Genomic DNA, 57,671 nt, shown 5'->3' on the forward strand with positions numbered 1-57,671 from the left:
CCTGTACAGGAGAGAGCTGATTGAGGTCTAAGTTATGTGGGAAACCTTCCAATTTACCTTCTGAGGTATATTGATGTAGGTCATAGGGCTGTTCAGTATTTGGAGCAGCGTTATAGTAGCCGTCATTATAGCCATAAGTCGGAATCCAAACGGCAGTAAATTTTTCAGTCGAGATACTATGCTCTTCCATAAAGTAGGTTCCAATGTAGATACCAATATTCTGAGCTCCAAGACTTTCAAGCTTGGCACGAAAGGCCTCGATTCCTGCGTTCATGTCGCCCATGGTCTTTTCTTCAACATCAAGCCAGTAAAAGGTAGGTTTATATTTCGAAGATGCCTTGTAAAAGCTCTCTGCCTCTTTTTCCATTTCTTTGATATTGCCTGCTGCTATATAAGCATAGACAGCTACAGGGATCCCCCGTTTTTGAAACTCTTGGATATGGGTGGCAAATGATTTGTCAAGTCCATTTAAATGAGTGGCAACATTTTCTTTTTTTGCTTGAGCTCCACTATGCACGCGAATGATAGCACCAGAAATATTTGTTGATAAGGTGTCATAGTCTATTTCGCTGGGCAATTGCCAACCGGAAAGGTCAACGATAGGCTTATTAAGCAATTCTTCCTCAGGTTCGTCTGAAGGAGCTTCCTCCTTTTTTTTCTTGGTTGTCACCTGACTGACTTGAGATTTTTTTGTTTGGGCTTGTCGATTTTGCAGATCAAGCTGGTGTTTGCTTATGACAATATATAGAATAAAGCAAGCAAAGAATAGCAAGAGTGCAAGCGGTTTAATCCTTTTTCTCATACTGTTTCATTGTAACGTAAAATAAATAGAAAAGCAAAGTATTTATCTATATTTCCAGCGAAATACGAAAATGTAATCTGATTGCAATAGAAGATAAAACAATTTGAAATATTTGGATATTTGAGGCGATAAATAAGTAAATATCTATTGAGGCCATCCTAATGCTTTTTTTTCGAATCAAAAAGTGGTATAATGAAGTTCGAATTTTTAGAATAAATTGGTGAAATATGAAAATTGACAAAAAGCATTTATTGAATTACTCAATTTTGATTCCGTACATGCTGTTATCTGGCATTGGCTTGATTGTCGTTTATTCCACGACGAGCCCCATCCTCATTCAAAATGGGCTCAATAGTTTTCGAATGGTCGCCACTCAAGCAGGTTTTTGGCTCTTCAGCTTGGTGATGATTGGGATTATTTACCGAATGAAGCTGGATTTTCTGAAGAGGCCAGGAGTGATTACGTTTGTTATCATAGCTGAAATTATTCTGCTTTTACTCTCACGCTTTATCACAGGAACGATCAATGGGGCACACGGTTGGCTCAAAGTCGGTCCAGTTACTGCTCAGCCAGCAGAATACCTGAAGATTATTTTGGTCTGGTATTTGGCCCTACAGTTTTCTAAGAAACAAGAGCAAATAGAAGTATATGATTATCAAGCAATCACCTTTAATCAGTTGATTCCACGTGCTGTTACGGATTGGCGGGTTATTGTTGCTTTCTTGATAGGCCTGGTGGTTATCATGCCCGACTTAGGCAATGCGACCATTTTGCTCTTAACAGTTTTGATTGTAATTTCCACCAGCGGAATTGCTTACAGATGGTTCTCAACCATGCTTGGCGCTGTTGTAGGAGGGTCGGCAGCAGTTTTAGCGAGTATTTGGTTGATAGGTGTCAAGCGTGTTGAGCAAGTTCCTGTTTTTGGATATGTCGCAAAGCGTTTTAGTGCCTTTTTCAATCCATTTGACGATTTGTCTGGCTCAGGTCACCAGTTGGCCAATTCTTACTATGCCATGAGTAATGGTGGTTGGTTTGGCTTAGGTTTAGGAAACTCCATTGAAAAACGAGGTTATCTACCAGAGGCTCATACCGACTTTGTTTTCTCGATTGTTATTGAGGAAGTTGGATTCTTTGGAGCTACTTTAATTTTAGCCCTGCTCTTTTTCTTGATTTTACGAATTATTCTCGTAGGTACAAGGGCCAAGGATCCATTTAATTCTATGATGGCTTTGGGAATTGGCGGTATGATTCTGATGCAAACCTTTGTCAATATTGGTGGTATTTCGGGCTTGATTCCTTCAACCGGTGTAACCTTCCCGTTCTTATCTCAGGGGGGAAACAGTTTACTGGTTTTATCGGTTGCCATTGCCTTTGTTTTAAATATTGATGCCAATGAGCGACGAAACGTCATGTATCAGGAATTAGAAGTCAGTCAATCCTAAAAGATCTTCTTGTATGTTAGCTCTTCAACAATAGAAAGGTGTAAATAATGTCATTTACAAAATTAGAAAATTATAGCAATAAAGAAATGATTGGAGAAGAAGTTTCTATTTTAACGGACTTGTTGGTAGATATTACCCGAGATATTCTCAGTCCTGACACTTTTGCTAAAATCTCCATGATTGAAGAACTAGCAGTTCAATCTAAATACCAAGAGCTGAAAGCAGTAGTAGAAGAATTATCTACGGATGATATGGTCTATATCTCACGGTATTTTGCTATTTTACCTCTGCTCATCAATATTTCTGAAGATGTTGACTTGGCTTATGAGATTAATCATCAAAATAATATTGACCAAGACTACCTTGGTAAGCTTTCGACGACGATTGATTTGGTTTCAACACGAGAAAATGCACAAGAAATCCTAGAAAATCTAAATGTTGTTCCCGTTTTGACTGCTCATCCGACTCAGGTTCAGCGCAAGACCATGTTGGATTTGACAAATCATATTCACACACTGTTGCGCCAGCATCGTGATGTTAAAGCTGGTTTGGTGAACGAAAAGAAATGGTTAGCCAATCTCCGTCGCTATATCGAGCTGATGATGCAGACCGACATGATTCGGGAAAAGAAACTTAAGGTTACCAATGAAATTACTAACGTTATGGAATACTATAATAGTTCTTTTCTTCAAGCAATTACGAACCTGATGCTAGAGTATAAACGTTTAGCAGAAGAAAAAGGAATCCATTTGGAAAATCCAAAGCCGATCACCATGGGGATGTGGATTGGTGGCGACCGCGATGGAAATCCATTTGTAACCGCTGAAACTCTGAAATTGTCTGCGACGGTGCAGAGCGAAGTTATTCTGAATTACTACATTGACAAGGTTTATACACTCTATCGTAACTTCTCCCTGTCTACTAATCTTTCAAAAACAAGTGAAGCTGTAGCCAAGATGGCAGCTTTGTCAAGCGACAAGTCTGTTTATCGAGAAAATGAGCCTTATCGCCGCGCCTTTCATTATATTCAGTCCAAGTTGATTCAGACCTTGCTTTATCTGAAAGAAGGTAATTTCTCTAGTGAAGGACATCGTTTGGCTGACAAAGCGGAAGCTGTCTTGCATGCCAATGCCACCACTTCAGTCAGCCATAATGGTAGAGAAATCATTCCAAATTATATCCAGTCTAGACTCAGTGATAGCTTAGATGAGTTACGCAAAGAAGAACTCCCATCTTATAAAAATGCGCAAGAGTTTAAGGATGATCTCCTTGTCATCCGTGATTCTTTGTTAGAACACAATGGACAAGCTTTGGTGACTGGAGAACTTACTGAATTGCTACAAGCAGTTGACATTTTTGGTTTCTTCTTGGCCAGCATTGATATGCGTCAGGATTCCAGTGTCCATGAGGCTTGTGTGGCTGAGCTTTTGGCTTCTGCTAATATTGTGAAAGATTACAGCAGCTTGTCAGAGGAAGAAAAATGCCAAGTCCTTCTCAAGCAGCTTCTGGAGGATCCACGGATCTTGTCAGCCACTCATGCACCTAAGTCTGAACTTTTACAAAAAGAATTGGAAATTTTCAAGACGGCTCGTCAGCTTAAGGATGCGATTGGCGAAGATGTTATCAAGCAAAATATTATTTCCCATTCAACTAGTGTATCAGATCTTCTAGAGCTGGCGATTATGCTCAAGGAAGTTGGCTTGATCGATGAGGAAGGTGCGCGTGTGCAGATTGTCCCTCTGTTTGAAACGATTGAGGACCTAGATAATTCCTGCGATACTATGGAAAAATATCTATCTCTGCCAATTGCTCAAAAATGGATTGCTTCTAAAAACAACTACCAAGAAATCATGCTGGGCTACTCAGATAGTAACAAGGATGGTGGCTATTTATCATCGTGCTGGACACTTTACAAGGCTCAGCAACAGCTGACAGCTATTGGTGATAAGTTTGGCGTCAAGATTACCTTCTTCCATGGTCGTGGAGGAACTGTCGGTCGTGGCGGTGGGCCAACATATGAGGCAATCACTTCACAACCATTGCGGAGTATCAATGATCGTATTCGCCTGACAGAGCAGGGTGAGGTCATCGGCAATAAATACGGTAATAAGGATGCTGCTTACTACAATCTGGAAATGCTTGTATCGGCGGCTATTAACCGTATGATAAGCTATAAGAAGAGTGATAGTAATACGACCAATGAATACGAGAGAGTGATGGATCGAGTGGTCGATCGAAGCTACCAAATCTATCGCGATCTAGTCTTTGGTGATGAACGTTTCTACGACTATTTCTTTGAGTCTAGTCCTATTAAGGCCATTTCTAGCTTTAATATCGGTTCTCGTCCAGCGGCCCGTAAAACGATAACTGAAATCGGTGGCCTGAGAGCCATTCCTTGGGTCTTCTCATGGTCTCAAAGTCGGGTTATGTTCCCTGGTTGGTATGGCGTTGGCTCTAGTTTCAAAGAATTTATCGATGAAGATCCTGAAAAGAATCTTGCCTTCCTTCAATTTATGTATCAGAGATGGCCATTCTTCCAGTCCCTCTTGTCAAATGTTGATATGGTGCTGTCCAAGTCCAATATGAATATCGCTTTTGAATATGCGCAACTTTGTGAAGACCAAAATGTACGCGATATTTTCAATACAATCCTAGACGAATGGCAGTTGACCAAGGATGTTATCTTGGCGATTGAAGGCCATGACGAGCTCTTAGCAGAAAATGCCTATCTCAAGGATAGTTTGAACTATCGGATGCCCTATTTCAATGTTTTGAACTATATCCAGCTTGAGCTGATCAAGCGTCAGCGGCGAGGAGAACTTTCACCAGAACAAGAACGTTTGATCCACATTACCATCAATGGAATTGCGACAGGTCTACGAAATTCTGGTTGATGCACAAGGAGCTTTAAAAGAACTCAATAAGAAATCGGCTTCTGAGCCGATTTTTTATTGAGTTTAAACTATTTTGAGTCAATAACTCATTTCCTGCGATTCGTGTAAATAAAAAATGAAAAAGTTTTCATATCTGTACGCTAAAATACTTGAAAGTGTTTACAATTAGTGATACAATGATAAGTGTAGAAAAATGAAAACGATATTTTCAACAAAAGAAAGGAAACTATATGAACACAGACGACACAGTAACCATTTATGATGTCGCCCGTGAAGCGGGAGTTTCAATGGCGACAGTCAGCCGAGTTGTAAATGGTAACAAGAATGTAAAAGAAAATACACGAAAAAAAGTACTAGAAGTAATTGAGCGTCTTGACTATCGTCCTAATGCAGTTGCCCGTGGTTTGGCCAGCAAAAAGACGACCACAGTTGGTGTTGTAATTCCTAATATCACGAATAGTTACTTCTCTACTTTAGCCAAAGGGATTGATGATATTGCCGAAATGTATAAGTACAATATCGTCCTGGCAAACAGCGATGAAGATGATGACAAGGAAGTTTCGGTTGTTAATACCCTTTTCTCTAAGCAAGTAGATGGTATTATTTTTATGGGTTACCATCTGACAGAGAAAATTCGCTCAGAGTTTTCACGTTCACGAACACCAGTGGTTCTAGCGGGCACGGTGGATGTAGAACATCAGTTACCAAGTGTCAATATTGATTATAAACAGGCAACCGTTGATGCTGTGGAACTATTGGCTAAACGAAACAAGAAAATTGCTTTTGTCAGCGGTCCTTTGGTAGATGATATCAATGGTAAAATCCGCTTGTCTGGCTACAAAGAAGCTCTGAAAGGCAAGAAAATTTCATACAGCGAAGGTTTGGTCTTCGAATCTAAGTATAGCTACGATGATGGTTATCATCTAGCTGAACGTCTGATTGCTTCAAAGGCAACGGCGGCTTTTGTGACCGGAGATGAGTTGGCAGCAGGTTTGCTTAATGGTTTGGCTGATCGAGGTGTTCGTATTCCTGAAGACTTTGAAATCATTACTAGCGATGATTCGCAAATCGCTCGCTTTACTCGCCCTAATCTGTCTACTATTGGACAACCTCTGTATGACATCGGCGCGATTAGTATGCGGATGCTGACAAAGATTATGCATAAAGAAGAGTTGGAAGAGCGTGAAGTCCTCCTAGCTCATACGATCAATGAACGTAAATCAACTCGTAAATAATAAAATTGATTCGGCATGGGACAGAATTAAATTTTGAAAGAATTTAGTTCTGTCTCATTTTTTGTTTTAGTTAAACACAGTTGCCGGATATAAGAGATTCTGAGTTTCTTCTTTACAGAAATTTAGGTATAATAGAAGCAGGAATGCTGAAATTAGTTCTTGTTCTACTTACTTGACTGACGAAGGTTAAGAAGAAATAGGCTAGTTAGAGCTTGGGATAGATTTTCAGTAAAACGAAAAAATAAAGAAGTGAAAATGAAAATTTTTTGTCTTCTTTTGATTAATAGGGATCATTTGCGGCGGTTTATAGCTTGCCGAATCATTTATCGTAGCTGTATCAAGGAGAATTTTGTGATTACACAACTAGATACCAAGACTGTTTATAGCTTTATGGATAGTTTAGTCTCTATCAAAAAATATGTTCAACGGTCCAAGGACTTGGGCTACAAAAGTCTAGGCATGATGGATGTGGACAATCTTTATGGGGCTTATCATTTTCTAGAGGAGGCAAAAGCGGCAGGACTTCAGCCCTTGCTCGGTCTAGAAATGGAAATTTTAAAAGATGGTAATCTTCTCAATCTGAGACTGTTGGCCTTGGATAGTCAGGGGTATCGCAATTTGATGAAGATTTCGACTCTGAAAATGATGAATCGTCAAAATTGGGAAGACTTTCAACATCTTTTTAAGGGGCTGGCTCTGATTGTACCAATCTTTGAAGGTGTGGATCAGCTTGATTTGGGCTTGGACTTTTATGTTGGGGTCTTTCCAGATACGCCAAGGCAGGAATTGACTAGACCAGTCCTGCCCTTGCATACGGTTCGCTACTTTGAGCAAGGAGATTTAGAAACCTTGCAAATGCTGAGGGCGATTCGGGACAATATCAGCTTGCGAGAGGTCGGTCATCTGTCAAACCATGAATTTTTATTAGCCCCAGCCTCTTTAGTGGAAGCTTTCGCTGAAAACTTTCCAGAGAGTTTGACCAACTTGGAGAAATTGGTGGCTGATGTTCACTATGAAATCAACACCGAGTTGAAGCTTCCGCGCTTCAATCCTGAGCGTCCTGCTGTAGAGGAGCTGCGAGAATTGGCTGAGGCGGGATTGGCCAAGTGGGGTCTTGCAGGGGAAGACTATCAAGCAAGGCTGGATCAGGAGCTGGATGTCATTCATCAGATGGGCTTTGATGATTATTTCCTTATTGTCTGGGATTTGCTGCGCTTTGGCCGCAGTCAAGGTTATTACATGGGGATGGGACGTGGCTCTGCAGTTGGCAGTTTAGTAGCCTATGCTTTGGAAATTACAGGCATTGACCCAGTAGAAAAGAATCTGCTGTTTGAACGTTTCCTAAATCTGGAGCGCTATACCATGCCCGATATTGATATTGATATTCCCGATGTGTATCGGCCGGAGTTTATCCGCTATGTCCGAGATCGTTATGGTAGCATGCATGCAGCCCAGATTGTGACCTACTCAACCTTTGGAGCCAAGCAGGCCATCCGAGATGTCTTTAAGCGCTTTGGTTTGCCAGAGTACGAGCTGACCAATATGACCAAAAAAATCGGCTTTCGAGATAAATTAACCACTGCTTATGAGCGAAATATAGCTTTTCGTCAGATTATCAATAGCAAACTAGAATACCAGAAGGCCTTTGAAATTGCCAAAAAAATCGAAGGAAATCCACGTCAGACCTCAATCCATGCTGCTGGTGTCGTCATGAGTGACGATGATTTGACCAATCAGATTCCTTTAAAATATGGGGAAGACATGTATATCACCCAGTACGATGCCCATGGTGTGGAAAGCAATGGACTGCTTAAGATGGACTTTCTGGGCCTGCGTAATTTAACCTTTGTCCAGCGGATGAAAGAAGCAGCTCTATACAAATACGGAGTTGATATTGATATTGCTGGTATTGACCTGGAAGATGAGGAAACTCTACGCCTCTTTGCAGCGGGTAATACCAAGGGTATTTTCCAGTTTGAACAAGCGGGTGCCATCAGTCTTTTGAAAAGAGTCCAACCCGTCCAGTTTGAAGAAGTAGTGGCTACCACCTCTCTCAATCGTCCCGGAGCTAGTGACTATATTGATAACTTTGTCAAGCGCAAGCATGGTCGCGAGCGCGTGGAGATGATTGATCCGAGCTTGGAGGATATCTTGGCTCCAACCTATGGCATCATGCTTTACCAAGAGCAGGTCATGCAGGTCGCCCAGCGTTTTGGTGGTTTTAGTCTGGGGAAGGCCGATATTTTACGACGAGCGATGGGCAAGAAAAATGCTGCTGAAATGCATGAAATGGAGGAAGAATTTGTCAGGGGAGCTGTCAGATTGGGGCACTCAGAGACCAAGGCCAAGGAAGTCTTTGCGGTCATGGAGAAATTTGCTGGTTATGGCTTCAACCGCAGTCATGCCTATGCTTACTCGGCTCTAGCTTTTCAGTTGGCCTATTTCAAGGCTCATTATCCAGACATCTTCTTTGATGTCATGCTTAATTATTCTAGCTCGGACTATATAACAGATGCACTCGGCTTTGGCTTTGAGCTAGCTCCCTTGACCATCCATAACATTCCCTATAAAGATAAGTTTCAGGAGCGGAAAATCTATCTTGGTTTGAAAAATATTAAGGGCTTGCCAAGGGATTTTGCTTTCTGGATCATAGAAGAGCGTCAAAAGCATCCCTTTAGCAGTGTGGAAGATTTCATTTTACGCCTGCCTCAGAGTTATCATAAGTTGCCACTTTTAAGTCCTTTGGTGCAATTAGGGCTCTTTGATGTTTTTGAGCCCAATCGCCAGAAGATTTTGCACAATCTACCGAATCTTTTTGTCTTTGCAGATGAGCTGGGGAGTTTATTTGCTGATACTAGCTATTCATGGACGGATGCTGAGGATTTTACTGCTGCAGAAAAATTTGAGCAGGAGCAAGCCTTGATTGGAATTGGCCTTAGTGATCACCCGCTCATTAGCCTAGCTAAGAAAGCTCATCATCCTTTTGTCTGGATTGAAGAGTTGGCGGAAAATGGCAAGGCGACCATTCTAGTAGAAGTCCAGTCGATCAAGATTATTCGCACCAAAAATGGTGAAAATATGGCCTTTATGCAGGTGACGGATACCAAGAAAAAGTTAGATGTCACTTTATTTCCAGAGGTTTACCGCCGCTTTGCTCAACTAATCCAAGAAAAAGGCTATTACTATCTGACTGGAAAAATTCAGGAGAGGGATGGCCGACTACAGATGGTTCTATCAGAGGTGGAGAAAGCAAGCTCAGAACGCTTTTGGATCCAATTAGCTGATACTAGTCACGACAGGCAGATTGCGGAGATCCTGCAGCGATACCCTGGGGATATTCCCGTGGTGCTACGCTATGAGAATGACAAGAAAACGGTTCCTGCAACAGGCTTTCAAGTTCAAAAATCAGACCAACTTCAAGCTGAACTAGAAAATTACAGCATGAAAACGGTTTTTCGGTAAAAAATCAGGAAAATAAGAGAATTTTTATTCTGATTGTGGTATAATCTATAAGAATGTTAAAAAGATAAAGGAGCACATTACGAAATGAAACGTATTGCTGTTTTGACCAGTGGTGGAGATGCCCCTGGTATGAATGCTGCTATTCGTGCAGTCGTTCGTAAAGCAATTTCCGAAGGAATGGAAGTTTATGGGATTTATGGCGGCTACGCTGGAATGGTTGCTGGTGATATTTATCCACTTGATGCGACTTCAGTTGGAGACATTATTTCTCGTGGAGGAACTTTCCTTCATTCAGCGCGCTACCCTGAGTTTGCAAAACTTGAAGGGCAATTAAAGGGAATCGAACAACTGAAGAAACACGGTATTGAAGGTGTAGTTGTTATCGGTGGAGACGGTTCTTACCATGGTGCGATGCGCTTAACAGAGCATGGCTTCCCAGCTGTTGGTGTACCTGGAACTATTGACAATGACATTGTCGGAACAGATTTCACTATCGGTTTTGATACTGCTGTTACAACTGCAATGGATGCGATCGACAAGATCCGTGATACATCATCCAGTCACCGTCGTACTTTCGTTGTTGAAGTAATGGGACGTAACGCTGGTGATATTGCACTTTGGGCAGGTATTGCTACAGGTGCAGATGAAATTATCATTCCTGAAGAAGGCTTCAAGATTGAAGATATCGTTGCCAGCATCAAACGTGGCTATGAAAAAGGTAAGAAGCATAATATCATTGTTCTTGCTGAAGGTGTTATGTCAGCAGATGAGTTTGGCAAAAAGCTGAAAGAAGCTGGTGATACTAGCGATCTTCGTGTGACCGAACTTGGTCACATCCAACGTGGTGGTTCACCAACTGCTCGCGACCGTGTATTGGCTTCTCGTATGGGAGCGCATGCCGTTAAACTACTTAAAGAAGGTATCGGTGGTGTTGCCGTAGGTATCCGTAATGAAAAAATGGTGGAAAGCCCAATCTTGGGAACTGCTGAAGAAGGCGCACTCTTTAGCCTGACTGCAGACGGCAAAATCGTTGTCAACAATCCACATAAAGCTGATATCGGCTTAGCAGAGCTCAATCGCAGCATTAATATTTAATTGGTCAATCAGGGGTGAAATCCCCAAATAGTAGAAGGAGTTTCTTAATATCATGAACAAACGCGTAAAAATCGTTGCAACTTTAGGTCCTGCGGTAGAAATCCGTGGCGGTAAAAAATTCGGTGAAGACGGATACTGGGGTGAAAAACTGGACGTTGAAGCTTCAGCTCAAAATATTGCAAAATTGATTGAAGCAGGAGCAAACACTTTCCGTTTCAACTTCTCACACGGTGACCATCAAGAACAAGGTGAGCGTATGGCAACTGTTAAACGTGCGGAAGAAATCGCTGGTAAAAAAGTTGGTTTCCTTCTTGACACTAAAGGTCCAGAAATCCGTACAGAATTGTTCGAAGGTGACGCAAAAGAGTACTCATACAAAACTGGTGAAAAAATCCGCGTTGCGACAAAACAAGGAATCAAATCAACTCGCGATGTGATTGCTTTGAACGTTGCTGGTGGACTTGATATCTACGATGATGTTGAAGTAGGTCGCCAAGTATTGGTTGACGATGGTAAACTTGGTCTTCGCGTTGTAGAAAAAGACGATGCAAGCCGTGAATTTGTAGTTGAAGTTGAAAATGACGGTGTTATCGCTAAACAAAAAGGTGTGAACATCCCTAACACTAAAATTCCTTTCCCAGCACTTGCTGAGCGTGACAATGACGATATCCGCTTCGGTCTTGAGCAAGGAATCAACTTCATCGCGATTTCATTTGTACGTACTGCAAAAGACGTTAACGAAGTTCGTGCAATCTGTGAAGAAACTGGTAACGGACATGTTCAATTGTTCGCTAAAATCGAAAACCAACAAGGTATCGACAACTTGGATGAAATCATCGAAGCTGCTGACGGTATCATGATCGCTCGTGGTGACATGGGTATCGAAGTACCATTCGAAATGGTTCCAGTTTACCAAAAAATGATCATCACTAAAGTCAATGCAGCTGGTAAAGTTGTTATCACAGCAACAAACATGCTTGAAACAATGACTGAGAAACCACGTGCAACTCGTTCAGAAGTATCAGACGTATTTAACGCTGTTATCGATGGAACTGACGCTACAATGCTTTCAGGTGAGTCTGCAAACGGTAAATACCCACTTGAGTCAGTAACTACAATGGCTACAATCGACAAGAATGCTCAAACTCTTCTTAACGAATACGGACGTTTGAACTCAGATACTTTCGAACGTAACTCTAAGACAGAAGTTATGGCTTCAGCTGTTAAAGATGCTACTAACTCAATGAATATCAAATTGGTTGTTACTTTGACTAAGACTGGTCACACTGCTCGTTTGATCTCTAAATACCGTCCAAATGCTGATATCTTGGCATTGACATTCGATGAATTGACAGAACGTGGCTTGATGTTGAACTGGGGTGTTATCCCAATGTTGACAGAAGCACCTTCATCAACTGATGATATGTTCGAAATTGCTGAACGTAAAGCAGTTGAAGCAGGTCTTGTTGAGTCTGGTGACGATATCGTTATCGTTGCAGGTGTACCACTTGGCGAAGCTGTTCGTACAAACACAATGCGTATCCGTACAGTACGTTAATTTATTTCATAGTATGCAAAAACCGATAGATCCATTCTATCGGTTTATTTTTTGTTCTAGAATTTTTAATTGATTTCGTAATTGTGAAAACTTCAAAATAAGAATATTAACATTTTGCATATCAAAAAGGAGAAGAACCTTATGATCTTCTCCAGATTTTATATTTTCTTCAATTGACCACATTTATAAGGAATAAAAACAATAGTGTAACTATGATAATTATGGATTATCGTTACACTATTAGTTAGTAGATACTCTCTATATCACTTTTTCTCTTTTCTAGATTCTAATACCCAACCGATGATCCAGCAGCAGACGAGCAGATAATTTTCAATCCAGCCCAGTAGGTTGGTTTGATTCGCTTTTTCAAGATAGCCCAGCAGATGGTTGGTACCAAAGCCCAGTCCACCCAGAATCAGTGCTAGCAAGGTCATACGCAGATAGAACCAATCATATTTTATGTTGGTGGCAATGACTAAAGGCAGAATAGCCAGATTCCAGAAACCTATTTCCCGCTGCCAGTAGGGAGCTAGACCATAGATGGACTCATTGCCCAAGAGTTGGGGCTGGAAAATCTGAATCATAGCCGCGCCCAGCATAGCTAAGATCAGTAAAATGAAAGTCACTCGTAAAAATTTATTCATACTTATCTCCTTTCTTCTTTGTCGATTATAATGTTTTTGAAAATGATTTTCAAGTTTTCATTTTTTACAAAAGAAAGCTCTAATAAAATATTTTACAGCCAAGTCCTATCTTTTTAGGTGATTTTGTGGTATACTAGATTGGTTGCAGAAATACAGTTTTTCTATTCAGTGGGAACTAGCGACCGAGTCGGCGCTTTTTTAGTGCCTGGACTTGAGAGACCATATTTATGAAGAGAAGAGCGAATACTCTCAGGAAATCGAGATTTAGCAAGAGAAAAGCACTTGGTATGTTTCGATAGTTGAGTATTAAAAGCCTTATAAGGTGGCTTCGCACCGCCTTTAGAAAGAAGAAGAACATTGAAATTTAATGAATTACATTTATCTACTGAATTACTAGCAGAGATTGAAAAAGCTGGTTTTGTAGAAGCAAGCCCTATCCAAGAACAGACGATTCCACTTGCCATGGCAGGTAAGGATGTCATTGGTCAGGCCCAGACAGGGACAGGAAAGACAGCAGCTTTTGGTTTTCCAACGCTGGAAAAGATTGATACCGATAATCCTGCTGTGCAGGCGTTGGTTATCGCTCCAACCCGTGAATTGGCTGTTCAGAGTCAGGAAGAGCTGTTCCGTTTTGGTCGCAGCAAGGGAGTCAAAGTGCGTTCTGTCTATGGTGGCTCCAGCATTGAAAAGCAAATTAAAGCCCTCAAATCAGGTGCTCATATCGTCGTAGGAACACCTGGCCGTCTCTTGGATTTGATTAAGCGCAAGGCGCTTAAGCTGAGTCAGATTGAAACCTTAATCTTGGACGAAGCGGATGAAATGCTTAACATGGGCTTTTTGGAAGATATTGAGTCTATCATTTCACGTGTGCCAGAAGAGCGTCAGACCTTGCTCTTTTCAGCGACCATGCCGGATGCTATCAAGCGCATCGGTGTCAAGTTTATGAAGGAGCCTGAGCATGTCAAGATTGCTGCCAAGGAATTGACGACGGAGCTAGTAGACCAGTATTATATCCGTGTCAAAGAAAATGAAAAATTTGATACCATGACCCGCCTGATGGACGTGGAGCAGCCAGAGCTGTCTATCGTTTTTGGTCGGACCAAGCGTCGGGTGGATGAGCTGACTCGCGGTCTGAAAATCCGTGGCTTCCGCGCAGAGGGTATCCATGGTGATTTGGACCAAGGCAAGCGCCTCCGCGTTCTGCGCGACTTTAAAAACGGCAATTTGGATGTCTTGGTGGCGACAGATGTGGCAGCGCGTGGATTGGATATTTCTGGTGTGACCCATGTCTACAACTATGACATACCACAGGATCCAGAAAGTTATGTTCACCGGATTGGTCGGACTGGTCGTGCCGGTAAGTCAGGTCAGTCGATCACTTTCGTAGCGCCAAATGAAATGGGCTATCTGCAGATTATCGAAAATCTGACCAAGAAACGTATGAAAGGCCTTAAGCCAGCGACTGCAGAGGAAGCTTTCCAAGCTAAGAAAAGAGTTGCCCTTAAGAAGATTGAACGCGATTTTGCGGACGAAAGCATCCACTCTAACTTTGAGAAATTTAGCAAGGATGCCCGCAAGCTAGCAGCAGAATTTAGCCCAGAAGAGCTGGCTATGTATATCCTCAGCTTGACGGTGCAGGATCCAGATGCCCTTCCTGAAGTAGAAATTGCCCGTGAAAAACCATTGCCATTTAAACCGTCTGGCGGAGGCTTTGGCGGAAAAGGGAAGAGTGGCCGTGGCAACGGTCGTCGAGGTGACCAAGGTCGTGATCGTCGTGGTGGACGCGAAGACCGAGATGGCGGGCGTCGTGACTTTAAACGCAAGTCAAATAAGAATAGTCGTGATTTCGAAAGCAGAGGGAACAAGCGTCCGCACCGTACTTCTAGTGAAAAGAAAAACGGCTTTGTTATCCGTAATAAAGGCGATAAATAAACAGAAAATCCGATGTCATTAGACATTGGATTTTTTGATTGAGGAGAATCTCGATATCTTCCATGATTTGTTTGAAAAAGGCACAATGAAAACGCATAATCAAACAATATTCGATTTTTTTGAAAAAAAGTATACATTTTTTTGTTTATATGAGAAAATTGTAGTATAATGATATAAGTAATGGTGCATGGACATTAAGGTGATTTGAAGTGTCTAAGGAACCTGACAAGAAAAATAGACTTTATGAGAAGTCTCTAGACATCAACCACAAGGAGGATTGTACATGAAGGAAAGTCGTCATAAAGTGATCTTACAAGAGCTGGACCAGACGGGAGTTGTGTCTGTAAAGAACCTGAAGGAATTGCTGAATGTAACAGATATGACCATTCGGCGAGATTTGATTGATCTTGAGAAGCAAGGACTTTTGATTCGGGTGCATGGTGGGGCTCATAAAAAGGTGAAAGATAGCTTGAATGAAGCTTCGCATTCTGAAAAAACGATGTTAAATATCGAAGAAAAGAAGCTGATTGCCAAAAAATGTGCGGATCTGATTGCTGAAGGGGACACGGTTTTTATCGGATCAGGTACTACGACGGATTTTATAGGCGATTATTTAGAAGGGAAAAATATCAGCATTGTGACCAACTCTCTCCCTATTTTCGAAAAGTTGAAGGATTACCCTAATTTTGATTTGATTTTGATCGGAGGACGCTATCGGGTCAAGACCCAGACTTTTGTAGGGCAGTTTGCTAATAAACTTCTACGAGAAATCAAGGTATCAAAGGCCTTTATTGGAGTGAACGGCATTGATGGTCACAATGTGACGACTGCCAATGAAGAAGAGGGTAATGGAAATGCCATTATTCTCAACAATGCAATTGAAAAATACATCGTTGCAGATAATAGCAAATTTGATAGCTATTCTTTCTATAGTTTTTACCGTTTAGACAATATTGACGCGATTGTAACGGATGACCATATCTCTCCGAAAGTGAGAGCAAAATATAGTTCTTACACCAAGGTCCTCTGATTTGATCGCGTTGTCATGAATGTTAATTTGAGATTCTGAAAGCTGCGAAATTCGCAGCTTTTATTTCGTGTTTCAAATGAATTGCATTTAACAGTAGACGGAAAGTCTTTGTATATCAACTTAGACTTGCTAAGGATATTTTTATGACTCGTGTTATTCGTCAGCCATGCAGAATGACGAAATGTTCTATCTCCATATGAACATTAAAATTTTAAGTTATTAGATAAATAAACAAAAAATAACAAAACAAACTATTGACAGCGCTATCACATAATGATATAATTAATTAAACGAACAAAAAGAAACAAAAGGAGAGATGATAAAATGGCGCTTGCCCAATTATTTGATGAAAATCTAGTGTTTTGTTTACATGCAGAAAATCAAGAAGATCTTTTTCATCAAGTAGCTGATTTGTTAGAAGAAAGAGAAATTGTAACTTCTTCTTATCGAAACGCTTTACTTGAAAGAGAAAAGGCGTTTCCAACTGGATTGGATATGGAATTTTTAGGTAAGGAATTGCCGAATGTTGCCATACCTCATACGGATATTGCGCATAATCTGACTGAAAATGTGGTAGTCGTTAAGCTAGATCAGCCTGTAACCTTCCACAATATGATTTCTCCTACGCAAACCGTTGAAGTGTCTCTCTTGTTCTTTATTATCAACAACTCTAGCTCAAGCCAGACCAATATCTTAGCACAGTTAATGGATTTCTTCACTAGCGAAGGAAATCTAGCTGGTTTAGCTTCTTTGAACTCAAAAGAAGAGTTGTTCCAATATATTTCAAAAGTTATTAAATAAATAAATCGGAGGATTTTATTATGATTAAAATTTTAGCAGCCTGCGGAGCAGGGGTAAACTCAAGTCACCAAATCAAGAGTGCTCTTGAGGAAGAGTTGTCAAACCGCGGTTATGATGTACATTGTGATGCCGTGATGGTCAAGGATGTTAATGAAGATCTAATGCAAGGTTATGATATCTTCACGCCAATCGCTGCAACAGATCTTGGTTTTGAACCAGGAATCCCAGTTATCGAAGCTGGACCAATCTTGTTCCGTATTCCTGCAATGAGCGCTCCAGTGTTTGACAATATTGAAGCAGCGATTAAAGAGCACGGACTAAGTTAATCTATTCTTTATCTTGTTAACATTCATATAACAAAAAAAGGGAGGAATTATTATGGATGTCATTATTGACCTAGCCAATAAGATTTTCAAGCCAGTCTTGGAAATGGGTGGTCCTATCATCATGCTGATCATCTTGACAGTATTGGCTTTACTATTTGGAGTGAAATTCTCCAAAGCGCTTGAAGGTGGTATCAAACTTGCCATCGCTCTTACTGGTATCGGTGCCATCATCGGTATGCTCAACGGAGCTTTCTCAGCATCACTTGCTAAATTCGTTGAGAACACTGGTATTCAGTTGAACATCACTGACGTTGGTTGGGCACCGCTTGCAACTATCACTTGGGGTTCTCCATGGACCTTGTACTTCTTGCTCATCATGCTCATTGTCAATGTTGTGATGTTAGCTATAAAGAAAACAGATACATTGGATGTGGATATCTTTGATATTTGGCACTTGTCAATCACTGGCTTGCTCATCAAATGGTATGCAGATAAGAGCCATGTAAGTCCTGCCGTATCACTTTTGATTGCAACTTTAGCAGTTGTCTTGGTTGGTGTCTTGAAGATTATCAACTCTGACTTGATGAAACCAACTTTTGATGATTTGTTGAATGCGCCAAGTTCATCACCAATGACTTCAACTCACATGAACTACATGATGAACCCTGTTATCATGGTTTTGGATAAGATTTTTGACAAATTCTTCCCTGGGTTGGACAAATATGACTTTGATGCTGCCGCTTTGAACAAGAAAATCGGTTTCTGGGGATCTAAATTCTTCATCGGTTTCCTTCTTGGTGTCGTTATCGGTATCATGGGAACTCCGCACCCAGTGTCTGACGTTGCCGAAGCAGCAAAATGGTCACTTGTTATCAAAGGATGGTTGTCTCTTGGTTTGACTGCCGGTGTCTGCTTGGAGCTCTTCTCACTTATCGGATCATGGTTTATCGCAGCCGTTGAACCACTTTCACAAGGTATTACTAACGTAGCAACAAAACGTCTTCAAGGACGTAAATTCAACATTGGTCTTGACTGGCCATTTATCGCTGGTCGTGCAGAAATCTGGGCCTGCGCTAACGTACTTGCCCCAATCATGTTGATTGAAGCAGTTCTGCTTTCTAATGTAGGAAACGGTATCTTGCCGTTGGCTGGTATCATCGCAATGGGTGTAACACCTGCCCTTCTGGTTGTTACTCGTGGTAAATTGCTTCGTATGATTGTCTTTGGAACTCTCTTGTTACCACTCTTCCTTCTCTCAGGTACACTCATTGCACCATTTGCAACAGAACTTGCTAAAGGTGTAGGTGCTTTCCCTGAAGGAGTTAGCCAAACTCAATTGATTACTCACTCAACACTTGAAGGACCAATCGAAAAACTTTTGGGTTGGACTATTGGTAATACTACTACAGGTGATATCAAAGCAATCATTGGTGCTATTGTCTTCCTTGGTGCTTATATTGGAATCTTTGCTTGGTACAGAAAGCAAATGATCAAACGGAATGCAGAATACGCAGCAAAAGCAAAATAATATCCGTTAACTATTGTTAAATATTGTAAGACTTGGGAGGCTAGATTGTCCATTTCCAAATGGGAATGTTGATAATCTAGCTTTTCCTATGTAATGAATAGAAAAGGCTAAGCAGAGAGAAGTCAGAAGCCTGCCTTTTTCTCTGAAATAGAGAGGAGATTTGGATGGTGATCGCGCTAGAAAATGATGAATTGACAGTGCAGTTTGAGAAATTGGGAGGAGCACTTTCTTCAATCAAGGATAAGGATGGTGTAGAATACCTCTGGCAGGGAGATGCAACCTATTGGAGCGGTCAAGCTCCAGTTCTTTTCCCCATTTGTGGGAGTTTGCGTAATGACACCGCTCACTATGTTTTAAAAGATGATCAAGAAGCGAGTGGAGTGATTCCTCGGCATGGTCTCGTTCGCAAGAAAGAATTTGAATTGGTTGAACAAACGGATACGAGTGTGACCTTTGCTATTGAGGACACAGAGGAGATGTTTCAAAACTATCCTTATCATTTCCGCTTATCGATTCGCTATAGCTTGACTGGCAAGAAGCTTCGTACCCAGTATATCGTAGAAAATCTGGGAGATAGTGAGGTCATGCCGTACTTCATCGGAGGCCATCCAGGCTTCAACTGTCCTTTACTCGATGATGAAAAGTATGAAGATTACTATTTGGAGTTTGAAGAGGAAGAAACTTGCAGCGTTCCTCTCTCTTATCCTGAAACTGGTATGTTGAACTTTCTCGAACGTTCAAGCTTCCTAGATCATCAAAAAGAACTAAATTTGGACTATGCTATCTTTGCTAAAGATGCAGTGACCCTTGATGAGCTAAAATCGCGGACTGTTGCTCTTCGTTCTTGGTATCATGATAAAGGGTTACGTTTGGATTTTCAAGAATTTCCAAATCTAATTATCTGGTCAACTATTAACAAAGGACCATTTATAGCCTTAGAACCTTGGTCAGGTTTGTCGACCTCGTTAGAAGAGGGTGATTATTTAGAAAGCAAGAAAAATGTCCGTCTACTCCCAGCAGGAGAAAAAGAAGAAATTGGATTTGATATTACTATTTTTTAAAGAAAAATTTTAAAAATGTTTAAAAACAAACATATAATGTTGACAACGAACACAAAATGTTGTATTATAAACTTGTGAATCAATAACGTTTAATGTTTTAAAACATTTTAGTTCATTATATAGAAAATTAAAGGAGGACTTAATATGTCTATTATCATTGGTGCAGATGCTGCAGGTTTGAGATTGAAAGAAGTTGTGAAAGACTTCTTGGAAAAAGAAAACTTCCACGTAGTGGATGTTACGGCTGAAGGTCAAGACTTTGTCGATGTGACTCTTGCTGTTGCTGCAGAAGTAAACAAAGAAGAACAAAACCTTGGTATCGTGATTGATGCCTATGGTGCTGGTCCGTTCATGGTTGCAACTAAGATTAAAGGAATGGTTGCCGCAGAGGTTTCAGACGAACGTTCAGCTTATATGACTCGTGGACACAACAACTCACGTATGATCACTATGGGAGCAGAAACAGTTGGTGACGAATTGGCTAAAAACATTGCTAAAGGTTTTGTTAATGGTAAATACGACGGTGGTCGTCACCAGATTCGTGTCGACATGTTGAACAAAATGTGTTAATTAGATTACAGTAAGAAAGGTAAGTTAAAAATGAGAATTGCAATTGGATGTGACCACATCGTAACAGATGAAAAAATGGCGGTTTCAGAATTTTTGAAATCAAAAGGACATGAAGTCATTGACTTTGGTACTTACGATCATGCTCGTACACACTACCCAATTTTTGGTAAAAAAGTAGGGGAAGCAGTTGTTAGCGGACAAGCTGATCTTGGTGTTTGTATCTGTGGTACCGGTGTAGGTATCAATAATGCTGTTAACAAAGTTCCAGGCGTTCGTTCTGCTTTGGTTCGTGATATGACGACAGCTCTTTATGCTAAAGAGCAATTGAATGCCAACGTTATCGGTTTCGGTGGTAAGATTACTGGTGAATTGCTAATGTGTGACATTATTGAAGCTTTCATCAATGCCGAATATAAACCATCAGAAGAAAACAAAAAATTGATTGCGAAAATTGAGCATGTTGAAACTCACAATGCTCATCAAGCAGATGCAAACTTCTTTACAGAATTCCTTGAAAAATGGGATCGCGGTGAGTACCACGACTAAGAGGTGGCGCATGATTTTAACAGTCACGATGAATCCATCCATTGATATTTCCTATCCTTTGGATGAATTGAAAATTGATACTGTCAACCGTGTGGTGGACGTGACCAAGACAGCTGGTGGTAAAGGGCTCAATGTTACACGAGTTCTTTCAGAATTTGGTGATTCTGTTGCTGCTACTGGTTTAGTTGGTGGCAAACTTGGTGAGTTTTTAGTAGAACATATCGACGATAAAGTAACGAAACGTTTCTTCTCAATTCAAGGAGAGACTCGTAACTGTATCGCTATTCTGCACGGAGATAACCAAACAGAAATTCTTGAGAAAGGACCCGAAGTTCTGGAACAAGAAGGTCAAGATTTCTTGGCTCATTTCAAAAATCTTCTTGACACTGTGGAAGTAGTGGCTATCTCTGGTAGTCTGCCAGCAGGTCTTCCAGTTGACTACTATGCAAACTTGGTAGAACTTGCTAATCGCGCAGGAAAACCAGTTGTTCTGGATTGCTCAGGTGCAGCTCTTCAGGCTGTCCTTGAATCACCGCACAAACCAACAGTTATTAAACCAAATAACGAAGAATTGTCTCAGCTTCTTGAGAAAGAAGTTTCAGAAGATTTGGATGAATTAAAAGAAGTTCTTCAAGAGCCTCTATTTGCAGGGATTGAGTGGATTATCGTTTCACTTGGTGCAAATGGTGCTTTTGCCAAACATGGGGACACTTTCTACAAGGTAGATATTCCAAGAATTCAGGTAGTTAATCCTGTCGGATCTGGAGATTCTACTGTTGCAGGTATTTCATCAGGACTTCTTCATAAGGAATCGGATGCAGAACTCCTCATCAAGGCAAATGTCCTTGGTATGCTTAACGCTCAAGAAAAAATGACAGGTCATGTTAACATGGCCAACTATCAAGCCCTATATGATCAATTATTAGTGAAAGAGGTATAAAATGGCTTTAACAGAAAACAAACGTGCATGCTTAGAAAAACTTTCAGATGAGAATGGCATTATCTCAGCTCTTGCCTTTGACCAACGTGGTGCTTTGAAACGCCTCATGGCTCAATACCAAACAGAGGAGCCAACAGTGGCTCAAATGGAAGAACTCAAAGTCTTGGTAGCAGATGAATTGACTAAATACGCTTCTTCTATGCTTCTAGACCCTGAATATGGACTTCCAGCTACAAAAGCTCTTGCACCAAATGCTGGTCTTCTCCTTGCTTATGAGAAAACTGGTTACGACACAACTAGCACTAAACGCTTGCCAGACTGCTTGGATGTTTGGTCTGCCAAACGCATCAAAGAACAAGGTGCGGATGCAGTCAAGTTCTTGCTTTACTATGATGTAGACAGCTCTGACGAACTTAATCAAGAAAAACAAGCCTACATCGAACGCATCGGTTCAGAGTGTGTGGCGGAAGATATTCCATTCTTCCTTGAAATCCTCGCTTATGATGAAAAAATTGCTGACGCAGGTTCTGCAGAATACGCAAAAGTGAAACCACACAAGGTTATCGGTGCCATGAAGGTCTTCTCAGACCCACGCTTCAACATCGATGTCTTGAAAGTAGAAGTTCCAGTCAACGTCAAATACGTTGAAGGATTTGGCGATGGTGAAATCGTGCATACTCGCGAAGAAGCAGCAGCTTTCTTCAAAGCACAAGATGAAGCAACCAACTTGCCATACATCTACTTGAGTGCAGGTGTGTCAGCTAAACTCTTCCAAGAAACACTTGTCTTTGCCCACGAATCAGGCGCAAACTTCAATGGTGTTCTTTGCGGCCGTGCAACTTGGGCTGGATCAGTTGAAGCCTACATCAAAGACGGTGAGGCAGCAGCTCGTGAATGGCTTCGCACAACAGGTTTTGAGAACATTGACGAACTCAACAAAGTTCTTCAAACCACAGCAACTTCATGGAAAGAACGTGTCTAATTTAATCTTGAATGTAGAAATCAAAAAACGTAGTAAGTTTCAGGACTTACTACGTTTTTCTTCTATATAAGCTAGTTTTTCAGCTCGTTTCTTCTTTTTGAAGAGGGCTTCAGCCGACATGGCTGCAGATTTGTCGGGATGTTCTTCTTGATAGATGAGTGTGACGGGCAATCGGGCGCGAGTGTACTTGGCTCCTTTTCCAGCCTGATGTGTTTTGAGACGAGCTTCTACATCAGTTGTATAGCCTGTGTAGAGGGTGCCATCTCCGCATTCAAGGACGTACATATAGGCTTTATTTTCCATAGTAAATCTCTTGAATTTCTGGTGTATAGCTGCCGTCTTGCTCGTGGATAAAGAGAGGCGGGAGGATTTTNAGACCGTCTGGTGAACCATCTTTGATTGCCTCAATTAAAAGCATATTGGCTTCTCTCCCCTGCTTGGGATAGACAAACTGGATGCGCTTAGGCGCTAGATTATGGTTTTTCATGGTTTCTAAAATATCCAAAAATCGGTCAGGACGGTGAACCATTGCTAAGCGACCATTGGACTTGAGAACTCGCTGGGCAATCGTGCAAATTTCTTCTAAGTTGGTAGCAACTTCGTGACGCGCTAGCAGATAATGCTCACTGCCGTTAAGATTGGAATGTTCATCGACCTTGAAATAGGGAGGATTGCAGAGAATGATGTCAACCTTACTGCCAGAGATGTGGTTGCCTAGATTTTTTAAGTCGTCATGGATAACCTGCATCTGTTGAGCAAGGTCATTCAGTTCAATGGAACGCTGGGCCATATCTGCCAAACGCTCCTGAATTTCCACTGCTAAAATCTGGGCCTGAGTCCGTGTGCTAGCAAAGAGACCAACAGCCCCGTTTCCAGCGCAGAGATCGACGATTAGCCCTCGGTTGGGTAATTTTGGAAAGCGAGAAAGCAGGACACTATCGACTGAATAGCTAAAAACCTCGCTATTTTGAATGATTTTAATATCAGTAGAAAAGAGCTGATTAACTCTTTCTCCGTCTTTTAATTTTGCTTCTGTCATACCAACATTATAGCATGATTAAGTGCTATTCCAAAGAAGAAAGAGAAATTTTATAGGAAAAAACACCTGACAGAAACAGTCAGGTGCGAATTTTAGTTGAATTCATATTTTTGCTTGATAGTACAAGCGATGAAAATTCCGATAAAGAAAACCATGAGAATCAGATAGACTGGCAAGGTTGCGGCTGTCAATGTTGCAATTTCCAATAGGTGCTGCAGAACAAAGGCTGATAGATAGAAGCCTGCGACTGAAAAAATGATCAGAAGAGCGCGCCAGAGGTTGAGTGGTAGACAGGCCCTAATGACTGACAGGAAGCTGATGCTACCTAGCAAGTAATAGGTCAGGGTTGCCATTTCGATGTCGCTCCAACCATGTCTGCTGCCCCAGATACGGACAAATAGCACGCTGAAGATAATCATGAGGGAACTTGGCAGAGCTAGTTGCAGGGAGCGTTTGAGGAAGTGCTTTTCAACTGGCTTGATATTGCGCTCAAAGGTGAGGACAAAGGGTGGGAAGCCTTCGACAAACTGGTCAATCAGGGTGATTTGAATCGGGATGAATGGGAAAATCAAGAGATATTCCGCCTTGCCTAGCAGGATACTGGCGATACAGATGATAGCTAGGATAAAGGAATAAATAGTCTTGATGAAGAAAATCGGAGCAATCCGACCGATATTGTTGACGACTCGGCGACCTTCAAAAAGAATCTCAGGTACATCGTTAAAGTCGGAGTTAAGAAGGACCAAGTTGGCAATTTGCCGAGTTGCGGGGTCTCCCTCTGCCATGACGATGGAGCAGTCCGCTTCGCGCAAGGCCAAGATATCATTAACACCATCTCCAGTCATAGCTGTTGTCCGGCCGGCGGCCTTAAGAGTCTGGATGAGTAGCTTTTTCTGATGGGGAGAAACACGACCGAAGATGGCTGTTTCTTCTGCTTGCTCAACCAGTTCTTGGTCGCTGATTTTAGAGCAGTCGATGTAGCTGTCGTAGTTGGCAAATCCAGCTTGGCTCGCGATATGCGAAACGGTCACTGGATTGTCACCAGAGATGATTTTCAGATCAACATCCTGAGAGCGCAGGTAGTCCAGTGTCTCAGCCGCTCCCTCGCGAATAGGATCAGTGATTTCCAGAACGGCCAGAGCAGTCATATCTTCAGGCAGTTGGATGCCGTGTTTGTCCAGTATTTGGTCGCTGTGAGCCAGTACCAAAACCCGTGATCCGCGTTTTTGGGCCTCTCCAACAGCTGGAGGATTGCTGTCCAGCAGCATCTCAGGAGCTCCCAGAAAGATGGTGCCGATAGTTGATAAATGCATGGCGCCCCATTTTCGGTCACTAGAAAATGGGATGATATTATCGCTGGTATAGGCATGTTCTAGATGACCATAGCCCTTGCGGATTGCTTGAGCTGTTGGATTATTATCCTCGCTGGTTTGGATGTAGGCTGCTAAGATTCGGCTGACAGTCTCATCAGAAAACTTATCCGATAGGCTATGCAAGGCTTCAACAGTCATCTTGCCTTGGGTAATTGTCCCGGTCTTGTCCAGACAGAGAGTGTCCACCCGAGCCAGAGTTTCGACAGAATACATTTCCTGAACAAGAACCTTGCGCATACCTAGCTTGATGACAGCTGTCAGAAGTGACGTGACTGTCAGCAGGGCGATTCCCTTAGGTAGCATACCCAAAAGGGCTGTTGAGCTGGTAATGACAGAGTTTTTGATAGGCAATCCCTTTATCATCAGGGCTTCAAAGAAGAGAGCCAGTCCGAAAGGAATGATGATTTTTCCAGTAAAACGGGAAATTTTCCCAAGATTGTAAAGGATGCGTGAGTTGATAGGTTTGAGGGTTTTAGCTTCAGTCATGAGCTTGTTAGCATAGTTGTCTGCACCGACATGATGCACCTCAGCATAGATCTGCCCACTAGCCAGAAAGCTACCAGACAGCAGCTCAGCGCCTTTTTCCTTGAGAACCAAATCACTCTCACCTGTCAGCATAGCTTCATTGGCCTCTGCAACACCCTCTACTACACGAGCATCACTGGGAATTTGCTCGCCGGCTGACAGCTTAATCAGGTCGCCCAGCACAATTTCTTCTGGCTGAATTTTGACTTCCTGGCCGTCACGGATGACTGTGACCAGCTCTCGGCTGACCAGATTGAGCTTGTCAATCATGTGTTTGGCTCGTAGTTCCGTAATAATACCAGTGACGGCGTTAAAGCTGATTACTGCGAAGAAGACTAGATTGCTCCAGGCTTGGACAGAGACCAAGGCTACAGCAATAACAAAGTTAAGGGCATTAAAAAGGGTGAAAACATTCCGCTTAACGATTTGCCAGTTACTAGTACTGGTGTCACTAGTAAAATCGTTGGTCAAGCCCTGCGAAATCTTTTCATCTACTTGGGTTTGGTTTAAACCAATTAATTCTTTCTTATTCATGAAAATAATGATACCATTTTTTTATGGAAATGGCTATCAGAATCAGCTGTTACAGCCAAAGTTTGGAAAAATATTGCAGACTATAATGGGATAGGGTATAATGAGAAAGGATGTAATCAATTTCAAGTACAATCACAATTTGAAATAAGGAGAGTTTATGTTTTATACTTATTTGCGAGGTCTGGTGATTTTTATTCTCTGGGCTTTGAATGGCAATGCCCATTACCATAATAAAGAGAAGATTCCTTCACAAGATGAAAACTATATCTTGGTTGCCCCTCACCGGACATGGTGGGATCCAGTTTACATGGCTTTTGCGACCAAGCCCAAGCAGTTCATTTTCATGGCCAAGAAACAGCTCTTTGAAAATCGCGTGTTCGGCTGGTGGATTCGCATGTGTGGTGCCTTTCCTATTGACCGAGAAAATCCTGGCCCGTCAGCTATCAAATACCCTGTCAATATGCTGAAAAAGAGCAATCGCTCTCTGATTATGTTCCCGAGCGGCAGCCGTCATTCTACGGATGTCAAGGGAGGAGTGGCAGTGATTGCTAAGATGGCTAAGGTTCGGATCATGCCAGTTGTCTATGCTGGTCCTATGAGCCTCAAAGGCTTGGCAGCTGGGGAGCGCGTGGATATGAACTTTGGCAATCCAATTGATATTTCAGATATTAAAAAGATGAATGATGAAGGAGTTGAGGAAGTGGCTCGTCGGATTCAGGCAGAGTTTGACCGCTTGGATGCTGAAGTAGCGCCCTACCAGACAGGTAAAAAACCAAATATCTTCTGGCGGATTTTACGAGCACTGGCCTTTATTCCAGCCGCTTTGATTGGTATTTTGACCTTCATTTTTAGTTTCCTTGCAAGCTTTGTCTGGGATCCAGATAAGCATAGAAAATAATGCTAACTGCTTTTAGATTTTTATCTAAAGGCTGTTTTAGTTTTTCTTATTTATATTTGGAACTTTGTTTCAGATTTTTATATTTTCCCTTTTCTTTTACGAATATAAAGATAAAGGAGAAAAATTATGTTTGAAGAAATAGTTGAAAAATTGAAGGGATACAAGATTTTTGTTGGACTTTCTTTGCTAGGAGTCGTCTTGGCTGGCTTTTTCTTGCTGAAGGGGAATGCTCAGCCGCAGAATCAGGTCAGTGCACTGGCTCAGGAAGTGGTCACATCAGCTTCGTCTGAAACCGATGTAGAAAAAAGAAATGGCAATCAGGAAAAAATAAACTCAGAAAAGGATATGAATTCAGAGGAATCTGAGAAGGAAGTAACAGTTGATGTCAAAGGAGCTGTCAAAAATCCAGGAGTTTATCAGTTGCGGGCAGGAGCGCGTGTACACGATGCCTTACAAAAAGCGGGAGGTCTACTGCCAGATGCCGAGTCAAAATCCATCAACCAAGCTCAAAAATTAACAGACGAGGCAGTTGTCTATGTAGCTAAAGTCGGTGAAGAAGGGGCAGATGTGACGCAAACTAGTCAGACGCCCGCTGGAAATGGAGAAACGGCAAAAGGGAAGTCTGACTTGGTCAATCTCAATACGGCGACCGAAGCTGAACTTCAGACAGTTTCAGGCATCGGTCAAAAGAAAGCGCAAGATATCATCGCTTATCGGGAAGCCAATGGCAAGTTTAAGTCAGTAGATGAGCTGAAAAATGTTTCAGGAATCGGTGCAAAAACCTTAGAAAAGTTAAAAGACTATGTCACAGTGGATAAATAAATTTCCCATCAAACCAATCTATTTTTGTCTTTTGCTGGTGCTAACCTACTTTGCGATTTACACTAGTAGTCTACCAGCCTATCTAGGTTTGGCAGTTCTCCTTGTTCGGCTCTTTTGGCTTTATTCGATGAAGAATAGTCTGCTTGTTTTATTGTTCTTGAGTCTCTTTGCAGGATTTTTCCTATTTCGGAGAGAAATGGCTAATCAAGCCTTTCAAGATGAAGTGGAAACCATCTCTGCCATTGTGATGAAGCCAGATACAATCAAAGTTAATGGCGACTCACTTTCTTTTCGCGGTCATTCCAATGGTCGAACCTATCAGGCTTTTTATAAAATCCAGTCAGAAAAGGAAAAATTAGCTGTTCAAAAGCTGAGCGATCAACTGCTTTTGGAGATTGATGGAGAGCTTAGTTTAGCAGAAGACCAGCGTAATTTTTCAGGTTTTAACTATCGGGCTTATCTAAAAACGCAGGGGATTTACAGGATTTTGAAGATCAATCAAATCAAGTCCAGTCAGCATTTTAGCAGTCTTAATCCTTGGGATTGGTTATCGGTCTGGCGCAGAAAGGCCTTGGTTTATATCAAAGAAAACTTTCCTAGTCCCATGAGCCACTATATGACTGGGCTTTTGTTTGGTGATTTGGATACAGATTTTGCTGAGATGAATGAACTTTATTCCAGTCTGGGGATTATCCATCTCTTTGCCTTATCTGGTATGCAGGTCGGCTATTTCATGGATGGTTTTCGCAGGCTTCTCCTGAGATCTGGTTTAAAAAGGGAAACCGTCGATTGGTTGCAACTGCCCTTTTCCTTTATCTATGCGGGTTTGACGGGCTTTTCAGTATCGGTTGTGAGAAGTTTAGTGCAAAAGCTGCTCTCGCAGTTTGGTGTGACTAAGCTGGATAACTTTGCTTTGACAATCATGCTCTTAGCCATGTTCATGCCCAATTTTCTCTTGACGACGGGTGGCGTTCTTTCCTGTGCCTATGCTTTTGTCATCTCTATCATGGATTTTGAGCATTTACCTCCTATGAGAAAGGTGCTGGCAGAAAGTTTGACCATTTCACTGGGAATTCTACCGATTCTGATTTTCTATTTTTCCGAATTTCAGCCATGGTCTATTCTGCTGACCTTTCTATTCTCAGTCGTTTTTGATCTTTTAATGCTTCCAGCCCTGACCTTTATTTTTGCCCTATCACCTCTTTTGAAAATCACTCAGGTCAATGTCTTGTTTGAACTGCTGGAAGAGTTGATTCGTTGGACGGCGGCTATTTCCTCACGGCCAGTGGTTTTTGGTCAGCCATCTATCTGGATGATGCTAGGCCTGCTTATCACTCTTGGCTTGCTCTATGATTTTCGCAGACAGAAGAAAGTTGTGACCTTACTTAGCTTGGTTCTTGCTCTGCTATTTTTCCTTACTAAACATCCTCTACAAAATGAAATTACAGTCATTGATATTGGGCAGGGAGATAGTATTTTCTTGCGCGATTGGCGGGGGAAATCTGTTCTGATTGATGTAGGTGGTCGAGTGGAGATTGGCAAGAAAGAAGCATGGCAGAAGAGGACTGCTTCGACAAATGCAGAAAAGACCTTAATTCCCTATCTGAAAAGTCGGGGAGTGAGTCGCTTGGATGTACTGGTTTTGACCCACACAGATGCCGATCACATGGGTGATATGTTGGAGGTGGCCAAGCATTTCTCTATAAAGGAAATTTATGTATCTAAGGGAAGTTTGACCCAGTCGGATTTTGTGGAGAAATTGGAGCGGATGCAGACGAGAGTCCATGCGGTAGAAGTAGGAGATAGCCTTCCAATTTTTGATGGAACACTGCAAGTTCTTTATCCTGAGGAGACGGGCGACGGCAGTAATGATGACTCTGTCGTCTTGTACGGGAAGTTTTTTGGAACCAGCTTTTTGTTCACAGGAGACTTAGAGGAAAATGGCGAAGCTGCCTTGATGCGGCGTTTTCCGCAACTCAAGGTGGATGTCTTAAAAGCAGGACACCACGGTTCTAAGGGCTCCTCCAGCCCAGAATTTTTACATCAGCTTCAGCCCAAAATTTCCCTCATCTCTGCCGGCAAGAATAACCGCTACAAGCATCCTCATCAGGAAACCTTAGCTAGATTTGAGAATATTCAGACACAGATTTTCCGGACAGATGAACAAGGAGCTATTCGCTTCAGCGGCTGGGCTTCATGGGAAATCGAAACGGTAAAGTGACCTCTGTTTCCTTGCTATAAGAGCAAGCTAGAATTAACTTACCTTGATTTCGAGCTAAAATTATGATACAATGAATCCTGTTAATAAAAATTTAGAGGAGATTTCTATGTTTTCTGCTTATAAAAAATTTTGGACTCGTTATGCAGACTTTAGTGGTCGTTCAAGCCGTTCGGATTTCTGGTGGGTTGTCCTATGTAATTTTTTGATTACTCTACCATTTTCGTTGATTGCCTTTTTCGGTTTCCTTATTCCACTTTTTAGTGAAATTTATTATGCGGGATTATACGATTATGAACCTGATTTATCTGGAGCTATGGCTGGCGCTGGTTTAGCTGTGTTCATCATGTTCTTGCTTACCATCTATGGACTTGCAACGATCGTTCCCTATCTTGCTATCACAGTTCGTCGTCTTCGCGACGCTGGCTTCCACTGGTCATTTATTTTTCTGGGAGTAGGGCCAACAATAGCTTCTTTCATTCCAGTTTTGAATATTTTAGCTGCTTTGGTTTCTCTGCCATGTGGTATTGCTCTGATTGTCTTGCTTTGCCAAGCTAGCAAACCAGCTCAGCCAGTTAATGGGGCTCCTTATGGTCAACAAGGCTTCCAAGGTCAGCAATTTGGTCAAGCTCAACAACCAGTTCAAAACCAACAGTTTGCTCAACCAGGATTCCAAGGACAACAACAGCCGACACAAAACCAACAATTTGGTCAAGTTCAACAGCCAGCTCAAAGCCAACAGTTTAGTCAGCCTGCTAGCCAAGAGCAACCATTTGTTCAGCAACAAGCACCCGTTCAGAATCCAGAATTTGGTCAGCCTCAGCAACCTTTTGGTCAGAATCAAGTGAACCAGCCAACTCAACCGTTTGCTGCTAGCCAAGCCCAAACTCAAGAGTCAACTCAATCAGCCTTCTCAGCATCAGTTTCAGAACCAGCTGAATCAGTTCATTCAGTAGAAGCTCATCAGTCTCAGGCTGAAACTGCAGAACAGGCTCTGGGAACTGCTTCTGATGAAGTAAAGGCTTCTGAACAAATCACTAACTCAGAGTCAATCTCTCAATAAATCTATAAGACATCAACCCTAGATAGTTTCAATCTATCTGGGGTTTTTTGTCGTCTTTTAAACTTTTGTAACCAAAATGACTTTCTATTCGTTATACTAGTAGAAAGGGGGAAGAATAGAAAAGTATTGAATAGAGAAAAGCAGTTTCAAATGAAAAGTAGCAGCTGCGAGCTTTGGATTAGAAAGGCTTTTTTGTTATTCTTTTTAAAGAAGTGCAAATAATGAGAGATGTTAGGAGAAGTTGTGGGGAGGTGAGATTATCAAACTGGATGAATACGAAAACATCTTGATTGGCTTTGCCCGAGAGATTGTTTTCTACTTGCAAAAGTCAGGAGCTTCTAAGGCCGAGGCAGAAGATGTGGTGCAGGATGTTTTTGTCAAAATGTTAGAGACTGATCTGGTCATCCCAGCAGAGAAGATGCGAGCTTGGATGTATCGGGTTTCCATCCGCCGCTATATCGATCGCTATAGGCGCGATCAGCATTATCTAGAAATTTTGCAAAAGGAATTTTTCAAACAAGATGTGATTCAACCATTTGAAAACGACCATTATGAGCTGTTGAGGTCGACGATAGAAGAGCTCCCAACTAAGGAAGCAATGCTTTTAGATCTTTATTATTTCCAAAATTTTACAGTAAAGGAAATCGCTCAAATTATGTCGTATTCTGTAAGTAAAGTGAAAGTACAACTCATGCGTAGCCGAATTAAGCTCCGCCATAAATTGGAAAAGAAAGGATATAAAAATGGAAACATTTGAAATTTTAGCGAAGAAAAGTAAAAGAAAACGACTTTGGAAGACAGTTGCCATCAGTAGTCTTGTCTCCTTAGCTTTATTGCTTTTACTAGGAAAGGGATTGATAGAATTAGCCTCTAGTAATGGTCGAAATTTGCAGAAAGAGTACGAAGTTATGTCGGAAATCGCCTACCCTAATGTTGACTATGACAGTCTCTACTACACTCAAAATTCTTTGTTTTCAGGAACCTTACATTCTGATCGTTTCAAAGATTTAGATGGAGTGAAGGTGGCTTATCCTTCCTATGAGGGGAATTATTCACTCATAGGTGCTTTTAGAGATCCGACTGCGGAAGGGACTTATTTGTCTCTCTCAGGAACCTATACGCGAACCCTGCGTCAAAAATATCCGGTCTTCTACAATATTAATGCCAAGGGGACAAAGGATAGTAATTCTATGCCTAAGGAGTTGGCTTCTGTTAAAGAAATGCCAAATCAATTGGTGGAAGTAGCTTTGACTTTTGATAAAGCTTATACCTATAAGGAAATCCAGAAGCTGATACCGAACAACCTCAAGATTAACTGGTACTGGATTGGCAGCCAGTCAGAAGATGGTGAAAAAGGTATTGAGCTGTTTTCCGATCCCCAGTTCACCTATGGAGCTAACGCTAGTCTTCTCTTTACTTATGACTTAGATTTTAGGAAGAAGGCAAAAGAGGCTAAGAAAGAGCAGCAGACTTTCTTGGATTATCTGAAAAAGGCAGATAAAAATCTTTTCCCAAGTCTTAGTGGGTACAACATGTATAATGATGTTGAGGCCTATCTCAAGAAATTTGGTCAGCTAGATATTCGTGAACCAGAAAATCGTGATCAATTAACTTTCTCTGGCGTCATCTTGACTGGAAAAGCTGAAAATTTCACTCAATTAGAAGGAAAAGAGTGGATTTATGCTTCGAGTATCGGTGCTTCCGTTCCCAATCAGCCTTACTATAAGCTAGATAAGGAATAATTGACAAAAAATGTGTAAAAGGCTTGCATTTTCAGTAAAATTTGATAAAATAGTAAGGAAAGTTAGACTGTATTGCCTACTGTCTATCTATAAAATATATTTTATTGGAGGCTTTTACTCAAATGGCAAAAGAAAAATACGATCGTAGTAAACCACACGTTAACATTGGTACTATCGGACACGTTGACCACGGTAAAACTACTTTGACAGCAGCTATCACAACTGTATTGGCACGTCGCTTGCCTTCATCAGTTAACCAACCAAAAGACTATGCGTCTATCGATGCTGCTCCAGAAGAACGCGAACGCGGTATCACTATCAACACTGCGCACGTTGAGTACGAAACTGAAAAACGTCACTACGCTCACATCGACGCTCCAGGACACGCGGACTACGTTAAAAACATGATCACTGGTGCCGCTCAAATGGACGGAGCTATCCTTGTAGTAGCTTCAACTGACGGACCAATGCCACAAACTCGTGAGCACATCCTTCTTTCACGTCAGGTTGGTGTTAAACACCTTATCGTCTTCATGAACAAGATCGACTTGGTTGATGACGAAGAATTGCTTGAATTGGTTGAAATGGAAATCCGTGACCTCTTGTCAGAATACGACTTCCCAGGTGACGATCTTCCAGTTATCCAAGGTTCAGCTCTTAAAGCTCTTGAAGGTGATACTAAGTACGAAGACATCATCATGGAATTGATGAACACTGTTGATGAGTACATCCCAGAACCAGAACGTGATACTGACAAACCTCTTCTTCTTCCAGTCGAAGACGTATTCTCAATCACTGGTCGTGGTACAGTTGCTTCAGGACGTATCGACCGTGGTACTGTTCGTGTCAACGATGAAATCGAAATCGTTGGTATCAAAGAAGAAATTCAAAAAGCAGTTGTTACTGGTGTTGAAATGTTCCGTAAACAGCTTGACGAAGGTCTTGCAGGGGACAACGTAGGTGTACTTCTTCGTGGTATCCAACGTGATGAAATCGAACGTGGTCAAGTTATCGCTAAACCAGGTTCAATCAACCCACACACTAAATTCAAGGGTGAAGTTTACATCCTTACTAAAGAAGAAGGTGGACGTCACACTCCATTCTTCAACAACTACCGTCCACAGTTCTACTTCCGTACAACTGACGTTACAGGTTCAATCGAACTTCCAGCAGGTACTGAAATGGTAATGCCTGGTGATAACGTAACTATCGACGTTGAGTTGATCCACCCAATCGCCGTTGAACAAGGTACTACTTTCTCTATCCGTGAAGGTGGACGTACTGTTGGTTCAGGTATGGTTACTGAAATCGAAGCTTAATTCGATTTCGTTCCCAGATAACAATTATAAAATCAGACACGAAAAGTCTCGCTTCGGCGGGGCTTTTTCTTTTTGAGAAAGCCTTTTTCTCGCAAACATGATATAATGTTTTTATATTTTGTTGTTGAAAAGAGACGGTATGAAATTACTTTATACGGACATCCGCAGTCCTTTGACGGCGCATTTGGCTAAGCAAGCTCAGGACTTAGCAGCGGATGGCAAGCGGGTCTTTTATATAGCTCCCAACTCGCTTTCTTTTGAAAAGGAGAGAGCAGTTTTGGAGGCATTAGAAAATCACGCTTCTTTTGCTATTACGGTGACACGTTTTGCTCAGATGGCTCGCTATTTTGTCCTTAATGATGTTCAAGATGGACAGCCCTTGGACGACATTGGTCTAGGTATGCTATTTTATCGGATTTTATCGGAAATGGATGACCGAGAACTAAAGGTTTATGGGCGGATCAAGAAGGATGCGCAATTTATCCAGCAACTGCTAGACCTTTATCATGAGCTTCAGACAGCTCAGATGACTTTTGCGGATTTGGGCCATCTAGAAGAGCCAGAGAAGCGCGAGGATTTGCTCAAAATTTTCACGGCCTTTTCTGCTGCTCTACAGGCAGGAAATTATGATGCGACCTCTAAACTCACGATTTTTGCCCAGCATATTCTAGCTGGAGATTTGGATGGGGAATTGGCTAATCTTGCACTGGTTATCGATGGCTTTACCCGCTTCTCAGCAGAGGAGGAATATCTAGTAGATCTGCTGCATCGCAAGGGAGTGGAGATTGTCATTGGCGTTTATGCTAGCCAAAAAGCCTACCAAACAGCTTTTCGCGAGGGTAATCTTTATCAGGCTAGTGTAGATTTTCTGCTCAAGCTGGCTCAAACTTATGAGGTCAAGCCAGAGTGTCTAGCGGGAGATTCGACTCAGTCGGATGATGTCTTTGGCAAGATTTCCAAGATTTTAGAGAGTCGCTATGATTTTTCTGAAACCCATGTGGAATTGACCGAAGCTGACCGCTCTCACTTAGAGATTTGGTCGGTTCGTAATCAAAAAGAAGAACTAGAGTATGTGGCTAAGTCCATTCGTCAGCGGCTCCATGATGGTGCTCGCTACAAGGATATCCGGCTGCTTTTGGGTGATGTGGAAGCCTACCAACTCCAACTGAAGACCATTTTTGACCAGTATCAGATTCCCTTTTATTTGGGGCGGTCTGAGTCTATGTCCCAGCATCCTTTGGTCCAGTTTTTAGAGTCACTGGAGCGCTTGAAACGCTATAATCTTCAGACAGAAGATTTACTCAATCTTTTAAAAACCGGCCTTTATGGTAGATTGCGTCAGGAGGAGCTGGATAGTTTTGAGCAATACCTTCGCTTTGCGGAAATTAAAGGAGCAGCCAAGCTGGGGAGAGATTTCACCATTAACCGTCAGGAGAAATTTGACCTGAAGCGGCTCAATGTCATGCGTCGCAGTCTTATCACGCCTCTGTTAGACTTTTTCAAATCTCGCAGTCAGACAGCGACTGGTCTCTTGGCTAAATTTACCAACTTTATCAAAGAAGTTCGCTTGGATGCCAATTTGACTGGTCTGCTGGAAGATGCAAGTCAGCAGGAAGTAGAGCGGCAGGAGGAAGTCTGGAAGACCTTTTGCCATGTCTTAGAGCAGCTTGCTCAGGTGTTTGATGGTAGCAAGCTCAAGATCGATGATTTTCTGGCTCTGATTCTGTCTGGCATGCTTCTGGCCAAGTACCGAGTTGTACCAGCGACAGTGGATGTGGTGACGGTTCAGTCTTACGATTTGATTGAACCCATGGCAGCGCCTTATGTCTATGCTATCGGATTGACGCAGGAGCGCTTGCCTAAGTTAGCGCAAAATAAAAGTCTACTCAGTGACGAGGAACGTCAGGCCTTAAACCAAGCAACTGGGGACGAGGCTGAGTTGCAGGTAGCTAGCAGTGAAAATCTCAAGAAAAACCGCTTTGCCGCCCTATCTTTACTCAATTCAGCGACAGAAGATTTGGTTCTGTCTGCTCCTGTTTTGATCAATGAAGTAGAAGATGCCATGTCTTCCTATCTGACAGAGCTGGAAATAGCGCCTATCTCTCTACCCATCATCAGCAAGCAATCACAGGCTAGCAGTGACGATATTGGGACTTATCGGACTCTGCTGGCGCGCGTGATTGACCTCTATCAGGAAGATATTGACCGAGAATGGACACCGGAGGAGCAGACTTTTTGGGCAGTGGCCATCCGAGTCTTGCGTAAGAAATTGGCGGCTGAGGGGATTTCCATTCCCCAGATCAGTAAGGAATTGAAGACAGAGCCTCTCAAGTCGGAAACCCTCAAAGCACTTTATCCTTCAGAGCAGCCTTTGAAACTATCAGCTTCTGCCCTCAATGAATATTTTAAAAACCAGTATGCCTATTTCCTTAAGTATGTTTTGCGGTTGCAGGAGGAGTGGACAATTCAGCCGGATGCGCGCAGTCACGGGATTTTCCTCCACCGAATCTTTGAAAAGGTTATGCAGGAACACTTGGAGCAGGACTTCGATACTCGCTTGCAGCAGGCTATGGAGGAGACTAGCTGGGAGGCTGAGTTTGAAGCGGTCTATGGTGAAAATGGCGAGACCCAGTTCGCCCGTCGTTTGCTATTGGACACGGCTCGGGCTACTGGCCGTATCTTGGCTCAGTCGGATGGGCTGGAGGTCATCGGTAAGGAGACTGACTTTGGTCGGGATGATCGGCCTTTCTTGCTTTTGGACAATGGCAGAGTGCTTCAGGTGAGCGGCAAGGTGGACCGGATTGATCGTTTGACGGAGACAGGGAGTCTGGGAGTTGTGGATTACAAGTCTGGCGATACCAAATTCAGCTTTGAGAAGTTCTTTAATGGGCTTAACTCTCAGCTGCCGACCTACCTAGCGGCTATCCGAAAAATGCCAGAATACCACGAGGAAAAGGGAACTTTCGGAGCCATGTACCTACAGATGACGGAGCCCCTAGCCAGCCTCAAGGAGACCAAGGCACTGGACGAGGCTGTGAAACAAGTCATGAAAAGTCAGGTTTACAAAGGCCTCTTTCTGGCTGATCAGGCCAAGGACTTGAGCGCTAACTACGAGAAAAGCAAGGTCAATCTGCTAACTAAGGAAGAATTGGAAGTGATTTTGGCTTATAATACCTATCTCTATCAGCAAGCAGCAGAAGGTATTTTAGCTGGTCGTTTTGCCATCAATCCTTATACAGAAAATGGGTGTAGTATTGCCCCTTACGTGGACCAGTTTAAGGCCATTACAGGCTTTGAGGCCAATCTCCATCTGGGGCAGGCTAGACAGCTGACCAAGTTAAACCTGGACCAGTATGATAAACGGCCGACAGGCGAGAAGCTGCGTCAAGCCTGGATAGAAAAAATCAAGGAGGAGTTGGACAAATGAGACGGATTCCCTTTTTAAACGAGCAGGATATCCTAGTCAAGCAAGCTGAGGAAGCTGCCTCTGACAAGCCACAAAAGCGCACACCAGAGCAGATTCAGGCCATCTACTCCTCTGGTCAGAATATTCTCGTCTCAGCTTCGGCTGGATCTGGTAAGACCTATGTCATGGTTCAACGGATCATTGACCAGATTCTCAGAGGTGTGGAGGTTAGCCAACTCTTCATCTCCACCTTTACTGTCAAGGCGGCAGGTGAGCTCAAGGAGCGGCTGGAGAAGGAGTTGAGTCTGGTGCTCAAGGAGGCTTCAGATCAGGAGCTCCGCCAGCATCTTGCCCAGCAGTTGGCTGAGATTGCCAATGCAGATATTGGTACCATGGATGCTTTTACCCAGAAAGTAGTCAACAAGTACGGCTACTTGCTGGGACTAGCACCGCATTTTCGGATCTTACAGTCGGCCAGTGAGCAGCTCATTCTGCAAAATGAAGTATTTGACCAGCTTTTCGATACCTACTATGAGAGTGATCAGCAGGAATTATTCAGTCGCTTGGTCAAAAATTTCACTGGTAAGCGCAAGGACATTTCTGGCTTCCGCCAGCAGATTTATAGTATTTATAGTTTTCTCCAGTCTACCAGCAATCCGCGAAAATGGTTGGAAGAGACCTTTCTTCTAGGATATGAAACCAGTGATTTTGGAGCAGAGCGGGAGCGAATTCTCTCTGAGGCTAGGCAGTCTTTGCTGGATTTGGAAGATTTTCTCCAGAGCCATTTGGCTCATGAAGGTCAGGCCTTTGCTGGGGCTAAGTATCAGGAAAATATTCAGGCAGCCTTAGATATCTTGGCTGAGCTGACAGAGCAGACTGGATCTGAACAGTTGCTAGACTTGATTCAGCGCTTTTTAGAATTGGCCAAGACCTCTAACCATCAGGCTTTTACTGCCCGAGTTGGTAAGAATGCGGACGAACTTAAAAAAGAGCTGGCTCAGACCTATAATGAAGCCCGCAAGCCCTTGATGGAGCGAATTAAAGAGCTGGATTTCCGCCTCTATCATCTGAATTTTATGGAGCAGCATCAGGCTGAATCTCTTCCTCTACTGGATTTGTTACGCGATTTTGTCCGAGATTTCTCGCAAGCTTATTTGGAGCGTAAGGTAGCGGAAAATGCCTTTGGATTTGGCGATATCAGTCACTTTGCAATTGAGATTTTAGAAAATTATCCAGAAGTACGACATTTTTATCAGGATAAGTACCATGAGGTGATGGTCGATGAGTACCAAGACACTAACCATACTCAGGAGCGAATGCTGGAATTGCTGGCTCGAGGAAATAATCGCTTTATGGTCGGCGACATTAAGCAGTCCATCTATCGATTTCGCCAGGCCGATCCGCAGATTTTTAACGATAAATTTAAACTCTATCAGGCCGATCCTAGTCAGGGCAAGCTGATTATTCTCAAGGAAAATTTCCGCAGTCACATCGAGGTGCTGGAAGCGACCAATGATGTCTTTAAACGGCTTATGGACGAGGAAGTCGGTGAGATTGACTACAATGAGACCCACTATCTGGTGGCAGGAAATCCAGCCAAACGGGAGCCTAATCCAGCCAATCAGGCGGAATTTCTCCTTTATGACGGTAGCGCTGATAGCGAAGAAGAGGATTCTGACCAAGGTCTGCCCAGCATTTCAGCTGGTGAAGTAGCCTTGGTAATTAAGGAAATCATCCGCCTTCATAATCAAGAAGGGGTGGATTTCAAGGACATGACCTTGCTGACAGCTTCGCGGACCCGCAATGATCTGATTTTGGCAGAGTTTGACCGGCATCATATCCCGATTGTGCCTGATGATGGGGAGACTAATTATCTTCAGTCGGTAGAGGTTATGGTGATGCTGGATACCTTGCGGACCATTAACAATCCTCTCAATGACTATGCCTTGACGGCTCTCCTAAAGTCGCCAATGTTTGACTTTGATGAGGACGAATTGGCTCGGCTAGCCTTGCAAGCCTCCAGTACCAAGTCTATGGAAAATCTCTACGAAAAGCTGAGGAATGCTCTGGCTGATCAAGGTCTAGAACCGCAGCTCATCCAAGGTGAATTGCGCAAGAAACTGCAGCACTTTCAAGCAACTCTGGATGACTGGCGCAGCTATTCCAAGACCCATTCTCTCTATGATTTAATCTGGAAGATTTATCAGGATCGTTTTTACTACGATATGGTGGGGGCTCTGCCCAACGGTGAACAGCGTCAGGCCAATCTCTATGCCTTGTCCTTGCGGGCCAACGACTATGAAAAGTCGAGTTTCAAGGGGCTATCCCGCTTTATCAGCATGATTGACCGAATTTTGAAAAATGAGCACGATTTGGCCAGTGTCCCTCTAGCTGCTCCGAAAAATGCTGTCCAGCTAATGACTATCCATAAGAGTAAGGGTTTAGAGTTTAAGTATGTCTTTCTGCTCAATATGGACAAGGCTTTCAATCGTCAGGATAGCAGCTCTGCTATTATCCTCAGCCGACAAAAAGGCATCGGAATCAAATATGTGGCCGATGTAGTCGTTGAGGCTCAGGATCTTCATGCGCCCAAGCAACTGCTTATTTCCATGGAGACCCTACCTTATCAGCAGAATGCCGAAGAACTCAAGCTGGCTAGCCTGTCTGAGCAGATGCGTCTGCTCTATGTGGCCATGACGCGGGCTGAAACCAAGCTCTATCTGGTCGGCAAGGGCAAGCAAGCTAAGCTCCAAGAGCGCAAGTGGGGGACTAGTCAAAACGGTCGCTTATCTAGTGATCTTCGAAGCCAGCTGACCAATTTTCAGGATTGGCTCTATGCTATTCAGTCAGTGTTTGAAAAGGAAAATCTGGCTTATCAAACTCGCTTTGTGACTGATCAGGAGCTGACAGACGAGCAGATTGGCGTAGTGGAGCAGACTGATCCAATTCCGGTAGATGATTTGACTGGCAACCGTCAGTCAGAGGATATTCGCCGAGCTCTGGATATCTTGGAGAATGTAGATCGGATCAACAGCCTCTATCAAGCAGCTATTGAATTGCCTAGTGTCCGCACACCTAGTCAAATCAAGAAGTTCTATGAGCCAGTTATGGACTCAGAAGGCCTGGACATTATGGATGCGCCTCGAAGCTATCAGCCCCAGCTGACTTTTGATTTACCTGACTTTGGCAAGAAGAAGCAAATCACAGGAGTTCAAATCGGCTCTGCTGTCCATGAGCTCATGCAACGGATTCCTCTGGATCAGCCTGTCACTAAGACCAGCATTCGCCAAGCCTTGACTCAGGTTCAGTCAGATGTGGCAGTTAAGAAAGAGATTGATTTGACTAAGATTGAGGCCTTTTTCGCTACAGAACTGGGTCAGCTAATCCAGCAGCAGGCCAATCATCTCCATCGTGAAGCACCTTTTGCCATGCTCAAGCAGGATCCAGCCAGTGGTCAAGACTTTGTTGTTCGGGGAATCTTGGATGGCTACCTGGTCTTTGATGACCGTATTGTCCTCTTTGACTATAAGACTGACCGCTATCATGAGCCGACAGACTTGGTGGAGCGCTACCGAGCTCAACTGGATCTCTATGTCGAAGCCCTCAGTCGTTCCTATTGTCTTAGCCAAGTAGACAAGTATTTGATTCTACTGGGAGGAGCAGAGCTGCAGGTGGTCAAGGTGGACTAGTCTGATTGGAAACTGATTAGAGTTCCACTAAGAAAGGATATTGCTACAGGAAATGCTTTTGGGAAGGTTGAGTGCATTATTTAACTGCCAATCTTCCCTTGGCGTTTCTTTTTTTGCTTCTTTTGGGTATAATAGAAGATATGAAAGTATTACTATATCTAGAAGGAAAGTCTGTTTTAGAAAAGTCAGGCATCGGCCGTGCCTTGCAGCATCAAATGCATGCATTGGATCTGGCAGGAATTCCTTATACAACGGATGTTTTGGGAGATTATGATGTCGTGCACATCAACACTTACGGACCTCGTAGTTTGCTTCTTCTTCACGCGGCTAAGCGGGGAGGCAAAAAAGTGATCATGCACGGACATTCGACCAAAGAAGACTTTGAAAACTCTTTTATTGGCTCCAATCTTTTTGCGCCCTTGTTTGGTAAATATCTAGCGCACATGTATAAAATGGCGGATTTTATCATTACTCCGTCTGAGTATTCAAAAAAATTGATTCAATCCTACGGTGTGACGACGCCCATTATGGCTGTCTCAAACGGCATTGACCTGTCGAAATACAAGAAAGATGAACGCAAGGAAGAAGTCTTTAAAAAACATTTTCAGATTGCAGATGGGCAGAAAGTCGTAATCTGTGCCGGCCTTTATTTCAGACGAAAAGGAATCGAAGACTTTGTCGAAGTAGCTCGTAGAATGCCAGATGTCCGCTTTATCTGGCTGGGTTCTATCAATCTCTGGCTTATTCCGCGCAAAATTCGAGATCTTGTCCTCTATAATCATCCAGAAAACGTAGAATTTCCGGGTTATTTCAAAGGTGCAGTCTTCCAAGGAGCTATGTCAGGCAGCGATGCCTTCTTTTTCCCGTCTTATGAAGAGACTGAAGGGATTGTAGTCTTAGAAGCGCTGGCCAGCGGCCAACACGTAGTTCTGCGTGATATTCCTGTTTATAATGGCTGGATTGATGAGGAGTCGGCGGAGCTTTGTCATAATGTAGATGAGTTTGTCGAATCGCTTCGTAAGGTTCTTGATGGAAAAGTGGACAAACGTGAAGCAGGTTATCGTGTTGCGGAGAGTCGCTCCATTGATGACGTCGCGCTTCAGTTAGTCAAGGCTTACCAAACAGTTTTGGAGATGTGATATGCGGATTGGTCTTTTTACAGATACCTATTTTCCTCAGGTTTCCGGGGTGGCGACGAGCATTCGCACCCTCAAGACTGAGCTAGAGAAACTAGGTCACAAAGTCTTTATTTTTACTACGACGGACAAGGATGTCAACCGCTATGAAGATTGGCAGATTATCCGTATTCCCAGCGTGCCTTTCTTCGCTTTTAAGGATCGGCGCGTGGCTTATCGTGGCTTTTCCAATGCTTTGGAAATTGCCCGCCAGTATCAGCTGGATATCATCCATACTCAGACAGAGTTTTCGCTGGGTCTTTTGGGCATCTGGATTGCCAAGGAACTGCGGATTCCAGTGGTTCACACCTACCATACCCAATATGAGGACTATGTGCACTATCTTGCCAAGGGCATGGTCATTCGCCCAAGTATGGTCAAGTACATCGTGCGTGGCTTTATGAGCGATTTGGATGGTGTCATTTGTCCATCTGAGATTGTCTATGATCTATTGGTCGGCTACAAAATCAAGGCGGAAAAACGGGTTATTCCGACAGGAATCGACTTGGCCAAGTTTGACCGCCCAGAACTCTCACGGGAAGACATCAAGAAACTGCGCTTTAAGCTGGGCATAGCAGAAGACGAAATCATGCTGCTCAGTTTATCCAGAATTTCCTACGAGAAAAATATCCAGGCGATTGTTGAAGCACTGCCAATGGTTCTGGAAGAAAATGCCAAGGTGAAGTTGGTCATTGTTGGAGATGGGCCTTATGCTGAGGACTTAAAAGCCTTGGTAGCCCAGCTTCATATTGAGGATTCAGTCATTTTTACAGGGATGATTGCGCCGAGTGATACGGCTCTCTACTATAAGGCGGCAGATTTCTTTATCTCAGCCTCAACCAGCGAGACGCAGGGGCTGACTTATCTGGAAAGTCTAGCCAGTGGTACGCCCATCATCGCCCATGGCAATCCCTATCTGGATAATGTAATCAGCGATAAAACCTTTGGTACGCTTTATTATGAAAGTCGAGATTTAGCAGGAGCTATTTTGGAGGCCATTTTGGCAACGCCAGATATGGACGAGAAAAAGCTAGCCGATAAATTATACGAGATTTCCGCCGAGAATTTTGGTCGTCGTGTCTATGAATTCTATCTAGATTTAACCATTAGCAAGGATTTTCATAATGATCTCAATCCAGAAGAAACGATGGCCAAACGCTTGGCCAAGACCATTGTCTATTTGCCAGGAAAAATCATGTCACTGCCGGTAAACAGCTCAACTAGGATGATAAAAGCCTCTAAGAAGCAAATAAAGAATATTCGGAAATATTGGGAATAAACTTTCTCATAAGGCCTAATGAACGGAGGTGCTCTTATGAAAGTCCATAAAAAAGAAATTTTCTTTTTGCTCCCCCTTTTCTTTTTCTATTTTGTCTTTTATATACTGTTACGATATTTGCCTATGGATTCCATCTTAAGTAAGGGGCTAGTAGTTGGAAATGTTCTCATCTACTCTCCTCTGGCGACCCTGTTGGTATCCCTGCTCTATGCAGCTTTTTATGGGTTTTCTCTGCGCTTTTCTTTCTTGGTTGCTTTCTTATTTTTCCTGACTATTTTCACCTTTGGGGAGTGGATTCCTCTTTATCATGCCGCCTATTTCCTATGCTCACTAGCTGGAAATGGTTTAGGACACTTGATTTATCTATTTAGTAGGAAAAATAGCAGAGCTGAAAACCAATAAAAGTTCTTGCAAATTTTTTCAATCGTGCTATAATAATTTTTAGAGACATATCACCTGCAGAAAATCTTTTAGAGAGCGCGTGGAGCTGGAAATCGCGTAGAGGATGCAGTTGGGACTACTCTACTGGCTTTTATGAAAACATAAAACGGTGGCTACGTTAGAGCCAATCAGAGGTGTAGGTCTTTTTGACTTGCATAAATGAAGGTGGAACCACGTTGCGACGTCCTTTCGAGGATGTCGTTTTTATTTTGTCAGAAGGAGGAAGAATGATGCTTTATATGATTGGCGGATCGCCTTGTAGTGGGAAGTCAACAATTGCTTCACTTCTTGCTAGACAGTATCAATTACTTCATATCAAACTGGATGATTTGGTAGACGAGATGATGAGTCAAGCAAGTGCAGACTCACAGCCAATTTGCCTTCTTAGACAGGATAGAAGTCCAGAACAAATCTGGATGAGAAGTCCAGAAGAGATGGCAGATGAAGAATGTCGCTTTTATGAAGAGATTTTTCCTTATGTGAAATCTTACTTGATAAAAAATCAAGATAGACCTCTATTGGTGGAGGGGGCAGGACTTTTGCCTCACTTGGTAAAGGAGCTTGAATGTCCAGCGTCTTCCTATCTATGCTTGACTCCAACAGCCGATTTTCAGAAAAAGCACTATAGACAGAGAGAATGGGTTCCTTATGTTTTAGAGGGAACAACCAATCCTGAGCAAGCTTTTGAAAACTGGATGCAACGAGACATTCTTTTTGCCCAAATGGTTCGGCAGGAAGCGATGAAATTAGGCTATCCTAGCCTTATAACAGATGGTAGTCAGTCAGAAAATCAGACTGTGGAAGAAGTTGCTCGGCTCTTAAAATTGTCCAAAAAAATAGAATAAATATTTAAGGAGAAAACCATGATTAAGATTACTTTCCCAGATGGCGCTGTTCGTGAATTCGAGGCTGGCGTTACAACTTTTGAAATTGCCCAATCTATAAGCAATTCCCTAGCTAAAAAGGCCTTGGCTGGTAAATTCAATGGCAAACTGATTGATACGACTCGTGCCATCACTGAAGATGGTGCTATTGAAATCGTGACACCTGATCACGAAGATGCTCTGCCAATCTTGCGCCACTCAGCTGCTCACTTGTTTGCTCAAGCAGCTCGCCGCCTTTTTCCAGACATTCATCTAGGGGTTGGCCCAGCCATCGAAGATGGTTTCTACTACGATACGGACAATCAAGCTGGCCAAATCTCAAACGAAGACCTGCCTCGTATCGAAGAAGAAATGAAGAAGATCGTCAAAGAAAACTTCCCATCCATCCGTGAGGAAGTGTCCAAGGATGAGGCACGTAAAATTTTCCAAAATGACCCTTACAAGTTGGAATTGATTGAAGAGCACTCAGAAGATGAGGGTGGTTTGACCATCTACCGTCAAGGCGAATATGTAGACCTCTGCCGTGGACCTCACGTTCCTTCAACAGGTCGCATCCAAATCTTCCACCTTCTCCATGTAGCAGGTGCTTACTGGCGTGGAAATAGCGACAATGCGATGATGCAACGTATCTACGGTACAGCTTGGTTTGACAAAAAAGACTTGAAGAACTACCTTCAAATGCGTGAAGAAGCCAAAGAACGTGACCACCGCAAACTTGGTAAAGAGCTTGACCTCTTCATGATTTCACAAGAAGTCGGACAAGGACTTCCATTCTGGTTGCCAAATGGGGCGACTATTCGTCGTGAATTGGAACGCTACATTGTCGACAAGGAGTTGGCTTCTGGCTACCAACACGTCTACACTCCACCACTTGCTTCAGTAGAACTTTACAAGACTTCTGGTCACTGGGATCATTACCAAGAGGACATGTTCCCAACTATGGACATGGGTGACGGGGAAGAATTTGTTCTTCGTCCAATGAACTGCCCACACCACATCCAGGTCTACAAACACCATGTTCACTCATACCGTGAATTGCCAATCCGTATCGCCGAGATCGGTATGATGCACCGCTATGAGAAATCTGGTGCCCTAACTGGTCTTCAACGTGTGCGTGAAATGTCTCTCAACGACGGTCACCTCTTTGTTACTCCAGAACAAATCCAAGAAGAATTCCAACGTGCCCTTCAGTTGATTATTGATGTCTATGAAGACTTCAACTTGACTGAATACCGCTTCCGTCTCTCTCTTCGTGACCCTCAAGATACTCATAAGTACTTTGACAATGATGAAATGTGGGAAAATGCCCAAACCATGCTTCGTGCAGCGCTTGATGAAATGGGCGTAGACTATTTTGAAGCCGAAGGTGAAGCTGCCTTCTATGGTCCGAAACTCGATATCCAAGTGAAGACCGCCCTAGGAAAAGAAGAAACTCTTTCTACGATACAGCTCGATTTCTTGTTGCCAGAACGCTTTGATCTCAAATACATCGGAGCTGATGGCGAAGAGCACCGTCCAGTTATGATCCACCGTGGGGTTATCTCAACTATGGAACGCTTCACAGCTATCTTGATTGAGAACTACAAGGGTGCCTTCCCAACATGGCTTGCACCACATCAAGTAACCCTCATCCCAGTATCTAACGAAAAACACGTGGACTACGCATGGGAAGTGGCTAAGAAACTCCGTGACCGCGGTGTCCGTGCTGATGTGGATGAGCGCAATGAAAAAATGCAGTTCAAGATTCGTGCGTCACAAACCAGCAAGATTCCTTACCAATTGATCGTTGGGGACAAGGAAATGGAAGATGGAACTGTCAATGTTCGCCGCTATGGCCAAAAAGAAACACAAACTGTCTCAGTTGATGACTTTGTTCAAGCTATCTTAGCTGATATCGCTAACAAATCACGCGTGACTAAAGAAGATTAAAATAAAAAAGGCAAATTCGATTGAGGGAGCTCCTCAATAGGCTTTGCCTTTTCATTTTTTACAATTTTGTTAAACGTAATCCTCTCTCATCTCTGTGTTTTGTCTAATCCCATGAAAAATGATATAATAGAACAAAAGGACAGGGGAGAGAGATGTTAAAGAGAGATTTACTGAGAAATATTATCATTGTGACGGTATTTATTGCCATTCTGGTGGGGCTACGCTTGTTTGTCTATACACCTTATCGTATCACCAAGCAAGATGCCAATTCTTTCTTAGCGGAAAATGATTTGGTCTTGGCGGATAAGACAGCCAAGCTTGCTCGTGGGGAATTTGCCCTCTATGAGGTCGATGGAAAAGAGTATGTCGGCCGTGTCATTGCTAAGGAAAATGACAAGGTAACCTATATGGATAACTTGCTGTATCTGAACAATCAGGTACAATCAGAGCAATATATCGAAAAGATGCGAGAGAAATATCTGGCTTCGGCTGCCAGCACGGGTTATTATACCCACGATTTTTCTGTTGTTGACTTAAAAGGAGCGACTTCTGATACCATCCCTAAAAATTCTTTTCTCATCTTGAATGATCGACGGGAAAATACGAAAGACAGTCGAGAATTTGGTCTGATCAAAAAGGAGCAGATTAAGGGAATTATAGAATTCCGTATCTCTCCTTTAGATAAATTTGGTTTTGTTGAAACGAAGTAGTAAAAAACTAGGCTGGAAATTCCAACCTAGTTTTCTTTTTGAGATGTTTTAAGACTTTCTTTGGTTTTCTTAAGCTCTTTTTTCAGCGAGAAGTTTTTAGATATGCTGATGAGAAAGGTTGTAATAGAGCCTAGGAGGACAGAGACCAGAATCAAAATGATTAAGGGAAGTTTAAAGCTGAAGAGGATAAAACTAACATTGACGCTCTGCATATTGGCCAAGGAAATACTGGCTACCAATAGAATGGTAATTAAAAGCAGGATATAATGCAATTTTTCTTTCATAATGATTCTCCTAATTATTCAAATTCAGCCTTGCTCTTGACATCGCCGTACTCTTCTTGAGTTTCTTGGGCTAGGATGTCCTCATAGGCTGACAGTTCAATGGCAGAGCCATACTTATTTTTCAGAGCGGTGGTCACCAGACGGTAGGCCAGATTCGCATTGCGAGACAAGATGGGACCATGGAAGTAGGAACCAAAGACATTCTTATAGTGGACGCCTTCGTTGCCGTCTTCCTGATTATTACCATTTCCATAGACGACCTTGCCCAGCGGTTTTTCATCGTCAGAGAGGAAGGTGCGCCCTTGGTGGTTTTCAAAGCCGTAGTAGGTTTCATCAAATTCTTCGTTATAAATCTTGATGTCACCGATATAGCGATTCTTGACTTGGTTGAGAGTGTAGTGTCCCATGATGCCCAGACCTTCGATTCGTCGACCAGAAGCTTCAATATAGTATTGACCCAAGAGTTGGAAACCGCCACAGATAGCTAGCACAACGCCGTTGTCATGGATAAAGTTTTCCAAGGCATCTTTTTTAGCTGGCAGGTCACGAGCCACGATCGTTTGCTCATAGTCTTGACCTCCGCCAAAGAAGACGATGTCGTAGCTATCCTTGTCAAAGTCATCTTCTAGAGAAACGATATCAACCTCAACCCTAGCACCTAGCTTTTCAGCTACATACTTGAGCATAAGGACATTACCGTTGTCGCCATAGGTATTCATAAGGTCGCCGTAGAGATGAGCGATTTTTAAGTCATAGTGATAATCCTGGTTTGCAGGAGAAACGAGGGATCTATAAACCATTAGTTCATCTCCTTTCTGATTACTTGTCGTTCTGCCAGCAACTCGCGGAATTCCAGCATAGCGGTATAAGTAGCTAGAATATAGGCATGTTTGGTTTCTTGCTCTTCAATCATCTTAAAGACTGCTTCCAAATCTTTGACTTCAGTAATCTGATCTGCTGGATAGCCAGTCACCCGCAGTCGACGAGCAATCTCAGAATGGCGGATTCCGCCTGCAAGGACCTGAGGAATATCCATCTCTAAAATTTTCTCAAAATCAGCATCCCAGATCCAGCTGGTATCAATGCCGTCTGCATAGTTGGCATTGAGCAGGACAGATAGGCTAAAGTCAAAAGGTGCCAGCTCAATCATTTCCAAGGCTTGGGTCGCACCGACTGGATTTTTGATCAAGACTAAAGTACATTCCTTATCGCCAATTTTGAAAGTTTCCTGACGACCAAAGACAGCCCGGCTCTTGTCAAAGCCAGTCTTGATGGTAGCTGGCTCGACTCCGAAGAACTGAGCAACTGACACAGCGGCCAAGGCATTATAGATATTGTAGAGACCACCGATATTGATCTGATAGTCTTGTCCATCAATGGTAAAGGCAGAGCGATTGTGCTCAAGTGCTTTGAGAGCGGTCAGACTGTAGTCTAGCTTAGGGCGCTTGAAACCACAGTCCTCACAGATGTAAGCTCCCAGATTTGCATAAGTATTGAGCTCGTACTTGAGGATATGCTCGCACTTAGGACAGAGGATACCCTCAGTATTGTAGTGGGCTAGCTTAGGTTGGCTTTTCTCCGTGTCAAATCCATAGTAGCGGACAGGATTCTTCAGGCTGACCGAGTTAAAGAGCGGGCTGTCACCATTCATCAGTACAGTCGCTTCAGGTACTTTAGCTGCAGCATCCAGAATCATCTGGTAGGTCGTGTAGATCTCACCATAGCGGTCCATTTGGTCACGGAAAATGTTGGTAAAGACGAAGAGGCTAGGCTTGATATAATCACAAATCCGAGATAGGCTGGCTTCATCTATTTCCAGCACTGCGATATGTTTGCCAGATTTGCCTTTTTTAGCAGTCAGGAAGGTTGTCGTAATCCCGGTAATCATATTGGCGCCGCTGGGATTGGTCACTACTTCTCCGAAAGCTTCCTTGAGAATGCCCACTGTCAAAGCTGTAGTCAGAGTTTTTCCGTTGGTTCCTGTAATGACCACGACTTCGTAGTTCTTGGCCAAGTTTTGCAAAATATTTTTATCAAATGTGAGGGCAACTTTTCCTGGCAGAGTCGAGCCACGTCCCATTTTGCTGAGAACAAAGTGGGAGGACTTGCCTGCTAGGAGGCCCAATGCTGTATTTATCTTCATAAGAAATATTTTATCATAAAAAAGTAAAGAAGGTTACAGAAAAATATCCTTAAAAGTGATATAATGGTTGAGAACTGTTTGTTTTTGACTGGGAGGGCCACTATGCAATGAACTTTCAACAATTAACCAATCTCCAATACTGGTCTAATGTATTCAGTAATCCTTGGAATATTTTAATCAACATTATTGATATTGCTTTAGTTACCTGGATTTTATATCATTTTACTAAAGCAATTGCCGGGACCAAAATTATGATTCTGGTTCGGGGAGTGCTCTTCTTCATCTTGGCACAGTTTTTAGCGAATATCATTGGTTTGACGACCATTTCATGGTTGATCAATCAGGTTATTACCTACGGAGTCATTGCGGCAGTGGTGATTTTCTCGCCTGAGATTCGGACTGGTCTTGAAAAGCTGGGTAGAGCAACTGAGATTTTTTCAGCCACGCCAGTCAGCAGTGAGGAGAAATTGATTCAAGCCTTTGTTAAGGCAGTAGCTTACATGAGTCCGCGTAAGATCGGTGCTTTGGTAGCTATTCAGGGCGCTCGAACATTGCAGGAATACATTGCAACGGGAATCCCACTGGATGCGGATATCTCTGGGGAACTGTTGATCAATATTTTCATTCCTAATACGCCTCTTCATGATGGGGCAGTTATTATCAAAGATAATAAGATCGCTGCCTCTTGTGCCTATTTGCCGCTTACAGAAAGCACAGGTATTTCCAAGGAATTTGGGACTCGTCACCGGGCTGCGATTGGCCTTTCAGAAGTTTCAGATGCCTTTACTTTTGTCGTGTCTGAGGAGACAGGCGGTATTTCTACGACACATAATGGAGTCTTCAAGCATGATTTGAGTTTGAGCGAGTTCGAATCACAACTGCGGGAAGTTCTCTTATCAGACAAGCATGAGAAAATGAGCCTAAAGAATCGTATCCTAGGAGGATGGAAGAATGAAACAAAGTAAAAAAATTCTCTATATTATTTCCTCCTTATTTTTTGCTTTGGTTTTGTTTATTTATGCGACGTCTAGTAGTTTTCAAAATAGTATCAGCATTCGCCAAGTGACTTCGGAAACTTATAGTAATACGATTTCTAATGTCCCGATTGATATCAAGTATGATAGCGAACGGTACTTCATTAGCGGCTTTACTTCCGAGGCTAGCGTTGTTTTGACGGGTTCTAATAGAGTGGCTTTAAGTAGCGAAATGCAGGAAAGTACACGGAAGTTCCATGTGGTAGCGGATTTATCTAATGCATCAGAAGGAACAGTCGAAGTGCAGCTGAAAGTCGAAAATCTACCTAGTGGTCTGTCTGCTACGGTTAATCCGCAAAAAATTTCAGTCAAGATAGGTAAAAAAGCAAGCAAGAAAGTGCCAGTGAAGTATCTCATCACAGGCAGTCAGGTTGCAGAAGATATTTCTATCACAAATGTGAGCTTGGAGCACGAAGAAGTCACAGTGACAAGCGATGAAGAAACTTTGGAAAAAGTTAATCATGTCGCAGCAGTCTTACCAAGCAATGTCACTATTTCAGGAAATTATAGTGGAGCAGCTTCCTTGCAGGCCATGGATGCCAATGGGAATGTTTTGCCAAGTGTTGTGACACCGTTTGAAACAACGATGAAAGTTACGACCAAAACGACACATTCGAATTCGTCAAGCTCAAAATCGAGCTCAAGTTCGAATTCATCTAGTAAATAAATGCAAGATTTGAAAGGAAAATTTTAAAAATGGGTAAATATTTTGGAACCGATGGTGTTCGTGGAGAAGCTAATGTGGAATTAACGCCGGAATTGGCCTTTAAACTGGGCCGTTTTGGTGGATATGTTCTGAGCCAACACGAAAGTGAAGTTCCTCGGGTATTTGTTGGCCGTGATACACGTATTTCGGGAGAAATGTTGGAGAGTGCCTTGATTGCAGGTCTGCTTTCTGTTGGGATTCACGTCTACAAACTTGGTGTGATCGCTACTCCGGGTGTTGCCTACTTGGTCAAATCCGAAAAAGCTAGTGCGGGTGTCATGATTTCAGCTAGTCACAATCCTGCTCTCGATAATGGCATCAAATTCTTTGGTGGCGATGGTTATAAACTGGATGATGAACGCGAACTTGAAATCGAAGCTTTGCTGGACGCAGCAGAAGATACCCTTCCACGTCCCAGTGCTGAGGGCTTAGGGAAAGTCGTGGACTATCCTGAAGGCTTGCGTAAGTACCAACAATATATCGTTTCAACTGGTTTAGATCTTGAAGGAATGCACGTTGCCCTTGATACAGCAAATGGCGCTGCTTCAACTAGTGCCCGTCAAATTTTTGCTGATTTGGGTGCCCAGCTGACCGTTATCGGAGAAAATCCAGATGGCCTCAACATTAACTTAAATGTAGGCTCTACTCATCCAGAAGGCTTACAAGAAACAGTCCGTGAATCAGGGGCGGCGATTGGTCTCGCTTTTGATGGCGATAGTGACCGTTTGATTGCTGTTGATGAAAATGGCGATATTGTAGATGGTGATAAGATTATGTACATCATCGGCAAGTATCTGTCTGAAAAAGGCCAATTGGCTCAAAATACAATTGTGACTACGGTTATGTCCAACCTTGGTTTCCACAAAGCCTTGGAGCGTGAAGGCATCAATAAAGTAGTGACTGCTGTCGGGGACCGCTATGTGGTAGAAGAAATGCGCAAGAACGGTTATAATCTAGGCGGCGAGCAATCTGGACATGTCATTATCATGGATTATAATACCACTGGTGATGGTCAATTGTCAGCGGTGCAATTAACCAAAGTGATGAAAGAAACTGGTAAGAGTTTGTCTGAACTTGCATCAGAAGTGACCATTTACCCACAAAAATTGGTTAATATTCGTGTCGAAAATGCCATGAAAGATAAGTCAATGGAAGTTCCTGCTATCAGAGACATTATTGAAAAAATGGAAACTGAAATGGCAGGAAATGGCCGCATCCTTGTCCGCCCAAGTGGAACAGAACCGCTTCTGCGTGTCATGGCTGAAGCGCCAACTCACGAAGAAGTGGACTACTATGTGGATACAATTGCGGATGTCGTCCGTGCTGAAATTGGTATCGAATAAAAGTCAAAAGATTGGAGAAGTCTCCTATTTGGAGTGAGCTCTTCAATCTTTTTAAATTATTTTCATAAATATCCTTTAGAATTCTTTGGCTAATAGAGCAAAATCTCTCTTTTTCTTTTTCATCTCGTAAATATTTGAAAAAGTATGCTAATCGTGTTAAAATATAGGGAGTAATCTAGGAATTGAGGTAATAAAGTGGCTTTTGGAGATAACGGACAACGTAAAAAAACTGGATTTGAAAAATTGACAATGCTGGTCGTGGTAATCATGTTACTTGTAACCATTGGTGCAATTTTTGCACAAGCTATTGGCGTAATCTTCTAATCCTAAACGCTGCAAGGCGTTTTTTTAGAGTAAAAAAGAAGCGAGAATTTATATGAGTATGTTTTTAGATACAGCCAAGATTCAGGTCAAGGCTGGCAAGGGCGGCGATGGCATGGTAGCTTTTCGCCGAGAAAAATATGTACCCAATGGCGGACCTTGGGGCGGCGATGGTGGTCGTGGTGGTGATGTGATTTTTGTCGTGGATGAAGGACTGCGTACCTTGATGGATTTCCGTTACAACCGTCATTTCAAGGCTCAATCAGGTGAAAAAGGAATGACTAAGGGAATGCATGGTCGAGGAGCGGAGGATTTGATTGTCCGTGTACCACAGGGGACGACCGTTCGTGATGCTGAAACTGGCAAGGTCATTACGGATTTGATTGAGCATGGTCAACGATTTATCGTGGCGCATGGTGGTCGTGGCGGTCGTGGCAATATTCGCTTTGCTACACCTAAAAATCCTGCTCCGGAAATTTCTGAAAATGGGGAGCCTGGTCAGGAAAGAGAATTACTGCTGGAGCTAAAAGTACTAGCCGATGTTGGTCTGGTCGGTTTTCCTTCAGTTGGGAAATCAACCCTTCTGAGTGTGATTACATCAGCCAAGCCGAAAATTGGAGCTTATCACTTTACCACGATTGTTCCTAATCTGGGCATGGTTCGGACTCAGTCTGGGGAATCTTTTGCTGTAGCCGATCTGCCAGGGTTGATCGAAGGAGCCAGTCAGGGCGTGGGTCTAGGAACCCAGTTTCTTCGACATATCGAGCGGACACGGGTCATTTTGCACGTTATTGATATGTCTGCCAGTGAGGGTCGCGATCCTTATGAAGATTACCTTGCAATCAATAAAGAACTAGAATCCTATAATTTGCGCTTGATGGAACGGCCGCAGATCATTGTAGCCAATAAGATGGATATGCCTGACAGTGCAAAAAACTTGAAAGAATTCAAGCAAAAACTGGCTGCCAACTATGATGAATTTGAAGAGTTGCCGCAGATTTTCCCTATTTCTAGCCTGACCAAGCAGGGGCTTGCCACGCTCTTGGATGCGACAGCTGAGCTACTGGATAAGACATCTGAGTTTCTACTTTATGAAGAATCCGATATGGAAGACGAGGCTTATTATGGCTTTGATGAAGAAGCACCAGCCTTCGAAATCTCCCGTGATGATGATGCTACATGGGTACTTTCAGGTGATAAACTAGAAAAACTCTTTACAATGACTAACTTTGACCGTGATGAGTCCATCATGAAATTCTCTCGTCAGTTGCGCGGTATGGGTGTTGATGAAGCACTTCGTGCGCGTGGTGCCAAGGATGGAGACTTGGTGCGCATCGGTAAGTTTGAGTTTGAATTTGTTGACTAAGGAGATATGTAATGGGTGACAAACCAATATCTTTTCGAGACGAAAATGGCAACTTTGTCTCAGCAGCAGATGTTTGGAATGCAAAAAAGCTGGAAGAACTCTTTAACCGTCTAAATCCAAATCGCAAACTTCGCCTTGAGCGCGAAAAATTGAAAGAAGATCAATAATTGAAACCAATCCTTTTAGATGAAGGAATGAGTGACAGTAGTCATGCTGCCTCATTCCAGATTTCGAAGGATTTTCTATTGGAAAAAACAAAAAAAGCCAAATCCGATTTCTCGGAAATGGCTTTGTATCAACATTCTTTTTAATGTCAATACAGTTCTTATTTGAGACCGTATTTTTTGTTGAAACGATCCACACGTCCATCTGCTTGAGTGAACTTTTGACGTCCAGTGTAGAATGGGTGTGAGTCTGATGAAATTTCGACACGGATCAATGGGTAAGTTTCACCTTCGAATTCAACAGTTTCGTTTGAACGTTTAGTTGAACCGCTAAGGAACTTGTAGCCAGTAGTAGTGTCCATAAATACAACTTGACGGTATTCTGGGTGAATGTCTTTTCTCATTTTAAAAAAATCCTTTCTGCCATGGACTCTTTGCGAGCCATAGATTAGTTACTTTGATAGTTTATCAAATTCTAAATGATTTGACAAGTCTTTTGGATGATTTTCTTACTTTTTTGCTCTTTCTTTTAATTTTTGATAAATCAAATCCACTTCATCTTTGGAATAAGCATTGGCACCGCTGGCAAGTGGGTGGCCACCTCCATCATGTTGTTTGGCAATTTCATTGATTGGAGTAAATTTACTGCGCATCCGCACACGATAATGGCCGTCAGGCTGTTCGACAAAGATGGCCCACATCTGGACATCTTCGATCCGTCCGGGTGCAGCTACAATAGCTGAAGTATCAGCATCCGTCAGCTGATTTTCTTTCAATAATTGCTGTGATAGGATGACACGCGCAGCACCATTTTCATCCACTTCCAGATTATCGTATACATAACCTTGGAGTTTGGCAACTTGATGGGTGATGGAGTCCATTTTTCGAGATAGCTCTGAGAAATTAAAAGCATATTGGCGAAGTTTTCCAGCTACCTCAAATGTGCGTGCAGTAGTCGCTGGATAGAGGAAGCGCCCTGTATCTCCAACAATGCCAGCATAGAGGAGTTTAGCGATATAGTCATTTACTTCTAAGTGATTCTCGAAAGCAAAAAGAGCGATAATTTCGCTCGTGCTACTGGCATCTGTATCAACCAGCAGCAAATCTCCGTAGGCATCATCGTTGGGATGATGGTCGATTTTAATCAAAAAGTCGCCTGTACTGTAGCGCTGATCATCAATGCGGGGAGTGTTGGCTGTATCGCACACGATTACCAAGGCCTGCTCGTAGTCCGCATCTGTCACCTCATCCATCTTTGCTAGCCAAGTAAGACTAGGCTCGTTGTAACCTGTGACTTTGATGGATTTTTCAGGAAAGTTGAGCTGGAGAAGTTTTTGTAAGCCGACTTGACTGCCAATTGCATCTGGGTCGGGGCGCATGTGGCGGTGGATGATAATTTTATCGTATTCCTTAATTATTTTCAGAATTTTACTATAGATACTCATTGTGAACCTCTTAAACTTTCTCTAGTTATTGTAGCACAAGAATTTTTATTTTTAAAATAAAAAAGATGTGTTATAATGAATGAAGATTATAATTTGGAGGGAACTATGACCTTAGCGAAAATTGTATTTGCCAGTATGACTGGAAACACCGAGGAAATTGCCGATATTGTGGCGGATAAGCTAAGAGAACTAGATGTAGAAGTTGAAGTGGACGAGTGTACCACTGTTGATGCAGAAGATTTCTTGGAAGCGGATATTACGATTGTAGCGACCTATACCTACGGTGACGGTGAGCTGCCGGATGAAATGATGGACTTCTACGAAGACTTATCTGGATTGGACTTGTCTGGCAAGGTCTATGGAGTGGTTGGTTCAGGCGATACTTTTTATGATGAATTCTGCAAGGCTGTTGATGATTTTGATGCTATTTTTGCGGCTACAGGAGCAGTGAAAGGTTCAGAATGTGTCAAAGTAGATCTTTCTGCAGAAGAAGATGATATCGAGCGCTTGGAAGCATTTGCGGAAGAGTTGGTAAGTAAAGTTTAAAATGACAATATGGAGAGCGGCTGTAGCCGTTTTTCTTTTGTTAAAGTATTATTTTCTGACAATTCTCATGATTAGGAGTATAATATAAGTAAGCGTTATCCCTTAGATAAAGGAGGAATTTCTATGAAAGAACGCGACTATGCCTTTGGCTTTCATGATAATGCCAAGCCACTCTTTTCAACTGGTAAAGGTTTGACCGAAGAAGTAGTTCGAGAAATCTCAGAAATCAAGAATGAGCCCCAGTGGATGTTGGATTATCGCCTCCGCTCCTTGGAACTTTTTCATAAGTTACCCATGCCTAACTTTGGACCAGATTTATCAGGTATTCGCTTTGATGATATTATCTACTACCAGAAACTAAGCGGAGATCGGGCTCGCAGTTGGGATGAAGTCCCAGAGGAGATTAAGAAAACCTTTGACCGCTT

Annotated in this window: 49 protein-coding genes (2 of these 49 cut by a window edge); 39 read left to right on the plus strand and 10 right to left on the minus strand. The window is 42.7% G+C overall.

The genetic code is table 11. The annotated features are described in order from the left end of the window. Positions 1-802, minus strand: partial view of a glycoside hydrolase family 25 protein gene (locus D8791_RS06195; protein ID WP_005590689.1) — the 5' portion only. 44 nt of this gene lie to the left of the window's left edge; only the first 802 of its 846 coding nucleotides appear in the window; it begins with the start codon at positions 800-802; its stop codon lies beyond the left edge, outside the window. 227 nt (positions 803-1,029) lie between these two features. On the opposite strand from D8791_RS06195, the gene ftsW reads away from it, so the two are divergent. The 6 genes from ftsW (at position 1,030) to pyk (ending at position 12,488) form a co-directional block, all read left to right on the plus strand. After that, on the plus strand, positions 1,030-2,244 hold the full coding sequence (gene ftsW / locus D8791_RS06200; RefSeq protein WP_125446720.1) for a cell division peptidoglycan polymerase FtsW: 1,215 nt from the start codon (positions 1,030-1,032) through the stop codon (positions 2,242-2,244). Between the two features lie 47 nt (positions 2,245-2,291). Beyond that, a complete protein-coding gene (ppc, locus tag D8791_RS06205; RefSeq protein WP_125446722.1) occupies positions 2,292-5,138 on the plus strand; it encodes a phosphoenolpyruvate carboxylase in 2,847 nt (948 codons plus the stop codon). Positions 5,139-5,368: 230 nt separating this feature from the next. Next, positions 5,369-6,373 carry a catabolite control protein A gene (gene ccpA, locus D8791_RS06210; protein WP_005590686.1) on the plus strand — a complete coding sequence of 335 codons (1,005 nt, stop codon included), beginning with the start codon at positions 5,369-5,371 and terminating at the stop codon, positions 6,371-6,373. A 351-nt stretch (positions 6,374-6,724) separates the two neighbouring features. Further along, positions 6,725-9,835 carry a DNA polymerase III subunit alpha gene (locus D8791_RS06215; RefSeq protein ID WP_185760566.1) on the plus strand — a complete coding sequence of 1,037 codons (3,111 nt, stop codon included), beginning with the start codon at positions 6,725-6,727 and terminating at the stop codon, positions 9,833-9,835. Between the two features lie 84 nt (positions 9,836-9,919). Beyond that, complete coding sequence (gene pfkA / locus D8791_RS06220) at positions 9,920-10,930, plus strand: 6-phosphofructokinase (RefSeq protein WP_005590682.1); 1,011 nt, start codon at positions 9,920-9,922, stop codon at positions 10,928-10,930. Positions 10,931-10,982: 52 nt separating this feature from the next. Continuing rightward, positions 10,983-12,488, plus strand: coding sequence for a pyruvate kinase (gene pyk / locus D8791_RS06225; RefSeq protein WP_125373280.1), 1,506 nt, complete (start codon positions 10,983-10,985; stop codon positions 12,486-12,488). 263 nt (positions 12,489-12,751) lie between these two features. On the opposite strand, the gene D8791_RS06230 is transcribed toward pyk, so the two are convergent. Further along, positions 12,752-13,132 (minus strand): hypothetical protein, encoded by a 381-nt coding sequence (locus tag D8791_RS06230; RefSeq protein WP_125446727.1) that lies wholly within the window; start codon positions 13,130-13,132, stop codon positions 12,752-12,754. Between the two features lie 357 nt (positions 13,133-13,489). On the opposite strand from D8791_RS06230, the gene cshA reads away from it, so the two are divergent. From cshA to lacD, 10 genes are all read left to right on the plus strand, one after another. Further along, positions 13,490-15,064, plus strand: a complete 1,575-nt coding sequence (cshA, locus tag D8791_RS06245; protein ID WP_125446729.1) for a degradosome RNA helicase CshA — start codon at positions 13,490-13,492, stop codon at positions 15,062-15,064. 283 nt (positions 15,065-15,347) lie between these two features. Then, positions 15,348-16,094, plus strand: a complete 747-nt coding sequence (locus D8791_RS06250; protein ID WP_005590674.1) for a DeoR/GlpR family DNA-binding transcription regulator — start codon at positions 15,348-15,350, stop codon at positions 16,092-16,094. A 324-nt stretch (positions 16,095-16,418) separates the two neighbouring features. Then, complete coding sequence (locus D8791_RS06255; protein WP_061909576.1) at positions 16,419-16,895, plus strand: PTS sugar transporter subunit IIA; 477 nt, start codon at positions 16,419-16,421, stop codon at positions 16,893-16,895. A gap of 20 nt (positions 16,896-16,915) precedes the next feature. Beyond that, positions 16,916-17,221, plus strand: coding sequence for a PTS sugar transporter subunit IIB (locus D8791_RS06260; RefSeq protein ID WP_005590672.1), 306 nt, complete (start codon positions 16,916-16,918; stop codon positions 17,219-17,221). Positions 17,222-17,273: 52 nt separating this feature from the next. Then, positions 17,274-18,749: a PTS galactitol transporter subunit IIC gene (locus D8791_RS06265; protein ID WP_125387629.1), complete on the plus strand. Its 1,476-nt coding sequence runs from the start codon at positions 17,274-17,276 to the stop codon at positions 18,747-18,749. Between the two features lie 164 nt (positions 18,750-18,913). Further along, on the plus strand, positions 18,914-19,810 hold the full coding sequence (locus D8791_RS06270) for an aldose 1-epimerase family protein (protein WP_125446731.1): 897 nt from the start codon (positions 18,914-18,916) through the stop codon (positions 19,808-19,810). Positions 19,811-19,954: 144 nt separating this feature from the next. Next, positions 19,955-20,380, plus strand: a complete 426-nt coding sequence (lacA, locus tag D8791_RS06275; RefSeq protein WP_005590669.1) for a galactose-6-phosphate isomerase subunit LacA — start codon at positions 19,955-19,957, stop codon at positions 20,378-20,380. 30 nt (positions 20,381-20,410) lie between these two features. Beyond that, positions 20,411-20,926, plus strand: a complete 516-nt coding sequence (gene lacB, locus D8791_RS06280; protein ID WP_045499324.1) for a galactose-6-phosphate isomerase subunit LacB — start codon at positions 20,411-20,413, stop codon at positions 20,924-20,926. A gap of 10 nt (positions 20,927-20,936) precedes the next feature. Beyond that, positions 20,937-21,866, plus strand: coding sequence for a tagatose-6-phosphate kinase (locus D8791_RS06285; RefSeq protein WP_125446732.1), 930 nt, complete (start codon positions 20,937-20,939; stop codon positions 21,864-21,866). Position 21,867: 1 nt separating this feature from the next. Then, complete coding sequence (gene lacD, locus D8791_RS06290) at positions 21,868-22,848, plus strand: tagatose-bisphosphate aldolase (protein WP_125446734.1); 981 nt, start codon at positions 21,868-21,870, stop codon at positions 22,846-22,848. Between the two features lie 39 nt (positions 22,849-22,887). Here the strand turns inward: lacD and D8791_RS06295 are convergent, their stop codons facing one another. From D8791_RS06295 to D8791_RS06305, 3 genes are all read right to left on the minus strand, one after another. Then, on the minus strand, positions 22,888-23,151 hold the full coding sequence (locus tag D8791_RS06295; RefSeq protein WP_125389662.1) for a GIY-YIG nuclease family protein: 264 nt from the start codon (positions 23,149-23,151) through the stop codon (positions 22,888-22,890). Beyond that, positions 23,141-23,887, minus strand: a complete 747-nt coding sequence (locus D8791_RS06300) for a tRNA1(Val) (adenine(37)-N6)-methyltransferase (RefSeq protein ID WP_125389663.1) — start codon at positions 23,885-23,887, stop codon at positions 23,141-23,143. Before D8791_RS06300 ends, D8791_RS06295 begins: the two co-directional genes overlap by 11 nt. Positions 23,888-23,979: 92 nt before the next feature. Next, positions 23,980-26,319 (minus strand): cation-translocating P-type ATPase, encoded by a 2,340-nt coding sequence (locus D8791_RS06305; protein ID WP_125446736.1) that lies wholly within the window; start codon positions 26,317-26,319, stop codon positions 23,980-23,982. Between the two features lie 157 nt (positions 26,320-26,476). Between D8791_RS06305 and D8791_RS06310 the strand changes: the two genes are divergently transcribed. The 15 genes from D8791_RS06310 to lepB all read left to right on the plus strand — a co-directional run bounded on the left by D8791_RS06310 (position 26,477) and on the right by lepB (position 47,894). Continuing rightward, entirely contained in the window at positions 26,477-27,217 is a 741-nt protein-coding gene (locus D8791_RS06310) for a lysophospholipid acyltransferase family protein (protein ID WP_015605402.1), read from the plus strand. 126 nt (positions 27,218-27,343) lie between these two features. Further along, entirely contained in the window at positions 27,344-28,039 is a 696-nt protein-coding gene (locus D8791_RS06315; RefSeq protein WP_125446738.1) for a helix-hairpin-helix domain-containing protein, read from the plus strand. Continuing rightward, positions 28,020-30,260, plus strand: coding sequence for a DNA internalization-related competence protein ComEC/Rec2 (locus D8791_RS06320; RefSeq protein WP_125446740.1), 2,241 nt, complete (start codon positions 28,020-28,022; stop codon positions 30,258-30,260). Before D8791_RS06315 ends, D8791_RS06320 begins: the two co-directional genes overlap by 20 nt. 106 nt (positions 30,261-30,366) lie before the next feature. Continuing rightward, the gene (locus D8791_RS06325; protein WP_125446742.1) at positions 30,367-31,320 is read left to right on the plus strand and encodes a DUF805 domain-containing protein; all 954 of its coding nucleotides are present in this window, start codon (positions 30,367-30,369) and stop codon (positions 31,318-31,320) included. Between the two features lie 286 nt (positions 31,321-31,606). Then, positions 31,607-32,077 (plus strand): RNA polymerase sigma factor, encoded by a 471-nt coding sequence (locus tag D8791_RS06330; protein WP_174263569.1) that lies wholly within the window; start codon positions 31,607-31,609, stop codon positions 32,075-32,077. Continuing rightward, positions 32,064-33,062 (plus strand): anti sigma factor C-terminal domain-containing protein, encoded by a 999-nt coding sequence (locus D8791_RS06335; RefSeq protein ID WP_125446744.1) that lies wholly within the window; start codon positions 32,064-32,066, stop codon positions 33,060-33,062. The genes D8791_RS06330 and D8791_RS06335 overlap by 14 nt, the downstream gene beginning before the upstream one ends. A 122-nt stretch (positions 33,063-33,184) precedes the next feature. Then, positions 33,185-34,381, plus strand: a complete 1,197-nt coding sequence (gene tuf, locus D8791_RS06340) for an elongation factor Tu (RefSeq protein ID WP_005590656.1) — start codon at positions 33,185-33,187, stop codon at positions 34,379-34,381. Between the two features lie 139 nt (positions 34,382-34,520). Beyond that, positions 34,521-37,808 (plus strand): ATP-dependent nuclease subunit B, encoded by a 3,288-nt coding sequence (gene rexB, locus D8791_RS06345; RefSeq protein ID WP_125446746.1) that lies wholly within the window; start codon positions 34,521-34,523, stop codon positions 37,806-37,808. Beyond that, positions 37,805-41,476 (plus strand): helicase-exonuclease AddAB subunit AddA, encoded by a 3,672-nt coding sequence (gene addA / locus D8791_RS06350; protein ID WP_125446748.1) that lies wholly within the window; start codon positions 37,805-37,807, stop codon positions 41,474-41,476. The genes rexB and addA overlap by 4 nt, the downstream gene beginning before the upstream one ends. A 140-nt stretch (positions 41,477-41,616) precedes the next feature. Then, complete coding sequence (locus tag D8791_RS06355) at positions 41,617-42,615, plus strand: LTA glycolipid anchor biosynthesis glycosyltransferase, IagA/BgsA family (RefSeq protein WP_125446751.1); 999 nt, start codon at positions 41,617-41,619, stop codon at positions 42,613-42,615. A 1-nt stretch (position 42,616) separates the two neighbouring features. Further along, complete coding sequence (locus tag D8791_RS06360) at positions 42,617-43,930, plus strand: glycosyltransferase family 4 protein (protein ID WP_125446753.1); 1,314 nt, start codon at positions 42,617-42,619, stop codon at positions 43,928-43,930. A 36-nt stretch (positions 43,931-43,966) separates the two neighbouring features. Next, the gene (locus tag D8791_RS10645; RefSeq protein WP_125446755.1) at positions 43,967-44,332 is read left to right on the plus strand and encodes a hypothetical protein; all 366 of its coding nucleotides are present in this window, start codon (positions 43,967-43,969) and stop codon (positions 44,330-44,332) included. A 266-nt stretch (positions 44,333-44,598) separates the two neighbouring features. Further along, a complete protein-coding gene (locus D8791_RS06370; RefSeq protein WP_260473511.1) occupies positions 44,599-45,216 on the plus strand; it encodes an adenylate kinase family protein in 618 nt (205 codons plus the stop codon). A gap of 18 nt (positions 45,217-45,234) precedes the next feature. Beyond that, entirely contained in the window at positions 45,235-47,184 is a 1,950-nt protein-coding gene (gene thrS, locus D8791_RS06375; protein WP_125446759.1) for a threonine--tRNA ligase, read from the plus strand. Between the two features lie 152 nt (positions 47,185-47,336). Next, the gene (gene lepB, locus D8791_RS06380; protein ID WP_125446761.1) at positions 47,337-47,894 is read left to right on the plus strand and encodes a signal peptidase I; all 558 of its coding nucleotides are present in this window, start codon (positions 47,337-47,339) and stop codon (positions 47,892-47,894) included. 26 nt (positions 47,895-47,920) lie between these two features. Here the strand turns inward: lepB and D8791_RS06385 are convergent, their stop codons facing one another. From D8791_RS06385 to murT, 3 genes are read right to left on the minus strand one after another with little or no spacing between them, the layout of a single operon-like run. Then, positions 47,921-48,178, minus strand: a complete 258-nt coding sequence (locus tag D8791_RS06385) for a LapA family protein (protein ID WP_125446763.1) — start codon at positions 48,176-48,178, stop codon at positions 47,921-47,923. Between the two features lie 14 nt (positions 48,179-48,192). After that, complete coding sequence (gene gatD / locus D8791_RS06390) at positions 48,193-48,978, minus strand: lipid II isoglutaminyl synthase subunit GatD (protein WP_125446765.1); 786 nt, start codon at positions 48,976-48,978, stop codon at positions 48,193-48,195. Then, on the minus strand, positions 48,978-50,321 hold the full coding sequence (murT, locus tag D8791_RS06395; RefSeq protein ID WP_125446767.1) for a lipid II isoglutaminyl synthase subunit MurT: 1,344 nt from the start codon (positions 50,319-50,321) through the stop codon (positions 48,978-48,980). The genes gatD and murT overlap by 1 nt, the downstream gene beginning before the upstream one ends. Positions 50,322-50,428: 107 nt before the next feature. Between murT and cdaA the strand changes: the two genes are divergently transcribed. The 6 genes from cdaA to D8791_RS06425 all read left to right on the plus strand — a co-directional run bounded on the left by cdaA (position 50,429) and on the right by D8791_RS06425 (position 55,258). Further along, positions 50,429-51,286 carry a diadenylate cyclase CdaA gene (gene cdaA, locus D8791_RS06400; RefSeq protein ID WP_125446769.1) on the plus strand — a complete coding sequence of 286 codons (858 nt, stop codon included), beginning with the start codon at positions 50,429-50,431 and terminating at the stop codon, positions 51,284-51,286. Beyond that, positions 51,273-52,022, plus strand: coding sequence for a CdaR family protein (locus tag D8791_RS06405; protein ID WP_048763687.1), 750 nt, complete (start codon positions 51,273-51,275; stop codon positions 52,020-52,022). The genes cdaA and D8791_RS06405 overlap by 14 nt, the downstream gene beginning before the upstream one ends. A 29-nt stretch (positions 52,023-52,051) precedes the next feature. Further along, positions 52,052-53,404: a phosphoglucosamine mutase gene (gene glmM, locus D8791_RS06410; protein ID WP_125446771.1), complete on the plus strand. Its 1,353-nt coding sequence runs from the start codon at positions 52,052-52,054 to the stop codon at positions 53,402-53,404. A 195-nt stretch (positions 53,405-53,599) separates the two neighbouring features. Further along, the gene (locus D8791_RS06415; protein WP_065426516.1) at positions 53,600-53,728 is read left to right on the plus strand and encodes a DUF4044 domain-containing protein; all 129 of its coding nucleotides are present in this window, start codon (positions 53,600-53,602) and stop codon (positions 53,726-53,728) included. A gap of 52 nt (positions 53,729-53,780) precedes the next feature. Further along, entirely contained in the window at positions 53,781-55,091 is a 1,311-nt protein-coding gene (obgE, locus tag D8791_RS06420) for a GTPase ObgE (RefSeq protein ID WP_125446773.1), read from the plus strand. 11 nt (positions 55,092-55,102) lie between these two features. Continuing rightward, positions 55,103-55,258: a hypothetical protein gene (locus D8791_RS06425; RefSeq protein ID WP_125387654.1), complete on the plus strand. Its 156-nt coding sequence runs from the start codon at positions 55,103-55,105 to the stop codon at positions 55,256-55,258. A gap of 158 nt (positions 55,259-55,416) precedes the next feature. Here D8791_RS06425 and D8791_RS06430 read toward each other — a convergent pair whose 3' ends face one another. Further along, positions 55,417-55,659 carry a type B 50S ribosomal protein L31 gene (locus D8791_RS06430; protein WP_048763695.1) on the minus strand — a complete coding sequence of 81 codons (243 nt, stop codon included), beginning with the start codon at positions 55,657-55,659 and terminating at the stop codon, positions 55,417-55,419. A gap of 105 nt (positions 55,660-55,764) precedes the next feature. Further along, positions 55,765-56,700 (minus strand): DHH family phosphoesterase, encoded by a 936-nt coding sequence (locus D8791_RS06435; protein WP_125446775.1) that lies wholly within the window; start codon positions 56,698-56,700, stop codon positions 55,765-55,767. A gap of 105 nt (positions 56,701-56,805) precedes the next feature. Here D8791_RS06435 and D8791_RS06440 point away from each other — a divergent pair, with 105 nt between their 5' ends. Both D8791_RS06440 and sufB read left to right on the plus strand, forming a co-directional pair. Beyond that, positions 56,806-57,246 (plus strand): flavodoxin, encoded by a 441-nt coding sequence (locus tag D8791_RS06440; protein WP_125446777.1) that lies wholly within the window; start codon positions 56,806-56,808, stop codon positions 57,244-57,246. 123 nt (positions 57,247-57,369) lie between these two features. After that, on the plus strand, positions 57,370-57,671 hold the beginning of the coding sequence (sufB, locus tag D8791_RS06445) for a Fe-S cluster assembly protein SufB (protein WP_125446779.1). 1,081 nt of this gene lie beyond the right edge of the window; the window shows 302 of its 1,383 coding nt (coding positions 1-302); it begins with the start codon at positions 57,370-57,372; the stop codon falls past the right edge of the window.

The sequence above is a fragment of the Streptococcus cristatus genome (assembly GCF_003943515.1).
Taxonomy (GTDB): domain Bacteria; phylum Bacillota; class Bacilli; order Lactobacillales; family Streptococcaceae; genus Streptococcus; species Streptococcus cristatus_D.

Bases quoted from the DNA above. Each gene is read 5' to 3' on its own strand.
- lacD (WP_125446734.1), top strand. From the start codon at position 21,868: ATGGCTTTAACAGAAAACAAACGTGCATGCTTAGAAAAACTTTCAGAT.
- pyk (WP_125373280.1), top strand. From the start codon at position 10,983: ATGAACAAACGCGTAAAAATCGTTGCAACTTTAGGTCCTGCGGTAGAA.
- D8791_RS06430 (WP_048763695.1), bottom strand. From the start codon at position 55,659: ATGAGAAAAGACATTCACCCAGAATACCGTCAAGTTGTATTTATGGAC.
- addA (WP_125446748.1), top strand. From the start codon at position 37,805: ATGAGACGGATTCCCTTTTTAAACGAGCAGGATATCCTAGTCAAGCAA.
- obgE (WP_125446773.1), top strand. From the start codon at position 53,781: ATGAGTATGTTTTTAGATACAGCCAAGATTCAGGTCAAGGCTGGCAAG.
- D8791_RS06355 (WP_125446751.1), top strand. From the start codon at position 41,617: ATGAAAGTATTACTATATCTAGAAGGAAAGTCTGTTTTAGAAAAGTCA.
- D8791_RS06310 (WP_015605402.1), top strand. From the start codon at position 26,477: ATGTTTTATACTTATTTGCGAGGTCTGGTGATTTTTATTCTCTGGGCT.
- ppc (WP_125446722.1), top strand. From the start codon at position 2,292: ATGTCATTTACAAAATTAGAAAATTATAGCAATAAAGAAATGATTGGA.
- gatD (WP_125446765.1), bottom strand. From the start codon at position 48,978: ATGGTTTATAGATCCCTCGTTTCTCCTGCAAACCAGGATTATCACTAT.
- rexB (WP_125446746.1), top strand. From the start codon at position 34,521: ATGAAATTACTTTATACGGACATCCGCAGTCCTTTGACGGCGCATTTG.
- D8791_RS06425 (WP_125387654.1), top strand. From the start codon at position 55,103: ATGGGTGACAAACCAATATCTTTTCGAGACGAAAATGGCAACTTTGTC.
- D8791_RS06315 (WP_125446738.1), top strand. From the start codon at position 27,344: ATGTTTGAAGAAATAGTTGAAAAATTGAAGGGATACAAGATTTTTGTT.
- D8791_RS06285 (WP_125446732.1), top strand. From the start codon at position 20,937: ATGATTTTAACAGTCACGATGAATCCATCCATTGATATTTCCTATCCT.
- ftsW (WP_125446720.1), top strand. From the start codon at position 1,030: ATGAAAATTGACAAAAAGCATTTATTGAATTACTCAATTTTGATTCCG.
- D8791_RS06385 (WP_125446763.1), bottom strand. From the start codon at position 48,178: ATGAAAGAAAAATTGCATTATATCCTGCTTTTAATTACCATTCTATTG.
- lacA (WP_005590669.1), top strand. From the start codon at position 19,955: ATGTCTATTATCATTGGTGCAGATGCTGCAGGTTTGAGATTGAAAGAA.
- D8791_RS10645 (WP_125446755.1), top strand. From the start codon at position 43,967: ATGAAAGTCCATAAAAAAGAAATTTTCTTTTTGCTCCCCCTTTTCTTT.
- D8791_RS06295 (WP_125389662.1), bottom strand. From the start codon at position 23,151: ATGGAAAATAAAGCCTATATGTACGTCCTTGAATGCGGAGATGGCACC.
- lacB (WP_045499324.1), top strand. From the start codon at position 20,411: ATGAGAATTGCAATTGGATGTGACCACATCGTAACAGATGAAAAAATG.
- D8791_RS06435 (WP_125446775.1), bottom strand. From the start codon at position 56,700: ATGAGTATCTATAGTAAAATTCTGAAAATAATTAAGGAATACGATAAA.
- cdaA (WP_125446769.1), top strand. From the start codon at position 50,429: ATGAACTTTCAACAATTAACCAATCTCCAATACTGGTCTAATGTATTC.
- D8791_RS06250 (WP_005590674.1), top strand. From the start codon at position 15,348: ATGAAGGAAAGTCGTCATAAAGTGATCTTACAAGAGCTGGACCAGACG.
- D8791_RS06270 (WP_125446731.1), top strand. From the start codon at position 18,914: ATGGTGATCGCGCTAGAAAATGATGAATTGACAGTGCAGTTTGAGAAA.
- D8791_RS06405 (WP_048763687.1), top strand. From the start codon at position 51,273: ATGAAACAAAGTAAAAAAATTCTCTATATTATTTCCTCCTTATTTTTT.
- D8791_RS06265 (WP_125387629.1), top strand. From the start codon at position 17,274: ATGGATGTCATTATTGACCTAGCCAATAAGATTTTCAAGCCAGTCTTG.
- D8791_RS06370 (WP_260473511.1), top strand. From the start codon at position 44,599: ATGATGCTTTATATGATTGGCGGATCGCCTTGTAGTGGGAAGTCAACA.
- ccpA (WP_005590686.1), top strand. From the start codon at position 5,369: ATGAACACAGACGACACAGTAACCATTTATGATGTCGCCCGTGAAGCG.
- D8791_RS06230 (WP_125446727.1), bottom strand. From the start codon at position 13,132: ATGAATAAATTTTTACGAGTGACTTTCATTTTACTGATCTTAGCTATG.
- pfkA (WP_005590682.1), top strand. From the start codon at position 9,920: ATGAAACGTATTGCTGTTTTGACCAGTGGTGGAGATGCCCCTGGTATG.
- D8791_RS06255 (WP_061909576.1), top strand. From the start codon at position 16,419: ATGGCGCTTGCCCAATTATTTGATGAAAATCTAGTGTTTTGTTTACAT.
- D8791_RS06320 (WP_125446740.1), top strand. From the start codon at position 28,020: ATGTCACAGTGGATAAATAAATTTCCCATCAAACCAATCTATTTTTGT.
- tuf (WP_005590656.1), top strand. From the start codon at position 33,185: ATGGCAAAAGAAAAATACGATCGTAGTAAACCACACGTTAACATTGGT.
- lepB (WP_125446761.1), top strand. From the start codon at position 47,337: ATGTTAAAGAGAGATTTACTGAGAAATATTATCATTGTGACGGTATTT.
- D8791_RS06360 (WP_125446753.1), top strand. From the start codon at position 42,617: ATGCGGATTGGTCTTTTTACAGATACCTATTTTCCTCAGGTTTCCGGG.
- glmM (WP_125446771.1), top strand. From the start codon at position 52,052: ATGGGTAAATATTTTGGAACCGATGGTGTTCGTGGAGAAGCTAATGTG.
- murT (WP_125446767.1), bottom strand. From the start codon at position 50,321: ATGAAGATAAATACAGCATTGGGCCTCCTAGCAGGCAAGTCCTCCCAC.
- D8791_RS06325 (WP_125446742.1), top strand. From the start codon at position 30,367: ATGTTTTCTGCTTATAAAAAATTTTGGACTCGTTATGCAGACTTTAGT.
- thrS (WP_125446759.1), top strand. From the start codon at position 45,235: ATGATTAAGATTACTTTCCCAGATGGCGCTGTTCGTGAATTCGAGGCT.
- D8791_RS06335 (WP_125446744.1), top strand. From the start codon at position 32,064: ATGGAAACATTTGAAATTTTAGCGAAGAAAAGTAAAAGAAAACGACTT.
- D8791_RS06260 (WP_005590672.1), top strand. From the start codon at position 16,916: ATGATTAAAATTTTAGCAGCCTGCGGAGCAGGGGTAAACTCAAGTCAC.
- D8791_RS06440 (WP_125446777.1), top strand. From the start codon at position 56,806: ATGACCTTAGCGAAAATTGTATTTGCCAGTATGACTGGAAACACCGAG.
- D8791_RS06305 (WP_125446736.1), bottom strand. From the start codon at position 26,319: ATGAATAAGAAAGAATTAATTGGTTTAAACCAAACCCAAGTAGATGAA.